49 protein-coding genes are annotated in these 50317 nt (G+C 60.4%); 30 read left to right on the forward strand and 19 right to left on the reverse strand.

Annotated features, from left to right (window positions below):
• Positions 1-45: 45 nt before the first annotated feature.
• Entirely contained in the window at positions 46-879 is an 834-nt protein-coding gene (locus EKA13_RS11170) for an urease accessory protein UreD (RefSeq protein ID WP_065759457.1), read from the reverse strand.
• 257 nt (positions 880-1136) lie between these two features.
• Here EKA13_RS11170 and EKA13_RS11175 point away from each other — a divergent pair, with 257 nt between their 5' ends.
• Complete coding sequence (locus EKA13_RS11175) at positions 1137-1775, forward strand: hypothetical protein (protein ID WP_065759458.1); 639 nt, start codon at positions 1137-1139, stop codon at positions 1773-1775.
• An 88-nt stretch (positions 1776-1863) separates the two neighbouring features.
• The gene (locus EKA13_RS11180; RefSeq protein WP_065759459.1) at positions 1864-2436 is read left to right on the forward strand and encodes a GNAT family N-acetyltransferase; all 573 of its coding nucleotides are present in this window, start codon (positions 1864-1866) and stop codon (positions 2434-2436) included.
• Positions 2437-2486: 50 nt separating this feature from the next.
• Here the strand turns inward: EKA13_RS11180 and EKA13_RS11185 are convergent, their stop codons facing one another.
• Positions 2487-3413, reverse strand: a complete 927-nt coding sequence (locus tag EKA13_RS11185; RefSeq protein WP_065759460.1) for a universal stress protein — start codon at positions 3411-3413, stop codon at positions 2487-2489.
• Between the two features lie 275 nt (positions 3414-3688).
• Here EKA13_RS11185 and EKA13_RS11190 point away from each other — a divergent pair, with 275 nt between their 5' ends.
• The 12 genes from EKA13_RS11190 to EKA13_RS11245 all read left to right on the forward strand — a co-directional run bounded on the left by EKA13_RS11190 (position 3689) and on the right by EKA13_RS11245 (position 13249).
• Entirely contained in the window at positions 3689-4762 is a 1074-nt protein-coding gene (locus EKA13_RS11190) for an NAD(P)-dependent alcohol dehydrogenase (protein WP_065759461.1), read from the forward strand.
• 84 nt (positions 4763-4846) lie between these two features.
• The gene (locus EKA13_RS11195) at positions 4847-5209 is read left to right on the forward strand and encodes an Hsp20/alpha crystallin family protein (RefSeq protein ID WP_065759462.1); all 363 of its coding nucleotides are present in this window, start codon (positions 4847-4849) and stop codon (positions 5207-5209) included.
• 30 nt (positions 5210-5239) lie between these two features.
• Positions 5240-5482, forward strand: coding sequence for a hypothetical protein (locus tag EKA13_RS11200; RefSeq protein ID WP_065759463.1), 243 nt, complete (start codon positions 5240-5242; stop codon positions 5480-5482).
• Positions 5483-5555: 73 nt separating this feature from the next.
• The gene (locus tag EKA13_RS11205; RefSeq protein ID WP_083199787.1) at positions 5556-6341 is read left to right on the forward strand and encodes a helix-turn-helix domain-containing protein; all 786 of its coding nucleotides are present in this window, start codon (positions 5556-5558) and stop codon (positions 6339-6341) included.
• A gap of 115 nt (positions 6342-6456) precedes the next feature.
• A complete protein-coding gene (locus tag EKA13_RS11210) occupies positions 6457-7854 on the forward strand; it encodes an MBL fold metallo-hydrolase RNA specificity domain-containing protein (RefSeq protein ID WP_065759464.1) in 1398 nt (465 codons plus the stop codon).
• Between the two features lie 94 nt (positions 7855-7948).
• Complete coding sequence (locus EKA13_RS11215) at positions 7949-8164, forward strand: TIGR02450 family Trp-rich protein (RefSeq protein ID WP_065759465.1); 216 nt, start codon at positions 7949-7951, stop codon at positions 8162-8164.
• Between the two features lie 109 nt (positions 8165-8273).
• The gene (locus EKA13_RS11220; protein WP_065759466.1) at positions 8274-8696 is read left to right on the forward strand and encodes a nuclear transport factor 2 family protein; all 423 of its coding nucleotides are present in this window, start codon (positions 8274-8276) and stop codon (positions 8694-8696) included.
• Positions 8693-9448, forward strand: coding sequence for an SDR family NAD(P)-dependent oxidoreductase (locus EKA13_RS11225; RefSeq protein ID WP_065759467.1), 756 nt, complete (start codon positions 8693-8695; stop codon positions 9446-9448). The genes EKA13_RS11220 and EKA13_RS11225 overlap by 4 nt, the downstream gene beginning before the upstream one ends.
• 4 nt (positions 9449-9452) lie before the next feature.
• A complete protein-coding gene (locus EKA13_RS11230; protein WP_065759468.1) occupies positions 9453-10700 on the forward strand; it encodes an NAD(P)/FAD-dependent oxidoreductase in 1248 nt (415 codons plus the stop codon).
• On the forward strand, positions 10697-11497 hold the full coding sequence (locus EKA13_RS11235) for a DUF1365 domain-containing protein (protein WP_065759469.1): 801 nt from the start codon (positions 10697-10699) through the stop codon (positions 11495-11497). The genes EKA13_RS11230 and EKA13_RS11235 overlap by 4 nt, the downstream gene beginning before the upstream one ends.
• Positions 11484-12752, forward strand: a complete 1269-nt coding sequence (locus tag EKA13_RS11240; protein WP_065759470.1) for an SAM-dependent methyltransferase — start codon at positions 11484-11486, stop codon at positions 12750-12752. Before EKA13_RS11235 ends, EKA13_RS11240 begins: the two co-directional genes overlap by 14 nt.
• A gap of 2 nt (positions 12753-12754) precedes the next feature.
• Positions 12755-13249, forward strand: coding sequence for a DUF2878 domain-containing protein (locus tag EKA13_RS11245; RefSeq protein ID WP_065759471.1), 495 nt, complete (start codon positions 12755-12757; stop codon positions 13247-13249).
• A 46-nt stretch (positions 13250-13295) separates the two neighbouring features.
• Here EKA13_RS11245 and EKA13_RS11250 read toward each other — a convergent pair whose 3' ends face one another.
• The 4 genes from EKA13_RS11250 to EKA13_RS11265 are packed head-to-tail and all read right to left on the reverse strand — an operon-like array spanning position 13296 to position 15415.
• Positions 13296-13601, reverse strand: a complete 306-nt coding sequence (locus EKA13_RS11250) for a DUF6482 family protein (RefSeq protein ID WP_065759472.1) — start codon at positions 13599-13601, stop codon at positions 13296-13298.
• 49 nt (positions 13602-13650) lie between these two features.
• Positions 13651-14337, reverse strand: coding sequence for an SDR family NAD(P)-dependent oxidoreductase (locus EKA13_RS11255; protein WP_065759473.1), 687 nt, complete (start codon positions 14335-14337; stop codon positions 13651-13653).
• Positions 14334-14867, reverse strand: a complete 534-nt coding sequence (locus tag EKA13_RS11260) for a DUF3833 domain-containing protein (RefSeq protein ID WP_065759502.1) — start codon at positions 14865-14867, stop codon at positions 14334-14336. Before EKA13_RS11260 ends, EKA13_RS11255 begins: the two co-directional genes overlap by 4 nt.
• A gap of 17 nt (positions 14868-14884) precedes the next feature.
• Positions 14885-15415, reverse strand: a complete 531-nt coding sequence (locus EKA13_RS11265; protein WP_065759503.1) for a chalcone isomerase family protein — start codon at positions 15413-15415, stop codon at positions 14885-14887.
• A gap of 346 nt (positions 15416-15761) precedes the next feature.
• Between EKA13_RS11265 and arsA the strand changes: the two genes are divergently transcribed.
• The 4 genes from arsA to EKA13_RS11285 all read left to right on the forward strand — a co-directional run bounded on the left by arsA (position 15762) and on the right by EKA13_RS11285 (position 20959).
• A complete protein-coding gene (gene arsA / locus EKA13_RS11270; protein ID WP_065759474.1) occupies positions 15762-17528 on the forward strand; it encodes an arsenical pump-driving ATPase in 1767 nt (588 codons plus the stop codon).
• Between the two features lie 229 nt (positions 17529-17757).
• Positions 17758-18777, forward strand: a complete 1020-nt coding sequence (locus EKA13_RS11275; RefSeq protein ID WP_065759475.1) for a branched-chain amino acid aminotransferase — start codon at positions 17758-17760, stop codon at positions 18775-18777.
• Between the two features lie 147 nt (positions 18778-18924).
• Positions 18925-19605, forward strand: coding sequence for a response regulator transcription factor (locus EKA13_RS11280; protein WP_065759476.1), 681 nt, complete (start codon positions 18925-18927; stop codon positions 19603-19605).
• The gene (locus EKA13_RS11285) at positions 19583-20959 is read left to right on the forward strand and encodes a sensor histidine kinase (protein WP_065759477.1); all 1377 of its coding nucleotides are present in this window, start codon (positions 19583-19585) and stop codon (positions 20957-20959) included. Before EKA13_RS11280 ends, EKA13_RS11285 begins: the two co-directional genes overlap by 23 nt.
• Before the next feature lie 206 nt (positions 20960-21165).
• On the opposite strand, the gene cysS is transcribed toward EKA13_RS11285, so the two are convergent.
• Together cysS and EKA13_RS11295 are read right to left on the reverse strand one after the other, a co-directional pair.
• Positions 21166-22548, reverse strand: coding sequence for a cysteine--tRNA ligase (cysS, locus tag EKA13_RS11290; RefSeq protein WP_065759478.1), 1383 nt, complete (start codon positions 22546-22548; stop codon positions 21166-21168).
• Between the two features lie 9 nt (positions 22549-22557).
• Entirely contained in the window at positions 22558-24261 is a 1704-nt protein-coding gene (locus tag EKA13_RS11295) for a glutamine--tRNA ligase/YqeY domain fusion protein (protein WP_065759479.1), read from the reverse strand.
• A gap of 235 nt (positions 24262-24496) precedes the next feature.
• On the opposite strand from EKA13_RS11295, the gene EKA13_RS11300 reads away from it, so the two are divergent.
• Both EKA13_RS11300 and EKA13_RS11305 read left to right on the forward strand, forming a co-directional pair.
• A complete protein-coding gene (locus EKA13_RS11300; RefSeq protein WP_065759480.1) occupies positions 24497-25000 on the forward strand; it encodes a peptidylprolyl isomerase in 504 nt (167 codons plus the stop codon).
• Complete coding sequence (locus EKA13_RS11305; RefSeq protein ID WP_065759481.1) at positions 24997-25719, forward strand: UDP-2,3-diacylglucosamine diphosphatase; 723 nt, start codon at positions 24997-24999, stop codon at positions 25717-25719. Before EKA13_RS11300 ends, EKA13_RS11305 begins: the two co-directional genes overlap by 4 nt.
• 164 nt (positions 25720-25883) lie before the next feature.
• Here the strand turns inward: EKA13_RS11305 and EKA13_RS11310 are convergent, their stop codons facing one another.
• Positions 25884-26495, reverse strand: coding sequence for a MiaE family protein (locus tag EKA13_RS11310; RefSeq protein WP_065759504.1), 612 nt, complete (start codon positions 26493-26495; stop codon positions 25884-25886).
• Positions 26496-26648: 153 nt separating this feature from the next.
• Between EKA13_RS11310 and EKA13_RS11315 the strand changes: the two genes are divergently transcribed.
• Entirely contained in the window at positions 26649-27512 is an 864-nt protein-coding gene (locus tag EKA13_RS11315; protein ID WP_065759482.1) for a universal stress protein, read from the forward strand.
• Positions 27513-27552: 40 nt separating this feature from the next.
• Here the strand turns inward: EKA13_RS11315 and EKA13_RS11320 are convergent, their stop codons facing one another.
• Entirely contained in the window at positions 27553-28020 is a 468-nt protein-coding gene (locus EKA13_RS11320) for a DUF1289 domain-containing protein (RefSeq protein WP_065759483.1), read from the reverse strand.
• Positions 28021-28424: 404 nt separating this feature from the next.
• On the opposite strand from EKA13_RS11320, the gene acnB reads away from it, so the two are divergent.
• Together acnB and EKA13_RS11330 are read left to right on the forward strand one after the other, a co-directional pair.
• Positions 28425-31025 (forward strand): bifunctional aconitate hydratase 2/2-methylisocitrate dehydratase, encoded by a 2601-nt coding sequence (gene acnB / locus EKA13_RS11325; RefSeq protein ID WP_065759484.1) that lies wholly within the window; start codon positions 28425-28427, stop codon positions 31023-31025.
• Between the two features lie 291 nt (positions 31026-31316).
• Entirely contained in the window at positions 31317-31826 is a 510-nt protein-coding gene (locus tag EKA13_RS11330; RefSeq protein ID WP_065759485.1) for a hypothetical protein, read from the forward strand.
• Between the two features lie 123 nt (positions 31827-31949).
• On the opposite strand, the gene prpF is transcribed toward EKA13_RS11330, so the two are convergent.
• From prpF to EKA13_RS11355, 5 genes are all read right to left on the reverse strand, one after another.
• Positions 31950-33140 carry a 2-methylaconitate cis-trans isomerase PrpF gene (gene prpF, locus EKA13_RS11335; RefSeq protein ID WP_065759486.1) on the reverse strand — a complete coding sequence of 397 codons (1191 nt, stop codon included), beginning with the start codon at positions 33138-33140 and terminating at the stop codon, positions 31950-31952.
• A gap of 117 nt (positions 33141-33257) precedes the next feature.
• Complete coding sequence (gene acnD / locus EKA13_RS11340; RefSeq protein WP_065759487.1) at positions 33258-35849, reverse strand: Fe/S-dependent 2-methylisocitrate dehydratase AcnD; 2592 nt, start codon at positions 35847-35849, stop codon at positions 33258-33260.
• Positions 35850-35958: 109 nt separating this feature from the next.
• Positions 35959-37086, reverse strand: coding sequence for a bifunctional 2-methylcitrate synthase/citrate synthase (gene prpC / locus EKA13_RS11345; protein WP_065759488.1), 1128 nt, complete (start codon positions 37084-37086; stop codon positions 35959-35961).
• A 64-nt stretch (positions 37087-37150) separates the two neighbouring features.
• Positions 37151-38041: a methylisocitrate lyase gene (gene prpB / locus EKA13_RS11350; protein WP_065759489.1), complete on the reverse strand. Its 891-nt coding sequence runs from the start codon at positions 38039-38041 to the stop codon at positions 37151-37153.
• On the reverse strand, positions 38038-38748 hold the full coding sequence (locus tag EKA13_RS11355) for a GntR family transcriptional regulator (protein WP_065759490.1): 711 nt from the start codon (positions 38746-38748) through the stop codon (positions 38038-38040). Before EKA13_RS11355 ends, prpB begins: the two co-directional genes overlap by 4 nt.
• A gap of 287 nt (positions 38749-39035) precedes the next feature.
• On the opposite strand from EKA13_RS11355, the gene rloA reads away from it, so the two are divergent.
• From rloA to EKA13_RS11380, 5 genes are all read left to right on the forward strand, one after another.
• Complete coding sequence (gene rloA / locus EKA13_RS11360) at positions 39036-39572, forward strand: retropepsin-like aspartic peptidase RloA (protein ID WP_065759491.1); 537 nt, start codon at positions 39036-39038, stop codon at positions 39570-39572.
• A gap of 5 nt (positions 39573-39577) precedes the next feature.
• Positions 39578-41107, forward strand: a complete 1530-nt coding sequence (gene rloB / locus EKA13_RS11365; RefSeq protein WP_065759492.1) for an osmotic stress tolerance membrane protein RloB — start codon at positions 39578-39580, stop codon at positions 41105-41107.
• Complete coding sequence (locus EKA13_RS11370; protein WP_065759493.1) at positions 41107-42087, forward strand: alpha-L-glutamate ligase-like protein; 981 nt, start codon at positions 41107-41109, stop codon at positions 42085-42087. The genes rloB and EKA13_RS11370 overlap by 1 nt, the downstream gene beginning before the upstream one ends.
• 130 nt (positions 42088-42217) lie before the next feature.
• Complete coding sequence (gene pabB, locus EKA13_RS11375; protein ID WP_065759494.1) at positions 42218-43564, forward strand: aminodeoxychorismate synthase component I; 1347 nt, start codon at positions 42218-42220, stop codon at positions 43562-43564.
• Between the two features lie 126 nt (positions 43565-43690).
• On the forward strand, positions 43691-44425 hold the full coding sequence (locus EKA13_RS11380) for a phosphoadenylyl-sulfate reductase (RefSeq protein ID WP_065759495.1): 735 nt from the start codon (positions 43691-43693) through the stop codon (positions 44423-44425).
• A gap of 517 nt (positions 44426-44942) precedes the next feature.
• On the opposite strand, the gene cysB is transcribed toward EKA13_RS11380, so the two are convergent.
• From cysB to EKA13_RS11400, 4 genes are all read right to left on the reverse strand, one after another.
• A complete protein-coding gene (cysB, locus tag EKA13_RS11385; protein WP_065759496.1) occupies positions 44943-45917 on the reverse strand; it encodes an HTH-type transcriptional regulator CysB in 975 nt (324 codons plus the stop codon).
• Between the two features lie 123 nt (positions 45918-46040).
• Positions 46041-46538, reverse strand: a complete 498-nt coding sequence (locus EKA13_RS11390; protein WP_065759497.1) for a universal stress protein — start codon at positions 46536-46538, stop codon at positions 46041-46043.
• A gap of 92 nt (positions 46539-46630) precedes the next feature.
• A complete protein-coding gene (locus EKA13_RS11395) occupies positions 46631-47539 on the reverse strand; it encodes a 5'-nucleotidase (RefSeq protein WP_065759498.1) in 909 nt (302 codons plus the stop codon).
• Between the two features lie 18 nt (positions 47540-47557).
• Complete coding sequence (locus EKA13_RS11400) at positions 47558-48508, reverse strand: putative 2-dehydropantoate 2-reductase (RefSeq protein ID WP_065759505.1); 951 nt, start codon at positions 48506-48508, stop codon at positions 47558-47560.
• Between the two features lie 112 nt (positions 48509-48620).
• Between EKA13_RS11400 and EKA13_RS11405 the strand changes: the two genes are divergently transcribed.
• Both EKA13_RS11405 and EKA13_RS11410 read left to right on the forward strand, forming a co-directional pair.
• Complete coding sequence (locus EKA13_RS11405) at positions 48621-49076, forward strand: PilZ domain-containing protein (protein ID WP_065759499.1); 456 nt, start codon at positions 48621-48623, stop codon at positions 49074-49076.
• A 170-nt stretch (positions 49077-49246) separates the two neighbouring features.
• On the forward strand, positions 49247-50317 hold a 1071-nt coding region (locus EKA13_RS11410), incomplete at its 3' end, for a 3-deoxy-7-phosphoheptulonate synthase (protein ID WP_065759500.1).

The following is a 50317-nucleotide window of genomic DNA, read 5'->3' on the forward strand; positions in this document are numbered from 1 at the left end:
GCAACTTGTCTTTTTCTCTTGGCGTCAGTTCCATGGTGTGTTTTCTCAGGTAGCCCAGATGCGTGGCGGGCACGGCGGCAGGCCGACAACAGCCGGTCGCAAGGCGTGCCACAGCCGTTGCAGGGTGGATTGCAGGCGTTGGTTGTCGTGGTCCAGCAGGCGGACCACCAGCAGTTGCCCCAGCAGGGTTGCCCCGGCGGGAGCGGCAAGGTCGTCGATCAGGGCGCGGACCTGTTCCAACAGCTCCGGGTCAGCCGGAGCGGCGCAGAACGTCGCCAGCAGCGGGTAGCCGCCGAGTTTGCCCAGGCGCCCGCCCTCGAGGCGCAAGCGTTCATGCAGGCCTGGGTCATCAGGCATGTCGATGTGCAAGCAGCTGTCCAGCGCACCATGGCTAAAGATCTCGCCCATCACCGGACGCCCAAGGCACAGGGTTTCCCACGCCAGCAGACGGGCACCGGGGGCCAGGCTAAAGCGGGTCTGCAACGACACACGGGCGCCAGGAAAGCAGATGCTGTCCTGAGGTAGCCACTCCAGGATGCTGTCTTCTGCCAGGTGAAAATGCTGCTTGAGGATCGAAGTCGGGCCGGCACTGCGGTAGAACTTGGTAGCGCCGGGCATGGTCATCAGCGCGTGGCTGCCTGGCTCCAGGTGGATATCCAGCGCCAGGCGGTCTCCCCCCACCACGCCGCCCGGCGGGTGCAGCACATACACGTGACACGGCGCGCCCTCCGGGTAGAACGGACGTTGCACCAAAAGAGGTCCGAAGTGACGCCGCGCACCAATACAGGTCTTCGTGTCACAACGAACAAAACGCAGCGTGAGCTCGGCGCTCCAGCCTGCAGGAATGCAAGCGGCGTCGAGTGGTTCAGCAACAGACATGCATTCCGCCCCGGTGAACACTGGGCACTGCGTGCCCAAAGGGCGAGCAGGCCACAGGTACAGTTAAACAACCCTCACCTCATGCACGACAACAGCGCACAACGTGCTTGACCAATCGATCAGCTATCGATGCAGGGGCCAATGCAGGTTGTGGGCCAATTACCGACGTGCGTGGTTGTGGCGCAGCAGGCCATGCACCAAACACAGGCTGCGCGGCGAACTACCCTTGAGGTGGGTAGGCGCACGAGGGCGATGCCATGAAGGTCGACAAACGACAAGCCCGATTGATCGACGCATTGGCACGGCTCGGCTTTGTCATCGGTGGTCTGGGTTTCGTCAGCGTGCTGGCGATCATCACTGGGTTCGACGTGTTCAACAGGCTGTGGCTGGCGCTGCTGGTAGTGATTTTGATCTTTACCACGGCCTGCTGGCTGGTCGGCCTGGCTTGCGCGCGAGCGTCCAGTACACCAGCCGATACATCACCCAAAGCGCCGGAGAGAGCCGTCCCTGTGCGCCGTCGACGACCTCACGAGCTGATCCTGCTCACGCTTATCATGCTGCTGTTCGTCGGCGGATACACCGCAACGGCCTATCTGGCAGCGCGCGCTGGCGCAGCAATTGTCGCCACCTGCGTTACCCAATTAACCAGCACCTTGGTCGCCAACGAGCAGGAACAGGCACTGGCCTACCTGGTGGGCCCGGTATGCCAGTGCATCTCCCAACGCTTTATGGAGAAAAACGGGGTTGTCCGCCTCGCCCTGCTACACAGCCAGTGGTTCAACATTGCCACCTATTCAGCAGTGACCGACGCTGAGCAAATGGCCTGCATGGAACGATTTCTGAACCGCGCCCCGCCACCCACTCACAGCCTGCAGCCCAACCGCACGAAGGACTGAAGACTTGATGTAAATCAGACGCAACGCGGCTGATCGTCGTACACCTTCCAACAGGCCTCCACCCTCCTTGCCATCTGGGAGCATCACTATGTCGACTGATCCAAGCCAGCACAAAGCCCTGTCCGCGCTATGCCAGGGTGAAACCGAAGAGCATTGGATAGAAGCCTTGAATGACGGCACCCATGTGCTGATTCGTTCGTTACAGGAGCGTGATCGCCTGCGCGAATTCCAGTTTGTCAGGCACTTGTCGGCCGAAGCCCGTCGCGCTCGTTTCATGGGCGGATTCAACCGAGAAGACCTCACCCTGCTCGACCAGTTGATGGACCTGGATGGCCACGACCGTGTCGCCGACGTCGCGCTGGCGCATGTCGACGGCGAGTTGCACGAAGTCGGTGTGAGCCGCTATGCGGCCATACCAGGGGAGAAACACTGCGAATGCGCCGTAGCGGTTGCCGACGACTGGCAACGCCGGGGTTTGGGCACACTATTGATGCAGCACCTGATCGAGGCTGCCCGCCGCAATGGGTTCAAGCAGATGATCTCACTGGATCAGGCCAGTAACTACGGCATGCATCGGCTGGCGAAAAGGCTGGGGTTTACCAGTCGCTATGACAACGGCCAGTTCAGCGAGCTGACCCATGAACTCGACCTGAGCCACTAACCGTCACGCACACGCCCCGGCTCACCGGGGCGCGCCATACCGGGTGGCCCTTAACCGTCGAAGTCCTCAGGGGTGACCACCAGCACGCTGCTGGGCATCCGGTACAAGACATCTTCCACCGTGCTGCCGAATCCTTTGCTCACCCCTCGCCGATGCACACGCCCCATGACAATGACATCGATATCGCGGGTTTCAGAAAAGCTGGACAAGACCTTTGCCGGGTTACCGACAATCATGTGCCGATTTTCAGGGGGGATACCATTGCGTTCGGCCAGCTCATTGAAGCTTTCCCCCTGAATGTCGTAGACCTTCTGCGCCAGGCTTGAAGAAAACAGCATCGAACCGGTGGAAAAACCGTACTCCCCCGTCCCCATCGACGAAAGGTCATGGGCATACACGAGATGCACTTCAGCCTTGCACTGCATCGCCAGTTTCAGCGCCTCATAAATGATCCGGTCATTGAAACCCTTGTACTGGTCGTCTGGGTGGAAGGGATCAACAGCAGCCACAATCCTGCGCGGCAACGCATTGCGGGTTTTGCACACAAAGTGCAATGGCGCCTTGCACTCGCGCAGCAAATGAACATCCAGGGTAGTGAACATCGCGCGCATGAGGCGTGACTCGTGCTCGACCTCCTTGATCACCAAGTCAATCGGCTCCTCACGCAGGTGCGCCAGAATTTCTGGCAACACCTGCTCGGCCCACACCACTTCGGTCGTGACCTCGATACCCAACTTGCGCATTGGCCGGGCCTGGTCCTCAAGCCAGGCATGGTGTCGCTCCACATAACCCTCGCGCATCTGCTGCAGTGCCTCAGCATTGACCAGTCCCGCTGTTGCGAGCCCCTCCACATAGTCGAAGGCGACAATGTGCAGCGGCTCATCCCGTGCCTTTGCCAAGGCAGAGGCTCTGTCAAAGGCCGGGCCGGCTTTCATCAACGGCGAGGACACCAACATAAGATGTTTTTGCATGGTCATGACGCACCTCTCATCAGACGGAAGTTGGCCTGCAGCCCTTCAAGCAGGAAGCGTGCTGCCCAAAGGCAATTCAAGCCCTATCCTGCGGCCACCTGCCCCCTGCTGCTTGATGTGGGTCAGAGTCCGCATTTCTTTTACCGGCAAAACGACACACGGTCGCGGATCCACGATTTCAGGGCCATACTCATTGATCCAGATCAACCTTTCAGCCCCTCACCAGGAGCAGCCTGTTGAGAGTGATCAGAACCGATGCGCTGCGCTTAGGAGACACAGCCATGGCGAAAATGAAAGCGGCAATCTTCGTTGAAAAAGGCCGTATTGTTCTGGATGAAAAGCCAATTCCAGAGATTGGACCGCTGGATGCACTGCTGCGCATTACCACCACCACGATCTGCGGCACCGATGTCCACATCCTGCGCGGTGAATACCCGGTCGCCAAAGGGCTGACCATTGGTCACGAACCCGTCGGGGTCATCGAGAAACTCGGCTCACAAGTCTTGGGGTTCAGCGAAGGACAGCGGGTAATCGCTGGCGCAATCACGCCCAGTGGCCACAGCTACGCCTGCCTGTGCGGCTGCGCATCCCAGGATGGCCCCGGCACACGGCATGGCTTCCGCGCTACGGGAGGCTGGAAGTTCGGCAACATCATCGATGGTTGCCAGGCCGAGTATGTGCGGGTACCGGACGCCATGGTCAACCTCTCCCCGATACCCGACACCCTCACCGATGAGCAGGTGCTGATGTGCCCCGACATCATGTCCACCGGCTTTTCCGGTGCGGAGCGCGGCGGCGTGCAAATCGGTGATAGCGTTGCGGTGTTCGCCCTGGGCCCGATTGGATTATGCGCGGCGGCCGGCGCCCGGCTGATGGGCGCCACCACCGTCATCGGCGTTGACACCGTCGCTGCACGCCTGCAGGTCGCTACACAGCTGGGGGCTACCCACACCGTCGACTTCAAGGCCGGCAATGTAGTCGATCAGATCATGGCGCTCACCGATGGACGCGGTGTCGATGTCGCCATCGAGGCACTGGGTACGCAGGCCACCTTTGAGTCGGCACTGCGGGTTCTGCGCCCCGGTGGCGTACTTTCGAGCCTGGGCGTGTACTCGAGCGACTTGCGCATACCGGTCGATGCATTCGCTGCCGGCCTTGGCGACTACCGTATCGTTACCACCCTGTGCCCTGGCGGCAAGGAACGGATGCGCCGCCTGATGAACGTCGTCGCCAGTGGTCGCGTCGACCTCAAGCCGCTGGTCACCCATCATTTCAAACTTGACGATATCGAAGCCGCTTATGACCTGTTCGCCCACCAACGTGACGGGGTCATGAAAGTCGCCATTACGCCTTGAGCAGTAGCTAAACGCATAGAGCACCAAACCGTATAGTTTCAGGCATGGAGGCTGTTCCCCCTACAGTGACCGGGAGTATGCGAAATGTTTTCAACCCTGATGAGCAAGCCACGATTACCGGACATGGCGGCCTTGCGACGCCGCGAAGTGGAGCTGCCCTGCAACCCGGAATTGGCGGCCGCCAACAGCAGGACGAACTTTACGATTTACGCCCACCTGCAGGGTTTGAATATTGAAGACCTGCACCTGGACCTGAGCCCTAAACACCTGGTGCTCAGTGGCTGGGCCGTTCAACGGCGTGCCGACGCATCACTGTGCGCCGGGCCGTTTCGCTCCTCACACCGCCTTCCTGCCTCGGTATCGCTGAACAACTTCAGCCTCACCTTCAACGAAGGCCTTTTTACACTCAGGCTCTTGAAAAAAGGACATTTGAAACACGCCTTGTAACCGTCGACATCCGTCGACAGGAGAGTCGTCATGCTGATCGAACTCGAAAAGGACACACCAACCAGCCGCTGGCTGGTTCATCTGGACACATGGGTCGTGGCCTTTCGGAGCGAAGCAGAAGCCACCTGTTTCGTGCAGCGTCTGGAAGACCGAATCAAAGCACCACACGTACTGCCACCTTGCGCGCCGCCCACCCGTTGGCACGGCACATCCTCCAGCCCTGCTCCCAGGCAGCGCATCACTCACCCACTGCACGTCGACTTCCAGCGATGACTCCACTGCAAGGTCTTAGTGCCAAGTGGTCTCTCCTTCAGAAGTTCACCGCGTCCCCATGGAGCAAGACGCTATGCAACCTAACAATAACGCAGTCGCTCTAGAACACGCAGAACTGCAAACAACGCCCACCGTTTCACGCACCAGGCTGTTCTCGTTAGGCGCTTCCTGTGCTCAATGCGCAGTACGCGCCTTTTGTTTGCCGGGTGGCTGCTCACATGCCGAGCGCGACACCTTCAATTCATTGATCTCACAGCGCATGCGCATCAAGAAAGGCGCTGCCCTTTACCATTCCAATGATCCGCTAACCTACCTCTACGCCGTACGCATGGGCTGTTTCAAGATTTCCTTGATCGACGCCCACGGCCGCGGCATGGTTGCCGACTTCATGATGGCCGGTGAAGTGATGGGGCTTGATGCCATCAGCACCTCGCGCTATGCCTGCAGCGCATTGGCGCTGGAAGACAGCGAAGTGTGCCCGATCCCCTATCACCAGATCGAGCAACTGGCCCGCAACTGCCCCGCTCTGCAACAAGCCCTGAACCGCCTGATGAGCCGGCAGATCGTCCGGGACAATGAGCGGCTGCTGATGATGTGCAACATGAACGCCGATGAGCGCTTCGCCGCTTTTCTTCTACAGTTATCCCAACGCTATGCCATGCGTGGCTATTCGGCACTGGGTTTTGTTTTGCGTATGACCCGCGAAGACATTGCCTCATACCTGGGTTTGAGGCTCGAAACCATCTGCCGGTGCATGGCACGCCTGCGCGATTTGCAGATCGTTCGCTTTGCGGGGCGCGAGGTGGAAATTCTGGACATGCCCGCACTCATGGCGATGGAGCATCACTGGAGTACGTGACGCGTCGCCCATGCCAAGGCCCGACAACGAACTGCCGGGCGGGCACGCGGGAACAACCAGCCTGGCCACAGCGCGTGGTATCAGCCTGTTGGCAGGGTTGTTGAGGAGACACGCCATGCACGTCACGTTTCTCGGCGCCGCCGGTACGGTTACCGGCAGCAAGTACCTACTGGAACATAACGGTCAGCGCGTACTGGTCGACTGCGGGCTGTTTCAGGGCTACAAACATTTGCGGGTACGCAACTGGGCCCCGTTCCCCATACCACCGCGCAGCCTGGACGCCATCGTCCTGACCCACGCTCACCTGGACCACAGCGGCTACATCCCGGCACTGGTGAGGGACGGTTACCGCGGGCCCATCTACGCCACAGAGGCCACCTGTGAACTGGCCAGGATCCTGTTGCTCGACAGCGGTCGCCTGCAAGAGGAACAGGCCGAATACGCCAATCGACGAGGCTTCTCCAAACACCATCCGGCGCTGCCGCTGTACACCGAGGACGACGCCAAGCGCGCCCTCAAGCACTTTCGCCCCATTGCCCTGCACCATCCACAAGACATTCTCGCCGACGTCCGGATACACCTGAGGTCTGCCGGTCACATCCTTGGGGCGGCAACCGTGGAGATCATCGCCGACGGTTCTACCTGGGTATTTTCCGGTGATCTGGGCCGTTTCAACGACCCGATCATGCTCGCCCCGGAGCTCATCGAAGAGGCCGACTACCTGTTCGTTGAATCCACCTACGGTGATCGCCTGCACCCACCCGAAGACACCGAAAAGCAATTGGCTGACGTCATCACCCGCACAGCCCTGCGCCATGGCATTACTCTGGTTCCGTCCTTTGCCGTGGGCCGTGCCCAACTGCTGATGTATCACCTCTCGCGCCTTAAACAGAGCGGCGCGATTCCTGACCTGCCGATCTATTTGAACAGCCCCATGGCGACAGATGCGACGGTGCTGTATCAGCGATTTTGCAGTGAACACCGGCTGTCCCCACGCGAATGCGAGTCGATGTGTCGCGTCACCCACATCGTGCGCACCGTTGAAGAATCCAAACGCCTGGACCAACAGCGTGGCCCAGCCGTGATTATCGCCGCCAGCGGAATGGCCACTGGTGGACGAGTGCTGTTCCACCTCAAGACCTTGGCGCCCAACCCGCATAACACCCTGTTGTTTTCCGGCTATCAGGCAGGCGGCACCCGGGGTGCACAGATCATCGCCGGTGCGCCCTCCGTTCGACTGCACGGCGAAGATGTTCCGGTGCGAGCCGAAGTGGTGTCCCTGGAGAGCCTGTCGGCACATGCCGACGCCGATGAAATCATGCAATGGCTGCGTGGCTTCAAGCGCCCGCCAAAACACACCTATGTAGTGCATGGTGAACCGGCGGCAGCCGATACCCTGCGCCGCCGCATCAGCCTTGAGCTCGGCTGGTCCGTCTCGGTACCGGAACATCTGGAACAGGCCGAGATAGCGGCTGCAAGCCCCAACACCGCCACAGCACCCAACGCAAAATAGGCTTGTACATGAAAATATATTTGTACAATATAACTCGACAACCATTGCGCCGACGCCCTCCCTGAACACGAACGCGTTACCGGCAGGAGCTCCCATGAACCGCTTCAATCCACGAAAGCTGGCCTTGTCCAAATGGACAGCCTGCACACCACTCAATCGAGAGAAACACTTTCTGGTAACCGATCTGCTGCATGACGAACAAGGCACATTGCTGAAGATCGAGCTCCAAGCCATCTACAGCGGTCGTAGCGAATGGCTGGACTGGCGCGAGCTTCGCGACAGCGAGCGCTGGAGGACAGGCTGGCAATGACTCCAAATTGATACAAAAAATATCTATACAAAAAAATTGACTTGTACAGATATTGCCTTAGCCTTAACTTGTACAAATTCCTACAGATGTACAAGTTAGAGGCCTATGGATGTCGACCTTCCTGCAGCAGTTCGCCGAGCGATTCGCCGCCCTGGATCGCGACCACCTGGAGCACCTTTCAAGCCTCTACAGCACTGACGTGTGCTTTATCGACCCGCTGCATCAGATCAATGGGCTGAACGCCCTGCAGCGTTATTTTTCCGAGCTGTATGCCAATGTCGAGGACTTGAGCTTCCAGTTCCACGGCCATGACACCGTCGCCGAAGGTTCAGGCTACCTGCGCTGGACCATGACCTACCGTCACCCCCGCCTGCGCGGTGGAGCGCCTGTCAGCGTTACCGGGTGCTCCCATGTGCGGTGGGCAGACAAGGTCTACTATCACCGCGACTACTTCGATGCCGGCGCACTGCTCTACGAACACCTGCCGTTGCTGGGTAGCGTGATCCGCGGGCTCAAGCGGAGGCTGGCATGAAGCGGATCTGGCTTACCGGCGCCAGCAGCGGGATTGGCGCAGCCTTGGCCGAAGTGCTGCTTGAGCAAGGCCATCAGCTTGCACTGACCGCACGCAGCACGGCCCCACTGCAACAACTCGCGACACGCTTCCCCGGGCAGGTTCTGCTCGTGCCAGGCGACCTGCTCGACAGCAATCAGGTCAGGCAAATTGGCGAGCGCATCACTCAACACTGGGGCGCGCTGGATCAAGTCATCGCCAATGCCGGTACCTGCGAATATCTGACGCCCGACCACTTCGAGGCCGCGCTGGTGATGCGCGTGGTTCAAGCCAACCTGTTTACCGCCAGCCTGACCATCGAGACCGCACTGCCCCTGCTGCAACGCGGCCATGAGCCGCACCTGGTGGCCATAGGCAGTTCAGTGACCTTTCTGCCCCTCCCGCGAGCAGGTGCCTACGGTGCCTCCAAAGCGGCCCTGCGCTACCTGATCGATTCACTGCGGATCGACCTGGATGCCCAAGGCATCGCGGTCACGCTGGTCAGCCCGGGTTTTGTCGACACGCCCCTGACACGACGCAACGACTTCCCCATGCCGTTGCGCTGGTCGGCGGAAAAAGCCGCTCGCCACATCGCCCGAAAACTGGAGCGCCGTCCTTATGAAGTGGCGTTTCCAGCACTGTTTATCGCCTGCCTGAAGCTGTTCGGCCACCTGCCAAAACACTGGCAACTGGCACTGGGCAAGCGGCTTGCACGGCCTGGCCAGGAGTCCTGACCCCATGCGTATTGCAATCGTCGGCAGCGGAATTGCCGGCCTGACGGCAGCCTACCTGCTGCAGCGTAACCACGACATCACCGTATTCGAGGCCGAAGGGCGAGTAGGCGGCCATACCCATACCGTAAACGTTCAATTGAACGAGCAGAACTATGCGGTCGACACCGGCTTCATCGTCTTCAACAACTGGACCTACCCGAATTTCATCGCCCTGATGGACCATCTGGGCGTGACCTCACGCCCCACCGAGATGAGCTTTTCGGTACATGAGCCAAAGACCGGCCTGGAGTACAACGGCAATAACCTCAACAGCCTCTTCGCTCAACGCAGCAACCTGATTTCACCGGCGTTCTGGGGAATGCTGCGGGACATTCTGCGCTTCAACCGCGAAGCACCACTGGACCTCGACCGCCAGCACATCGACGCCAGCACGACCCTCGGCAGCTACCTGCAACAGCGTGGCTACGGCAATCGCTTCATCGAACACTACATCGTGCCGATGGGGGCGGCGATCTGGTCGATGTCGCTGGCCGATATGCTCGGCTTTCCCTTGGCGTTCTTCGTACGGTTTTTTCGCAACCATGGCCTGCTCTCCGTCACCAACCGCCCGCAATGGCGAGTTATCCAGGGCGGCTCCAGTGCCTACATCAAGCCGCTGACAGCCAGCTTCGCCAAGCACATCCGCCTGAACTGCCCGGTGCAACGCGTACGCCGTGACACCGAGGGCGTCAGCATCACAAGCGCTGTCGGCACCGAGCGCTTCGACAAGGTGGTATTTGCCTGTCACAGCGACCAGGCACTGGCGTTGCTGGAAACGCCTACTGAACAGGAACAACAGATACTCGGCGCCATCCGTTATGCGCAAAACGATGTCGTGCTGCATACCGACACGCGCCTGCTCCCCGACCGTCGCCTGGCCTGGGCGAGCTGGAACTACCGCCTGGGTGGCCCCGAGCACAGCCCAGCGGCCGTGACCTACAACATGAACATCCTGCAAGGCCTGGACGCACCACGCACCCTCTGCGTAAGCCTCAACCAGAGTGACGCCATTGACCCGGCACAGGTGCTCGGTCGCTATCGCTACGCGCACCCCCAGTACAGCCTCGAAGCCCTTGCGGCCCAGGCTCGTCACGCTGAACTGATGGGCCCGCAGCACAGCTATTACTGCGGCGCCTACTGGGCCAACGGCTTCCATGAGGATGGCGTGGTCAGTGCACTGAAGGTGGCTCAGCACTTCGGTGAACGATTATGAACAGCGCCTTGTATGAAGGCTGGGTCAGCCACCGGCGACTGTCTCCGCGCGCGCATGCCTTTCGCTACCGCATGAGCATGTTGTACCTGGACCTGGCCGAGCAGGATGCATTGTTTGCATTAAGCCCGTTTGCCGGGCGCGAGCGGTTTTCGGCGTTCAGCTTCCGCGAACAGGATTACTTGCCACGCTACACACGCAACGGCATGGCGCTTGCCGATGCGGTCAATCTGCTGCTCATGGAGGCCCTGGGTTACGCCCCGGGTGGCGCCATACGCCTGTTGACCCAGGCGCGGAACTGGGGATTGGCCTTCAACCCGGTGAGTTTCTTCTTCTGTTTCGACGAGCATGACACGCTCGCGGCGATTCTGTGCGAAGTCACCAATACGCCCTGGCGCGAGCGCTTCCACTATGTGCTGCCGTGCAATGAACACGGCGTGCAGCAGTTCAGCGTCGCCAAAGCCTTTCACGTCTCGCCATTTTTGCCACCCGACCTGGAGTACCGCATGCGCTTCACCGCGCCCGGGCAACACCTGAACATCACCATGCAGGACTGGCATGGGCCACAGAAGGTGTTTGAAGCCGGTCTTGGTCTGAACCGCATAGCACTGACCCGCAGCACCCTGCACCGCCAAATGCTCACCTTCCCCTGGATGTCGGCGAAAACCGTTACTGCCATCTATTGGCAAGCCCTGCGCCTGCTGCTCAAGCGCACGCCGATCTTTTCCCATTACAACACCCAGCGACATTTACGTGTCGCCCGTAACCGTAGCGAGGACGTTGACCATGAAGAGCCCTAACCTGGCCGTTGCCAAAAGCGGAGCCCTCGCCGCCGTTAGCACAGGCTTGCTCAAGCGCCTGGTGCTGCGCCAACTGGCGCAACTGCGCAAAGGCCAACTGACCGTCGTGGTAGACGGCCAGCGCCTGATGTTCGGCGAACCCCATGCCAGCCTGATGGCCGAGCTTCAGGTGCTGGATGATGCACTGTGGGGGCTGATCGCCACCAACGGTTCGATCGGCGCCGGGGAAGCTTACGTACATGGTCATTGGACCAGCCCTGACCTGACCGCAGTGGTTCGCCTGTTCGTCGCCAACCTTGACGTACTCGACGCCATGGAAGGCGGCCTGGCGCGCCTTGGTCGCCCCTTGGTTCAAGGCCTGCATTGGCTGAACCGAAATACCCGAAGGGGCTCAAAGCGCAACATTGCCGCACACTACGACCTGGGCAATGAACTGTTCGAGCACCTGCTGGACCCGACCATGATGTACTCGGCGGCAATGTTCCGCAGCTCAGAAGACAGCCTCGAACAGGCACAGTTGAACAAACTGGAGCGCATCTGTCGCAAGCTTGACCTGCAAGCCAGCGATCATTTGCTGGAAATCGGCACCGGCTGGGGCAGCATGGCGCTCTACGCCGCCATTCATTACGGCTGCCGTGTGACCACCACGACATTGTCCGAAGAGCAGTACGCCTACACCTGCAAGCGTGTTGCCGAGCAAGGCCTGCAAGCGCGCATTACCGTGCTGCGCAAGGACTACCGTGACCTTGAGGGGCGCTACGACAAGCTGGTTTCGATCGAAATGATCGAAGCGGTGGGCCACCGTTTCCTGCCCAACTACTTCCAACAGTGCGCACGCCTGCTCAAGGACGATGGTCTGATGCTGTTGCAAGCCATTACCATCCGTGACCAACGCTATGAACAGGCCAGACGCTCGGTGGACTTCATCCAGCGCTACATTTTCCCCGGTGGTGCCCTACCCTCGCTGAGCCGCATGCTGGAGGTTGCCAGCCGTAACACTGACCTGAACGTCCATCACCTGGAAGACTTCGGCCTGCATTACGCGCGGACCCTGCGCCACTGGCACGAAAACCTCTGCCGTGGGCGCCATGCATTGCAGCTGTTGGGCTACGACGAAACCTTTCAACGTATGTGGGAGTTCTACTTCTGCTACTGCGAGGGTGGCTTCCTGGAACGCGGTATCGGCGTGGCCCAATTGGTCCTGGCCAAACCTGATGCCCGTCCCGCGCCGCTGCTGGAGGCACTGGAAGCCTGAGGATGAACCGACGCCTGATTGGCAATGCCGTGCTGTTCCAGATCGGCTGGGCAGCCTGTATCTTTGGCGCACGGCACCCGGCCTGGCTATTGCTGGCACTGGGATGCCTGGCCTTGCACGTGGCGTGGGCTCCGGTACGGATACGCGAATGTCGCCAACTGCTGAAAATCGCTGCCTGTGGCTGGACGCTGGATAGCCTGTTACTGAACCTGGGCGTGTTCGATTTCGGTGAGCCGCGCTGGGTACTGCCGGGATGGCTGGCGATGCTCTGGCTGCTGTTCGCCAGCACCTTGCGCCAGAGCCTGGCCTGGACGGCATCCCGCCTCTGGCTGGCGGCACTTGTCGGCGCCTTGGGCGGGCCGTTGTCTTACTATGCCGGTGCACGCCTGGCAGACGTCGGCCTACCCTATGGGCTTTGGCCATCCTTGACCCTGCTGGCGCTACTCTGGGCGCTGTTGTTGCCCGCCTTGCACCGCGTGGCTAGAAGCACGACATAAGCGGTGCCAAGGGCACCGCTTCGGGCCACGCGCCGCTTCCTTGCGACTACCAGGTAGAGCGTATGGAGAACGGCAGTTTCAGCGGCGCATCAGCACTGTTACCCAGCCCGCACATTTCGTCATGCACCACCTTCTGCACCAGCAGGCAGGGGATTTCAGGTAAATGCTGCAACACCTCTCGAGCGTGAGTCGTCGAGCGCAGGCAGAGGTTGTGTCCCTGCTCGTCAAGCAACGGGTGCAGCTTTCCCTCCATCAGTGCCTGCAAGACATAGATACCGCCTTCAAGAGAAACCAGATTGAGCTCGTCAATGCGCCCGGCATCGGCAAAGCCTGACAGTTGCTGAAGGTTCATACTTGACGCTCCCAGGGGCATAGCCCCATCTAGAGGTGCCACAGTGGAACTACCAGGGCAAACGTTCGCCCTGGTAGCTGAAAAAACTGCCGCTGTCGGCGGCGGTGACTCCGTCAAGCACGGCCAGCATGTCCGCCACGGCGTCACGCGGAGCCCGCGCTTCCGGACGAAAAGGTCGCGACAAGGCTGAAGCAACAGTGCCAGGATGCAGCGCAACCAGGCGCTTGCCGGGCCAACGCCGCGCAGCTTCGATCGCTGCCGTTTTAAGGAGCATGTTCAACGCCGCCTTCGAGGCCCGGTAGCTGTACCAGCCACCCAGGTGATTGTCCGCGATGCTACCGACCTTGGCCGACAGTACCGCCAGCAGACCGTTGCTCCCGAGCAGGGGCAAAAAGTGCCGCAACACCAGTGCAGGGCCAATGGCATTGATCTGAAACGTTGCCAACAGTTGCGCCTGGTTCAGTGACTCCAGCGCCTTCTCCGGCATGAAGCCCTCACCGTACAGAACACCGGCAGCCAAGACGATCAGATCAAACGGTGGCTGGCCTTCATAAAACTGTGCGGCCATGGCGATGCTCTGAGGGTCGGTCAAATCCAGTACCGGGTGTGTGCCACGCCCCAGGCCATGCACGGCGGCACACCGGGGATCCTCACGCAGCGTATCAACGAAAGCACCACCGATCGCCCCACTCGCACCGATCACCAATGCCCGATAGCCCTCCGGCAGGCTGTTCATGGTTCCCCCCCGCCGCGCCGGAAGAACAGGGTCACCTGCCCCAACTCCAGGCCAAACTTAGACATGAACGAGCGATTGATCAGTGTGTTGTCATCCATCAGGTACATCCAGTCATCGAACTGCACCGGATAAAACGCGCCGTCCACCTCCAGGTTGAGGGTGTAACGCCAACGCAGTGCATTACCGGCCACCTGACCTTCAGCTTCGCCGATCACGTCGCCCGCCGTACCGCTCCAGCGCCCCGGCCCCTTCGGCGTCAGGCGCCAAACGCGTTGCTGACGGGTGCCATCGCTGTAAACGAAGCGCTCATCGAGGATCAGCACGCGCCCTTCCATCCGCCCTTCAATGGTCACGTGGAAACGCTTGACCACCTCGCCCGAACGCTTCTGGAACATGCCCCAGGCCTGGACCGGCACCGAAAAGAACCGTGGCAAGTCCAAAGCGGGCGACTCGTTGCGGTAATGATCGACTTCGACGTTGCCGCAACTGCTCAACAGCAAGCAGCACGCCAGCAGACAGGACTTCCACATCATGCTTACCCTCATCGTCATTGCCCGCCCAGCAAGCGCTGGCGTAACTCAGGGTTACGTGTACGCGGGTCAAACCAGATATCAAAGAACGCCCGCGAAAACGCAGGGTCTGCGACCTCGTAATGCAAACGATCATCCACGTAGAACCGCGCACCGGCACCGGGCAAGAACACCCCGATGATCCGCTGCCCCGGTTCGACATCGACAAAGGCCCGCGCCATCTGTGCCTGCCACAGCTTGAGTTGCGCTTCATCGACCGACCCGCCCCGTAGTCGACGTATTTCATCAACGCTGACGTCTACCAGTTGGGCACGGGTAATCGACCGGTGATAGGTCAGCTCAAGCGCAAAGGGTTGCTGATAGTCCACCTGGGCCGAAGCGCCCCACAGGCTCGCGTTGTACACACGAAAACCATAGAGCCGAAACTCGGCGCTACCGATCAAACGACCACCGGGCAGCAGCGCCTGCCAACTGGCGAAAGCACCGGGGCTGCACAACAACAGGGCGCTGAACAACAAGCCCAAGGTCCTGCGGTCGACCACGCGCATCAGACACTGACGCAGCAGGGGAAATAGCGATCTGTCCATGGCATGGCTCTACCTTTTCTGACAACGCCGAAATGTTGGTTTCTCTGGCATTCGGTACTGCATGCACAGCGGCACTTCAAAATAGTTGTACATAAATTTGGCTTTGTACAGCTTAATGCGACGCTTCGCCGTTTTTTGTACAACTTATTGTCAAGAGGTCATGCCGATTCAAGCCCGGAGCAGGTTCCGCAGCAAGAAACCTGGGCACCCTGTGATTGCCTTGCCCTGACAGGCACTAGACTGATGCGCACGTTTATTTCCAAACACAGGTTTTGGCGATTGCCGAACCGTCGACAGGGAACACCTCATGCAGTTTCTTGAAAATGCTCCGCGCTTTCTGTTTTTCACTGGCAAAGGCGGTGTGGGTAAAACCTCGATTGCCTGCGCCACGGCATTGCAGCTCACCGCACAAGGTCGACGCGTACTGCTGGTGAGTACCGACCCGGCGTCTAACGTTGGACAAGTGTTTGGCATCAGCATTGGCAACCACATCACCCCGGTGCCCTCGGTGGCCAATTTGTCAGCGCTCGAAATTGACCCACAGGCTGCAGCGCAGGCCTATCGAGACCGCATTGTCGGCCCTGCCCGAGGCGTGCTTGAGGCCAGTGTCGTGAAGAACATGGAAGAGCAATTGTCTGGCGCCTGCACCACAGAAATTGCGGCCTTCGACGAGTTCACTGCACTACTGGTTGGCTCCCGACAAACCGACACCTATGAACACATCATCTTTGACACCGCCCCCACCGGGCATACCATTCGCCTGCTGCAGCTCCCTGGTGCCTGGAGTGGCTTTCTTGATGCTGGCAAGGGCGACGCCTCCTGCCTTGGACCGCTGGCGGGCCTCGACAAACAGCATGACCAGTACCGCAAGGCCGTTGAGGCGCTCTGCGACCGGGCACGCACGCGGCTGGTACTGGTCGCTCGGGCACAAAATGCCGCGCTACGCGAGGCGGCCCACACCCATGAAGAACTCGCCGCCCTCGGCCTTCGCGAGCAGTACCTGGTGGTCAACGGCGTGCTGCCCGGCAGCGAAGCCGAAAAAGACCCACTGGCTGCAGCGGTGTATGCGCGGGAGCAGTTGGCGCTTGCCCAAATGCCTGACGTACTCAAGCCACTTCCGCTGGATCAACTGCCGCTGAAAGCCTTCGACCTGGTCGGCATTGAAGCCCTGAAACAGTTGTTGCGTGATAAGGGTGACGCTGAAGGCCTTCAGCCCCCCGCCGTTCGCATTGATGCGCCAAGCCTGAGCGACCTCGTCGATGACATCGCCGCGGATGGCCACGGGCTGGTCATGATCATGGGCAAAGGTGGCGTAGGTAAAACCACCCTGGCGGCGGCGGTGGCCGTGGAACTGGCCCACCGGGGCTTGCCGGTTCACCTCACCACCTCGGACCCGGCAGCGCATCTGGCCGACACTCTGAGCGGTTCAATGAGCAACCTGACCCTCAGCCGCATTGATCCCAAGGTTGAAACCCAACGATATCGCGATCACGTGATGGCCACCAAAGGCGCGGCCCTGGATGAACAGGGAAAAGCCCTTTTGGCCGAAGACCTGCGCTCGCCCTGCACTGAAGAGATCGCCGTCTTCCAGGCGTTTTCCAGAGTCATTCGGGAAGCCGGCAGGCGGTTTGTGGTCATGGACACAGCCCCCACCGGGCACACCCTGTTGTTGCTGGATGCCACGGGCGCCTACCACCGCGATATCGCCCGACAAATGGAAGGCAGCAACATGCACTTCAGTACCCCGATGATGCAGTTGCAAGACCCGAAGAAAACCAAGGTATTGCTGGTAACACTGGCCGAAACGACACCGGTACTTGAAGCGGCCAACCTGCAGGCCGACCTGCGGCGTGCTGGCATTGAGCCTTGGGCATGGGTGATCAACAACAGCATCGCGGCCACCACAACCCAATCGCCCCTGCTTCGTAGACGGGCAAAGAATGAGCTCAGGGAAATCGAGCACGTGGCCAGTGAGCACGCCAGACGCTATGCCGTGATCCCCCTGATGGCCGAGGAGCCCATCGGGGTAGAACGCCTGCTCAAACTGAGCAAGAAACAACCCCGAGACTGGTAAGGGCAATTGGTGCATGGCTGATGAGCCTGGGACATGATCGGCGCATCAGCCCCACGACCTTAGTCGAACACCGGGCGCGGATTGCCGAGACCGTGCAGCAAGAGGCACCTATGCACGTCCAATATGCACGTCTAGGCGTTTCCGATCTGCACGGGATGTATTATCGTGGCTGCCTGCGCAAGATGCGTCGCCTGACCAACCAGGCATTTGCCAACCGATCGAGGGTGCCATGAGTAACGAAAGCATTAACTGGGACAAGCTGGGCTTCGACTACATCAAGACCGACAAGCGCTACCTGTCGCACTGGCGCAACGGTGAGTGGGACCAGGGCACCCTGACCGAAGACAACACCCTGCACATCAGCGAAGGCTCCACCGCGCTGCATTACGGCCAGCAGTGTTTCGAAGGCCTGAAGGCCTACCGCTGCAAGGACGGCTCGATCAACCTGTTCCGCCCTGACCAGAACGCCCAGCGCATGCAGCGCAGCTGCGCGCGCCTGCTGATGCCGCAGGTACCGACCGAAGCCTTCATCGAAGCCTGCAAGCAAGTGGTCAAGGCCAACGAGCGCTTCATTCCGCCCTACGGCAAGGGTGCGCTGTACCTGCGCCCGTTCGTCATTGGTGTAGGCGACAACATTGGCGTGCGTACCGCGCCCGAGTTCATCTTCTCGATCTTCGCGATCCCGGTTGGCTCGTACTTCAAGGGCGGCATGAAGCCGCACAACTTCCTGATCTCCAGCTATGACCGCGCCGCGCCACAGGGCACCGGTGCCGCCAAGGTCGGTGGTAACTACGCCGCCAGCCTGATGCCAGGTGCCGAGGCCAAGAAAGCCCACTTCGCCGACTGCATCTACCTTGACCCACTGACCCACAAGAAGATCGAGGAAGTCGGCTCGGCCAACTTCTTTGGCATTACCAAGAACAACGAATTCGTCACGCCGAAGTCCGCCTCGGTGCTGCCTGGCATCACCCGCCTGTCGCTGATCGAACTGGCGAAATCGCGCCTGGGCCTGAACGTGATCGAAGGCGACGTACTGATCGACGAGCTCGACCGCTTTACCGAAGCAGGCGCCTGCGGCACCGCTGCGGTGATCACCCCGATTGGTGGCATCGAGTACAACGGCAAGCTGCACGTGTTCTACAGCGAGACCGATGTCGGCCCGGTAACCCAGAAGCTCTACAACGAGCTGACCGGCATCCAGAGTGGCGATGTCGAAGCGCCGGAAGGCTGGATCGTCAAGGTCGCCTGATTCCGAACCCCGCCTCCCGGCGGGGTTTCTTTTTCTGGCCTGAAGCGCTCGGCCGTACCGGCGATCGGCTAGATGAATTTTTCTTTAACCCGAGCACCGCCTATTCTTTGGCACAATCGAGCTTCCACTCGCCGCCCAGGTAAAAGCATGCCTCGCGTACTGACTATCGAAGACGACGCTGTCACCGCCCAGGAGATCGTCGCCGAACTTTCCAGCCATGGCCTGGAGGTTGACTGGGCCAACAACGGCCGTGAAGGCCTGGCCAAGGCCATCGCCGGCAGCTATGACCTCATCACGCTGGACCGCATGCTGCCTGAGCTCGACGGCCTGACGATCGTCACCACGTTGCGCAACCTGAAGATCACCACGCCGATCCTGATGATCAGCGCCCTCTCCGATGTCGATGAGCGGGTACGTGGCCTGCGCGCCGGCGGCGACGACTACCTGACCAAACCATTTGCGTCCGATGAGATGGCCGCCAGGGTCGAAGTGCTGCTGCGCCGAAACAACACCGGTATCACACAGACTCGCCTGCAAGTCGCCGACCTGGAACTGGACCTGATCAGCCACGAAGCCCGACGCGGCGAACTGGCACTCAACCTGTTACCGACCGAGTACAAGTTGCTGGAGTTCCTCATGCGCCATGCCGGCCAGGTCATCACCCGCATGATGATTTTCGAGGAGGTCTGGGGCTACCACTTTGATCCCGGCACCAACCTGATCGACGTGCATATCGGTCGCCTGCGCAAGAAAATCGACGCCCCGGGCCAAGTGCCGCTGATTCGCACTGTGCGGGGCTCCGGCTATGCCATTGCCGAACCCGTCTAAGGGCTGGAGCTCATCCACAAGTCGCCTGCTGGCGCTGTACAGCTTCCTTTTCGTGGCCTGGAGCAGCATCCTCATGGGGGTGTTGTACTTTGAGGTGTCCGGCTACCTGAACAAACTCACCCGGCACTCGCTGCAACAACGCCAGCACCTGTTTGCACACATGAGCGGCAAACAACTGGATGATGCGCTGATTGCCAGCCAGGCCTTCGAGGAGCGCAGCTTCGATGCCTACGGCCTGTTCGATGCAGCCTTCAACCCACTCAGTGGCGAGATTCGCAAGATTCCCCCGGAGCTGGGCCTGGATGGCAGAATCCATGAGCTTGGCCGCTGCCTGGATGAAGATGCACCCCACTTGCCCAAGGACAGTTGCGATGCAGTAGCCTTGAAGGTCCCTGACGGCCGCTGGCTGGTTCTGGTACGTGACAATGGCTCGCTGTTCGTGGTTACCCGGATCATCCTGCATGCCCTGCTCTGGGGGCTTTCACTGACGATCATTCCAGGCATCGCCGGCTGGTACCTGCTGCGCCGTCGCCCGCTCAAACGCATCCGGGCGATCCAGGCCAGCGCCGAACAGATCGTCGCCGGCGACCTGACACACCGCCTGCCACTGTCCCCGCGGCGTGACGAGCTGGACATGCTGGCGGCCATCGTCAACGCCATGCTCGACCGTATCGAACGGCTGATGCACGAGGTCAAGGGTGTCTGCGACAACATTGCCCACGACCTGCGTACCCCCCTCACCCGCCTGCGCGCCCAGCTGTACCGCATTCGCCAACAAGCGGGCGACGACTCCGCACAAACCCAGCAACTGGACCACGCCATCGCGGAAACCGACACGTTGATGGCGCGCTTTCGCGGCCTGCTGCGCATCAGCGAACTGGAAGACCGTCAACGCCGTGCCGGGTTCGTCGAACTGGACCCGCATGCACTGCTGCTGGAGCTGCACGACTTCTACCTTCCATTGGCTGAAGACGGCGACATCAACCTGAGCCTGCAGCTACCCAACCAACTGCCCAGCCTGCACGGCGACCGCGAATTGCTGTTCGAGGCACTGGCCAACCTGCTGAGCAATGCGATCAAGTTCACCCCGGCCCACGGCCAGGTCGCACTGAGCGCCCACAGCGATGCACAGGGCGTGCATATCGAGGTCCAGGACAGCGGCCCCGGCATTCCGGAAGACGAGCGCCAGGCGGTGTTAAAACGGTTTTATCGCAGCGAGGAAGGTCATCGGCACCCAGGGTTTGGCCTGGGCCTGTCGATCGTTGCAGCGATCGTCGACCTGCATGGGTTCGATCTGGAGATAGGAGAAAGCGCGCTGGGTGGCGCCAAGCTCGTGCTGCATTGTCGCCGGTAGCACTGGCGAGGGCATCGGTGGGGTGCCCATGAGTTTGCGGCGCCTGCATCGCGGGCAAGACCCGCTCCTACAGCTAGCGCGGGCTCTGTTGGAGCTGGCTTGCCTGCGATGGCGTCGGAGCGATGTCCATGAGTGCGCGGCGTTTGCATCGCGGGCAAGACCCGCTCCCACAGTGGGAGCAGGCTTGCCTGCGAGGGCGCAGCCGGTCAGTCAGCCAGGCGCCAGGTAGTGCCGCCCTTGCTGTCTTCAAGCACCACGCCCATGGCGGTCAGCTGATCACGGATACGGTCGGACTCAGCCCAATCCTTGTTGGTCCGCGCCTGCAGACGCGCCTGGATCAGAGCTTCAACCTCGGCGGCATCGACACGACCCTCGGCGCCCGCACGCAGGAAGTCATCGGCATCCAGCTGCAGCACACCCAGCAGCCCCGCCAGCTCGCGCAGGCGAGCAGCAAGACCGGCAGCGATCTGCGGCTCAGCTTCACGCACACGGTTGATCTCGCGTACCAGGTCGAACAGCACCGCACAGGCTTCAGGCGTGCCAAAGTCGTCGTTCATCGCGACCTTGAAGCGCTCGACATACTCTTCGCCACCCTGCGCCGGAACCAGCGGCAGGCCACGCAGTGCATGATAGAAGCGCTCCAGCGCACCCTTGGACTCACGCAGGCTGTCTTCGGAATAGTTGATCGAGCTGCGGTAGTGGCTCGATACCAACAGGTAACGGACCACTTCCGGGTGATACTTCTCGAGCACATCGCGAATGGTGAAGAAGTTGTTCAAGGACTTGGACATCTTCTCGCCATTGATGCGAATCATCCCGCAGTGCATCCAGGCCTTGGCATATGGCTTGCCGGTTGCGGCTTCGCTCTGGGCGATTTCGTTCTCGTGGTGCGGGAACTCCAGGTCGTTGCCGCCACCATGAATGTCGAAGCTCTCGCCCAGGCAGCAGGTGGACATCACCGAGCACTCGATGTGCCAGCCTGGACGCCCTGGGCCCCATGGCGACGGCCAGCTCGGCTCACCCGGCTTGACGCCTTTCCAGAGGACGAAGTCCAGCGGGTCCTGCTTGGCTTCGTCAACCTCGATTCGTGCGCCGATACGCAGATCTTCGATCTTCTTGCGCGACAGCTTGCCGTAGCCGACAAACTTGCCGACCCGGTAGTACACGTCACCATTACCCGGCGCGTAGGCATAGCCCTTGTCGATCAGGGTCTGGATCATCGCGTGCATGCCGGCGATATGATCGGTGGCACGCGGCTCCTGGTCTGGAGGCAGGATGTTCAGCCGGCGCTCGTCTTCATGCATCGCGTCGATCATGCGTGCGGTCAAGGCGTCGAACGACTCGCCGTTCTCGTTGGCACGGTTGATGATCTTGTCGTCGATGTCGGTGATGTTGCGCACGTAGGTCAGGTCGTAGCCGCTATAACGCAGCCAGCGGGTGACCAGATCGAACGCGACCATGCTGCGACCATGGCCCAGGTGGCAGAAGTCGTACACGGTCATGCCGCAGACGTACATCCGTACCTTGTTGCCTTCCAGCGGGGTGAAGACTTCCTTGCTCTTGGTCAGGGTGTTGTAGATGGTAAGCACGAGGATTCCTTAGCTGCCCCACGAATCGCGCAGGGTCACGGTGCGGTTGAACACCGGGCGGCCCGGTTGGGAGTCTTTCATGTCGACGCAGAAGTAACCTTCGCGCTCGAACTGGAAGCGGTCTTCAGCCTGGGCCTTGCCCAGAGAAGGTTCCGCCCGACAACCACTCAGCACCTGCAGCGAATCGGGATTGATGTTGTCCAGGAAGCTGCCGCCCTCCTCGGTTTTCTCCGGGTTGGCGGAGCGGAACAGACGATCGTAAAGGCGTACTTCACACTCGACGCTCTCAGCCGCCGGCACCCAGTGGATGACGCCTTTGACCTTGCGGCCTTCCGGGTTCTTGCCGAGGGTGTCCGGGTCGTACGAGCAACGCAGCTCGACGATGTTGCCGTCGGCGTCCTTGATGGCCTCGTCGGCACGAATCACGTAGCTGCCACGCAGGCGCACTTCACCGGCAGGCTCCAGGCGCTTGTAACCTTTTGGCGGCTCTTCCATGAAATCGTCGCGGTCGATGTAGAGCTCGCGAGCGAACGGCAGGACACGAACGCCCATGTCTTCCTTCGGATGGCATGGCAGTTCGAGCTGCTCGACCTGGCCTTCCGGGTAGTTGGTAATGACCACTTTCAACGGGCGCAGCACGCACATCGCACGTGGCGCGGTACGGTCGAGGTCATCACGGATGCTGAATTCGAGCATGGCCATGTCGACGACACCGTCGGAACGGTTGGTACCGATCATGTCGCAGAAGTTGCGGATCGAAGCCGGGGTGTAGCCACGACGACGGAAACCGGACAGCGTCGACATGCGCGGGTCATCCCAGCCGTTGACGTGCTGCTCGTCGACCAACTGCTTGAGCTTGCGCTTGCTGGTAATGGTGTAGTTCAGGTTCAGGCGGCTGAACTCGTACTGGCGCGGCTTGGCCGGCACCGGCAGGTTGTCCAGGAACCACTCGTACAACGGGCGGTGGCCTTCGAATTCGAGGGTGCAGATCGAATGGGTAATGCCTTCGATGGCGTCGGACTGGCCATGAGTGAAGTCATAGTTCGGGTAGATGCACCACGTGTCACCTGTCTGGTGGTGATGGGCGTGTCGAATACGATAGAGGATCGGGTCGCGCATGTTCATGTTCGGCGAAGCCATGTCGATCTTGGCCCGCAGTACACGCTCACCGTCCTTGAACTCGCCAGCCTTCATGCGGGCGAACAGGTCCAGGTTTTCCTCGACCGAACGCTCACGGAACGGGCTGTTCTTGCCTGGCTCGGTCAGGTTGCCACGGTACTCGCGGGCCTGCTCCGGGGTCAGGTCGCAGACATAGGCCTTGCCGGCCTTGATCAGCTCGACGGCCCACGCATGGAGTTGGCCGAAGTAGTCGGAGGCATAACGCACCGGACCGGTCCACTGAAAGCCCAGCCACTTGACGTCGCTCTGGATCGCATCGATGTACTCCTGGTCCTCTTTGGCCGGGTTGGTGTCATCGAAACGCAGGTGACAGGCACCACCGAACTCCTCGGCCAGGCCAAAGTTCACACAGATCGACTTGGCGTGGCCGATGTGCAGGTAACCATTGGGCTCTGGCGGGAAACGGGTGACGATGCTGCTGTGCTTGCCCGAGTCCAGGTCAGCCTGCACGATCGGTCGCAAGAAGTTCGCAGGGACAGCGGGAGCGCCTTTGGCAGCGGCGTTGGGAGCGGTGTCAGCAGTGGGCTTGCTCATAGGATCCTTGAATACGGGTACACGGCCAGGGTAGGCCGACTAAATCAAAGCGCTTATCATAGCCGAAGCAGTCAAGCTGCCGACAGGTCAGCACCGACAAACAGGCGCGAATATTGACCGCCATTGCAAAAAAACAGCCGCGAACCGCGTATCGCCGCCTGTAGACTGAGCGTCAGGGTTATTACGCGATCCTGCGCAACCTATTTCAATTGCCTTGAAAAGAGCGAATCTCAGCATGTCCAAAGTCAAACTGAGCACCAACCACGGCGACATCGTCCTGCAACTGAACGCCGAAAAGGCCCCGATCACCGTGGCCAACTTCATCGAGTACGTCAACGCCGGCCACTACTCGAACACCATTTTCCACCGCGTCATCGGCAACTTCATGATCCAGGGCGGCGGTTTCGAGCCTGGCATGAAAGAAAAGAAAGACAAGCGTCCAAGCATCCAGAACGAAGCGGACAACGGCCTGAGCAACGCCAAGTACACCATCGCCATGGCCCGTACCATGGAGCCGCATTCGGCCTCGGCGCAGTTCTTCATCAACGTTGCCAACAACGATTTCCTCAACCACAGCGGCAAGAACGTGCAAGGCTGGGGCTACGCCGTGTTCGGTGAAGTGATCGAAGGCCAGGACGTCGTCGACAAGATCAAGGCCGTCCCTACCGGCTCCAAGGCTGGCCATCAGGACGTACCGAAAGACGACGTGATCATCGAGAAAGCCGAGATCATTGAGTGATACTGCTGATCTCCGATCTGCACCTGCAAGAAGAACGCCCGGACATTACCCGGGCGTTTCTTGATCTGCTTGAGGGCCGCGCCCGACAGGCCCAGGCGCTGTACATTCTTGGCGATTTCTTCGAAGCCTGGATCGGCGACGACGCCATGACGCCTTACCAGGCATCCATCTGTCAGGCCCTGCGCGCCTTGAGCGACAGTGGCACGCAGATTTTCCTGATGCATGGTAACCGTGATTTCCTGATCGGCCAGGCATTCTGCAAGGCGGCGGGCTGCACCTTGCTGAACGATCCCTGCGTGGTCGAAATGGGTGGCGAGCCGGTGTTACTGATGCACGGCGACAGCCTGTGTACCCGTGACCTGGCCTACATGAAGCTGCGCCGCTACCTGCGCAACCCGCTCAGCCTGTGGATCCTGCGGCATTTGCCGCTGAGTACACGCCAGAAACTGGCGCGCAAGCTGCGCAGCGAAAGCCGTACGCAAACCCGCATGAAGGCCAACGACATTGTCGATGTGACGCCCGAGGAAGTGCCACGGGTCATGCAGCAGCATGGCGTGCGCACCCTGGTGCACGGGCACACCCATCGCCCGGCGATTCACAAACTGGCGCTGGGCAATACGCCAGCACGGCGTATCGTACTGGGGGACTGGGACCGTCAGGGCTGGGCCTTGCAGGTGGATGAGCAAGGCTTTCAACTGGCACCGTTCGCTTTCCACTGAACACCTGTCGTCGGCACGCCCTGCTCGGGCAGAGGCATGCCGGTGACACCATCACCAACAAGGCCGGGGCCATACCCCTTTTTCGCGGGCGGGCAAAGCGCAATCAGCAGGGTCTGGACGTGGGGTACAGCGGCCTCCGCAGGCACCGCATGGCGTGCGGGCCGTTACTGCCAGCTGGGAACGCCGCTATGGAAGCGGAACTCGTTGTCCGGCGCGGTGATCAGCTCCGCTTCGGCCGCCCGGACCTTCTCAACCGCCCGGTCTACATCAGCTTCTTCACCGTACTGATAGGCCAGTTTCAGGTAGCCCTGGAAATGCCGAGCCTCACTCTTGAGCAAGCCGTGATAAAACTTGCCCAGTTCCTCGTCCAGGTGCGGCACTACGGCAGCGAAACGCTCACAACTGCGCGCCTCGATAAAGGCACCGACCACCAGGGTGTCGACCAGCTTTACTGGTTCATGGTTACGCACCACCGCCCGCAAGCCCGACGCATAGCGACCTGCCGAGACCGGCCGCAAGGCGATTTTGCGCCGCTTCATCAGGCGTAACACCTGCTCATGGTGGACCAATTCTTCGCGGGCCAGGCGCGACATCATGTTGATCAGGTCAATGTGCGTATTGTATTTGGCCATCAGGCTCATGGCGGTACTGGCAGCCTTGAACTCACAATTCTTGTGGTCGATCAGCATCGTCTCCTGATCGGCCAACGCAGCCTCCACCCAGGCATCAGGGGTACGGCAGGCCAGGAACGCATCGATTTCGGGAATAAGGTGCATGGTGCTCACGGACAGGACGACGACAAAGCCGGCAATTATACGCACGCAGGCGACGATCACCACCGGCTATGCTTGATGTGTATCAACACCCGATCCATCGAGCGCCGACTATAGTCAGTCATTGGTCGCTATTGAAGAAGGGAGTTCATGCTCATGCAAGCCGTCCGCAGCATCCTGGTGGTACTTGACCCGACGCACGCCCACAGCCGGGCTCTGACCCGGGCAAAACTCATCGCCGGCGCTACAGGTGCCCGCTTGCACCTGTTGATGTGCGACAAGAAACAAGACCACAGCGCCCTGCTCAGCCTGCTGTGCAGCCAGCTTCACGACGATGGCTACAACAACGTCACCTACGAGCAGACCTGGCACGACACCCTGCACGAGTCGATCATCGACGTGCAGCAGGCCGAGGGCTGCGAACTGGTGATCAAGGAGCATCGCCCGGACAACCCGCTGAAAAAAGCCCTGCTCACGCCATCGGACTGGAAGCTTTTGCGTCTATGCCCGTGCGCCGTCCTGATGGTCAAGCACGAAAGGCCCTGGACCAACGGCGTCATTCTGGCGGCTGTGGATGTGGGCAACCATGATGAACACCATCGCCGCCTGCACAAACGCATCGTCGACCACAGCTATGAAATCGCCACCCTGGCCAAAGGCCAACTGCATGTCGTCAGCGCCCACCCCTCGCCCATGCTCTCGGCAGCCGACCCGATCTATCAGCTCAAGGAAACCATCGAGGCCCGCTACCGCGAAGAGTGCAAGGCGTTCCAGGCGGAGTTTGATATCAGCGACGAACGCCTGCATGTCGCTGAAGGCCCGGCCGACGTACTGATTCCTCACTACGTGAAAGAACTGGACGCCGTGCTCACCGTAATCGGCACGGTGGCCCGCACAGGCATCACCGGCGCCCTGATCGGCAATACCGCCGAGGTGGTACTCGACGCACTGGAAAGCGATGTACTGGTGCTCAAAAGCGAAGAAGCTGCCGATCACCTGGCAGAACTGGCCAAAGGCTAGCCACCGTCGGAGCCGGCATCGCCGGCTCCGACCCGCTGTATCAGCCCAGCCCGTTCTTTAAAAAGCCCGGCGCGATATAGCGCTGGTAGTGGGCCTCGGACAGCAGGAAGAATTCGCGATCAATCGCATCGCGCAACTGCGGCAACTCCCACTCGCGAAACTCCGGCAGCAGAACCATGCCGTAGGCTTCCACATCGCGGATCACCCGCGCCCCTCGGGCAATCAGTTGATACGCCCAGCAATACTCCGACTGCTGCGGCACGAAGCGAATCTGTCGCTGCTCCAGTTGCTGGCGCAGGCGCGCACTATCGAAGACTTCCAGCTTGGCCGTCATCACCTGGACCAACAGTTGCTCCAGGCGCATCCAGACCGCGCGTTTTTCCTCTTCGCTGTAACCGTTCCACTGGATCACTTCATGATGAAAGCGCTTGCAGCCGCGGCACACCAGGTCGCCGTAGACAGTGGAGCAAAGGCCGACGCAAGGCGTCTTGATGGAATGATTGGGCATGGGGGATCAACAGCGAGGCGACAGGACAGGCCGCAATGTTAGCCCTTTGTCTAACGGTGGTCACCCCGCAAAGTCATTGCACTCGCCTTACCTTTGTCGACTTTTTACCGTAGAATCATCCGGCCTTTTAAAGGCGCCAATGTCCGTTAGAAGCTGTTTTCAAAGCGTCACGAGCACAGTTCATCCGGTAGAACGGCGTTGGTGCGGGAGATTCGACAGTCGAATGCCCGCGCCAGCCCTCATCAGCCTCCGTTCTACAGGCGTAAAACTTTGAAAGCAGCTTCTGTAAGGATTTCCTGTAACCCTGGCTACGCGGCCCAAAAAGCCGTATTGCGCATGGGTACCGGAATTTCTGGATGAGCGTCCCGGACACCCATTTGGGACCACTGATGAGGGTAATAACTGTGCTTGAAGCCTACCGCAAACACATCGAAGAGCGTGCCGCCCAGGGTATCGTGCCCCAGCCGCTTAACGCCGAACAAACCGCAGGCCTGGTCGAGCTGCTGAAGAATCCCCCTGCTGGCGAAGAAGCCGTCCTCGTCGACTTGATCACCAACCGCGTTCCACCAGGAGTGGATGAAGCCGCCTACGTCAAGGCCGGCTTCCTGTCTGCCGTCGCCAAGGGCGAAGCCAAGTCCCCACTGATCGACAAGAAACGCGCCGTCGAACTGCTGGGCACCATGCAAGGTGGCTACAACATCGCCACTCTGGTTGAACTGCTGGACAACGCCGAACTGGCGGCTGTTGCTGCCGAACAGCTCAAGCACACCCTGCTGATGTTCGATGCCTTCCACGACGTGGCTGAAAAAGCCAAGGCCGGCAATGTTCACGCCAAGGCCGTTCTGGAATCCTGGGCCGCCGGTGAGTGGTTCACCAGCAAGCCTGCCATCGCCGAGAAGTACAGCCTGACTGTCTTCAAGGTACCTGGCGAAACCAACACCGACGACCTGTCCCCTGCCCCGGACGCCTGGTCGCGCCCTGACATCCCGCTGCACGCCCTGGCCATGCTGAAAATGGCGCGTGACGGCATCGTGCCTGAGCAACAAGGCGCAATCGGCCCGCTCAAGCAAATCGAAGAAGTCAAAGCCAAGGGCTTCCCGGTTGCCTACGTCGGCGACGTGGTTGGCACCGGCTCGTCCCGTAAGTCCGCAACCAACTCGGTTCTGTGGTTCTTCGGCGACGACATTCCGTACGTTCCGAACAAGCGTGCTGGCGGTTTCTGCTTCGGCTCGAAAATCGCTCCGATCTTCTACAACACCATGGAAGATGCTGGCGCACTGCCAATCGAGTTCGACGTATCGAACCTGAACATGGGCGACGTGATCGACGTGTACCCACACGCCGGTAAAGTCTGCAAGCACGGCACCGACGAAGTCATCACCACCTTCGAACTGAAGACCCCGGTGCTGCTCGACGAAGTCCGCGCTGGCGGCCGTATCCCTCTGATCGTAGGCCGTGGCCTGACTGACAAGGCTCGTACCGAGCTGGGTCTGCCAGTTTCCGACCTGTTCCAGAAACCAGAGCAGCCTGTCGACACCGGCAAAGGCTACACCCTGGCACAGAAAATGGTCGGCAAGGCCTGCGGCGTGACTGGCGTTCGTCCAGGCACCTACTGCGAGCCCAAGATGACCACCGTGGGCTCCCAGGACACCACTGGCCCAATGACCCGCGACGAGCTGAAAGACCTGGCGTGCCTGGGCTTCTCCGCTGACCTGGTCATGCAGTCGTTCTGCCACACCGCGGCCTATCCGAAGCCAATCGACGTCACCACCCACCACACCCTGCCGGATTTCATCCGCACCCGTGGCGGCGTGTCCCTGCGTCCAGGCGACGGCATCATCCACAGCTGGCTGAACCGCATGCTGCTGCCTGACACCGTCGGCACCGGCGGCGACTCGCACACCCGCTTCCCGATCGGCATCTCCTTCCCGGCCGGTTCCGGCCTGGTCGCCTTCGCTGCTGCCACCGGCGTCATGCCGCTGGACATGCCAGAGTCGATCCTGGTGCGCTTCAAGGGCAAACTGCAACCTGGCATCACCCTGCGTGACCTGGTTCATGCCATCCCTTACTACGCCATCCAGAAAGGCCTGCTGACCGTCGAGAAGAAAGGCAAGATCAACGCCTTCTCCGGCCGCATCCTGGAAATCGAAGGCCTGGACGAACTGACTGTCGAGCAAGCGTTCGAACTGTCTGACGCCTCGGCTGAACGTTCCGCTGCAGGTTGCACCATCAAGCTGCCAGAAAAAGCGATCGCCGAGTACCTGAAGTCGAACATCACCCTGCTGCGCTGGATGATCAGCGAAGGCTACGGCGATGCACGCACCATGGAACGTCGCGCCCAAGCGATGGAAGCCTGGCTGGCCAACCCAGTTCTGCTGGAAGCCGACAAGGACGCCGAATACGCCGAGATCATCGAAATCGATCTGGCCGACGTCAAAGAGCCTGTGCTCTGCGCCCCGAACGACCCGGACGACGCCCGTCTGCTCTCGACCGTACAGGGCGAGAAAATCGACGAAGTGTTCATCGGTTCGTGCATGACCAACATCGGTCACTTCCGCGCTGCCGGCAAGCTGCTGGAGAAGGTCAAAGGCTCGATCCCAACTCGCCTGTGGCTGTCGCCGCCAACCAAGATGGACGCTCACCAGCTGACCGAAGAAGGCTACTACGGTATCTACGGCAAGGCTGGCGCGCGCATGGAAATGCCGGGCTGCTCGCTGTGCATGGGTAACCAGGCTCGCGTTGCTGCGAACTCGACCGTTGTGTCGACTTCGACCCGTAACTTCCCGAACCGTCTGGGTGATGGTGCCAACGTATACCTGGCCTCCGCCGAACTGGCTGCAGTCGCGTCCATCCTGGGCAAACTGCCGACCGTCGAGGAGTACATGGCGTACGCGAAGAACATCGACAGCATGGCTGCCGACGTTTACCGCTACCTGAGCTTCGACCAGATCGCTGAGTTCCGTGAAGCCGCTGCGAACGCCAACATCCCGGTCGTTCAAGCCTAAGCTGACTTAGCCATTGCAGGCTGCGTGAAAACGCAGCTTGCAGCAGCTACAAAACAAATGCCCCGACCTGTCGGGGCATTTGTTTTTCTGAGCCCCACAGGGCTGGCAGACCTGCCACACAATCCTGTAGGAGCCGGGCTTGCCCGCGATGCAAGCGCCGCGCACTCACTGACACCCCGCGCATAAAAGCGCTCAGGGTGTGTTTCCGACTGAATACAGCTCTCCCACCGGCTTATGTTGGTTCAGCGCCAAGGACGCGCTTAACACCATAACCAGCACAGGAAGCCTGACATGGCCGACATCAGCGGAAAATCATTTATTGCCACACTGTTGAGCACAACAGGAGAGTACCTCTACCCGGTTGGGTATTTGAAAGATAACTCTGTTGCGGGAGATGGCTGGCTTATACAGAGCGAGCAGGACGAACCCAATGTGGCCTTTCGTTTCGATTTCATCGAACACATTGAAGATCGTATCCATTACAACATCAGCGCAGCACCCGACGGCGCCTACAGTGGCGCAAAGGTCGGCGTGAGCCGCAATGGCTACCTAGGGTTCTACCAAGTGGCCGAGGTTTCCGACTTCTGGAAAGTCGAGCTTGAGGGCGACAACGACAACCCCGCAACGTTCGAGTTCGTGCTGCGCGACCAGCACGGCCATCGTGTCTCAGCAGTGAGTGAGCCAAGAGGTGGCTTCTGGAGCTCGTTTACCCCGGCAGCCCGATCTGCACAAACGCTCTTCTTGAACACGGAAACAGGGGACACTGTTCATTTTCAAGGGCGCATTCTTAAATACCTGTAACCCCACTTGAGGTTATGCCGGACGCCCGCAGTTACGCCCCCACTGAAAACAGCATCGCCGACAAGCCTTGCTCCTGCTGGGAAGCACGCCTTGTCGGCGACAGTAAAAGCACACTAGACGCTTTTAGAAGGCGTCGCCGGGCACACGCACCCAACCTTCCATCAATACACGCGCACTGCGACTCATGATGGCCTTGGTCACTGTCCACTCGCCGTTTTCCTGAACGGCTTCAGCACCCACCCGCAAGGTACCCGAAGGGTGACCGAAACGCACAGCGCTGCGCGCACCACCACCGGCCGCCAGGTTCACCAAGGTACCCGGAATGGCTGCAGCGGTACCGATGGCAACCGCCGCAGTGCCCATCATGGCATGGTGCAGCTTACCCATGGACAGCGCACGAACCAGCAGGTCAACGTCTTTCGCCGCAACCGGTTTGCCACTGGAAGCGATGTAGTCTGCAGGCGCCGCGACAAACGCGACCTTCGGCGTGTGCTGACGCTTGGCCGCTTCGTCCAGGTGCTTGATGAGCCCCATACGCAGCGCACCGTAAGCACGAATGGTCTCGAACTTGGCCAATGCTTCTGGGTCGCCGTTGATTGCATCCTGAAGCTCGGTGCCCGTGCAGCCTACGGCTTCGGCCTGAACGAAAATGGTCGGGATACCGGCGTTGATCAGGGTCGCCTTGAGCACGCCGACACCCGGCACCTCGAGGTCGTCGACCAGATTGCCAGTTGGGAACATCGAACCACCCGCGCCCTCTTCCTCGGCAGCCGGGTCGAGGAACTCAAGCTGCACTTCGGCAGCCGGGAAGGTCACACCGTCGAGTTCAAAGTCACCGGTCTCCTGCACCTCACCCTCGGTGATCGGTACATGGGCGATGATGGTCTTGCCGATATTGACCTGCCAGATGCGCACGGTCGCGATGCCGTTCTGCGGCACGCGGCTGGCATCGACCAGGCCACTGCTGATGGCAAACGAGCCGACCGCTGCCGACAGGTTGCCACAGTTGCCGCTCCAGTCGACAAATGGCTTGTCGATGGAGACCTGACCGAACAGGTAATCGACATCGTGGTCCGGCTTGATACTGCGCGAGAGGATGACCGTCTTGCTGGTGCTGGAAGTTGCTCCGCCCATGCCATCGATCTGCTTGCCATACGGGTCCGGGCTGCCAATCACGCGAAGCAACAGCGCGTCACGCTCTGCGCCCGGGATCTGGGCGCTCTCGGGTAAATCCTGAAGGCGGAAGAACACGCCTTTGCTGGTGCCGCCACGAATGTAGGTAGCGGGAATCTTGATCTGCGGTACGTGAGCCATGGGAATCTTGTCCTGTTGGATACTGCTCGCCCGTCGCAGGGGACGGCATCGCCGCCCCCCACAGAATCAGCGGTGTACCTGCAGGGGCAAACACTGCCGCCCCTGCAGGCGCCTACATCACTTGGCGCCAGCCGACTCGAGGAAGTCCTGAGCAAAGCGCTGCAATACACCGCCCGCTTCGTAGATCGACACTTCTTCACCGGTATCGAGACGGCAAGTGACCGGCACTTCGACCCGCTCGCCGTTCTTGCGGTTGATCACCAGCGTCAGCGTGGCACGCGGGGTGCGCGAACCCACCACATCAAAGGTCTCAGTGCCGTCGATGCCCAGGGTCTTGCGGTTGACGCCCGGCTTGAACTCCAGCGGCAAGACACCCATGCCCACCAGGTTGGTACGGTGAATACGCTCGAAACCTTCGGCAACGATGGCTTCGACACCGGCCAGGCGTACGCCCTTGGCCGCCCAGTCACGGGACGAACCCTGACCGTAGTCGGCACCGGCGACGATGATCAGCGGCTGCTTGCGCTCCATGTAGGTCTCGATGGCTTCCCACATGCGAGTGACCTTGCCTTCCGGCTCGATCCGCGCCAACGAACCTTGCTTGACCTTGCCGTTTTCCTGAACCATTTCGTTGAACAGTTTCGGGTTGGCGAAGGTCGCACGCTGGGCGGTCAGGTGGTCGCCACGGTGGGTCGCATAAGAGTTGAAGTCCTCTTCAGGCAAGCCCATCTTGGCCAGGTATTCGCCCGCAGCGCTGTCCAGCATGATGGCGTTGGACGGCGACAGGTGATCCGTGGTGATGTTGTCCGGCAGCACCGCCAGCGGGCGCATGCCCTTGAGGGTGCGCTCGCCCGCCAACGCGCCTTCCCAGTATGGCGGACGACGAATGTAGGTGCTCATTGGGCGCCAGTCATACAGTGGCTCGACTTTCGGGCCAGTGTCTTCGTGGATGGCGAACATCGGAATGTAGACCTTGCGGAACTGTTCTGGCTTCACCGATGCCTTGACCACGGCATCGATTTCTTCGTCAGTCGGCCAGATGTCTTTCAGGCGGATTTCCTTGCCATCGACCACGCCCAGCACATCTTTCTCGATATCGAAACGGATGGTACCGGCAATGGCGTACGCAACCACCAGCGGCGGCGATGCCAGGAAGGCCTGCTTGGCATACGGGTGAATACGACCATCAAAGTTGCGGTTGCCCGAAAGCACTGCCGTGGCGTACAGGTCGCGGTCAATGATTTCCTGCTGGATTTTAGGGTCCAGTGCACCGGACATGCCGTTACAGGTGGTGCAGGCGAACGCCACGATGCCGAAGCCCATCTGTTCCAGCTCGGACGTCAGGCCGGCTTCATCCAGGTACAGGGCTACAGCTTTGGAACCTGGCGCCAGCGAGGACTTCACCCACGGCTTACGGGTCAGGCCCAGCTTGTTCGCATTACGTGCCAGCAGGCCGGCAGCAATAACGTTGCGCGGGTTGCTGGTATTGGTGCAGCTGGTGATGGCGGCGATAATCACAGCGCCATCGGGCATCTGGCCAGGGACTTCTTCCCACTGACCGGCAATGCCTTTGGCGGCCAGGTCGCTGGTTGCCACACGAGCATGCGGGTTGGACGGGCCGGCCATGTTGCGCACGACACTGGACAGGTCAAAGCGCAGCACACGCTCGTACTCGGCATGCGCCAGGCTGTCGGACCACAAGCCCGCGACCTTCGCATAGGTCTCGACCAGCTTCACTTGTTCGTCTTCACGACCGGTGAGTTTCAGGTAGTCGATGGTTTGCTGGTCAATGGAGAACATCGCCGCCGTGGCGCCATACTCCGGGGCCATGTTGGAGATGGTTGCACGGTCACCCAGGGTCAGTGCACGCGCGCCCTCGCCATAGAACTCAAGGTAGGCACCCACGACCTTTTCCTTACGCAGGAATTCGGTCAGCGCCAGCACCACGTCGGTGGCGGTAATACCTGGCTGAGGCTTGCCCGACAGCTCGACGCCGATGATATCCGGCAGGCGCATCCAGGACGCACGACCGAGCATCACGTTCTCGGCCTCAAGGCCGCCAACACCAATGGCGATTACGCCCAGTGCGTCGACATGCGGGGTGTGGCTGTCAGTACCGACCAGCGTATCCGGGAAGGCCACACCGTCTGTGCTGTGGATCACCGGCGACATCCGCTCCAGGTTGATCTGGTGCATGATGCCATTGCCTGGCGGGATCACATCGACGTTCTTGAACGCCTGCTTGGTCCAGTTGATGAAGTGAAATCGGTCTTCGTTACGACGGTCTTCGATGGCGCGGTTCTTGGCAAAGGCGTCCGGATCGAAACCACCACACTCCACAGCCAACGAGTGGTCGACGATCAGTTGTACCGGTACTACCGGGTTGACCTTGGCCGGGTCACCGCCCATATCGGCGATGGCGTCACGCAGACCCGCCAGGTCGACCAGTGCGGTCTGGCCGAGAATGTCATGGCACACCACCCGCGCCGGGAACCAGGGGAAATCGAGGTCGCGCTTGCGCTCGATCAACTGGCTCAACGAAGCGTTCAGGGTGGCCGGGTCGCAACGGCGAACCAGGTTTTCTGCCAGCACGCGGGAGGTGTAGGGCAGCTTGTCGTAGGCGCCGGGCTGAATCGCATCGACAGCCGCGCGGGCGTCAAAGTAATCCAGGCGGGTGCCGGGCAGGTTCTTGCGAAATGCTGTGTTCATGGCGCGGGACTCAATCACGGAAAGGTCAGCGGTAGGTAACGCTGAACAGCGCCTGCAGGAGCCGGCCTTGCCGGGGCCTGCAAGCACATCCTGTTCAGCTTCACCCTTCTCAGCGTTGCTCGATTGGCACGAACTTACGCTGTTCAACGCCGGTGTACTCGGCGCTTGGACGAATGATGCGGTTGTTGCCGCGCTGCTCGAAGACGTGAGCAGCCCAGCCGGTCAGGCGCGAACACACGAAGATCGGCGTGAACAGCTTGGTCGGAATACCCATGAAGTGGTAAGCCGAGGCATGGTAGAAGTCGGCGTTCGGGAACAGGCGCTTCTGCTCCCACATGGTCTTGTCGATGGCTTCGGATACCGGGTACAGCACGGTATCGCCCATTTCATCGGCCAACTGCTTTGCCCAACCCTTGATCACTTCGTTACGCGGATCGGACTCTTTGTAGATCGCATGACCGAAGCCCATGATCTTGTCTTTGCGTTCCAGCATGGCCAAGGTGCCGCTGATGGCGTCCTCAGGCGTAGAGAAGCGCTCGATCATTTCCATGGCTGCTTCGTTGGCACCGCCATGCAGCGGGCCACGCAGCGAACCAATGGCTGCAGTGATGCAGGAATACAGGTCCGAAAGCGTCGAGGCACAGACACGGGCGGTGAACGTCGAGGCGTTGAACTCGTGCTCTGCATAAAGAATCAGCGAAACGTTCATCACCTTGACGTGCAGGTCGCTCGGCTTCTTGTCATGCAGCAGGTGCAGGAAGTGACCACCCAGAGTCTCTTCGTCACTGACGCAATTGATGCGTACGCCGTCGTGAGTGAAGCGGTACCAGTAGCACATGATGGCCGGGAACACCGCCAGCAGGCGATCGGTCTTTTCACGTTGCTGCTCGAACGTCAGCTCAGGCTCCAGGGTGCCCAGTACCGAGCAGCCGGTACGCATGACATCCATAGGGTGGGCGGCGGCAGGAATGCGCTCCAGCACTTCCTTCAACGCCTGCGGCAGGTCACGCAGGGTCTTAAGCTTGCTCTGATAGGCAGCCAGTTGCGCCTTGGTCGGCAGCTCTCCGTAGAGCAGCAGGTAGGCAACTTCTTCGAACAAAGCGTGCTCGGCAAGCTCGCGCACATCATAGCCGCGGTAGGTCAGGCCGGCACCGGCCTGGCCTACGGTAGACAGTGCGGTTTGCCCGGCAACTTGACCGCGCAGGCCGGCACCGCTGAGTACTTTTGCTTCGGCCATTGCTTTTCTCCAATCTTGAATTTGTTATGGGAAACGTAAGCTGATTACAGGTTCAAGCCTTCATTCAGCTCTTTTTCTGAGCGAACAGGGCATCGAGCTTCTGCTCGAACACGTGGTAATCAATGGCGTCGTACAGCTCCATGCGGGTTTGCATGGTGTCGACAACATTCTTCTGGGTGCCGTCGCGACGCAGTGCGTTGTAGACGTTTTCAGCGGCCTTGTTCATGGCACGGAACGCCGACAGCGGGTACAGCGCCAGCGAAACATCGGCAGAGGCCAACTCTTCGGTGGTGTACAGCGGGGTCGCGCCGAACTCGGTGATGTTGGCCAGAATCGGCGCTTTCACCCGGGCAGCGAAGGTACGGTACATCTCAAGCTCAGTGATCGCCTCTGGGAAGATCATGTCAGCACCCGCTTCGATGCAGGCCGCTGCGCGGTCCAGGGCAGACTCCAGGCCTTCTACGGCCAGCGCGTCGGTACGCGCCATGATCACGAAGCTGTCATCGGTACGTGCGTCAACAGCGGCCTTGATGCGGTCAACCATCTCCTGCTGAGAGACGATCTCCTTGTTAGGGCGGTGACCACAGCGCTTGGCACCCACCTGATCCTCGATGTGAATCGCGGCCGCGCCGAACTTGATCATCGACTTGACGGTACGCGCCACGTTGAACGCCGAAGAGCCAAAACCGGTGTCGACATCCACCAACAGCGGCAGGTCGCACACATCGGTAATACGGCGTACGTCGGTCAGCACGTCGTCCAGGCCGGTAATACCCAGGTCAGGCAGGCCGAGGGAGCCGGCCGCAACACCGCCACCGGACAGGTAGATCGCCTTGAAACCGGCACGCTTGGCCAAGAGAGCATGGTTGGCGTTGATCGCCCCTACCACTTGCAGAGGATGCTCGGTAGCGACCGCGTCGCGAAAGCGCTGGCCGGGACTGCTTTTCTGACTCATGACTCACCTCGTGGGCTGTTGGCGTCCAGGTAATGACGCTCGATATTGCGTTTGGAGGCGCCGATATGGCGGCGCATCAGGAGCTCGGCCAGTTCACCGTCACGGTCGGCGATGGCATCGAGAATACGGTGGTGCTCGGCGAACGCCTGGCGTGGCCGATTGGGCGTAGCGGAGAACTGGATGCGGTACATGCGCACCAGTTGATACAGCTCGCCACAGAGCATCTGCACCAGGGTGCGGTTGCCACTGCCCTGGATGATTCGGTAATGGAAGTCGAAATCGCCTTCTTGCTGGTAGTAACCCAGCCCGGCCTGGAAGGTAGCGTCGCGCTCGTGGGTATCAAGCACCCGGCGCAGTTCGTCGATATCGGCTACGCTCATTCGCTCGGCAGCCAGGCGACAGGCCATGCCTTCAAGGGATTCGCGAATTTCGTAAAGCTCGATCAACTCGGCATGACTGAGCGAAACCACCCGTGCGCCGACATGAGGTACCCGCACCAGCAGGCGCTGACCCTCCAGGCGGTGAATCGCCTCACGCAATGGCCCACGGCTAATACCGTAGGTGCGCGCCAGCTCAGGCTCGGAAATCTTGCTGCCCGGGGCGATCTCGCCCTTGACGATGGCCGCCTGAATGCGCCGGAAAACGTTTTCGGAAAGGGTTTCCGAGTCATCCTGCGTAACGCCGGGTGCTTGGCTTGCGTCCAGCATATTGTCGACACCTTAAAAATCAATAGGGCCAAAACTAGCCAAATAACGCTCGCCAGTCAAAGACAAAATAAACATTGTCGACAATCGTCTAATAACGAACATGGAGGTCTTCCATATTGTCTTATGCCCGCCGCTGGCACATGCACACCAGCGTGATAGAATGCCGCCGCCTCCTTTGGGGCATGGATAGTGTGTCTGTCATCTTTTTATGGCAGATGAACGAGGAAGGTTGCGCAGTACTGCCAGTCGCCTTGACCCGAACATCGCACAGCACCGCGCCAGGATTTATGAGACTCACGCCCCTTCTACTGTTGCTCAGCCTTTCTTTATTGCCGGCGCTGAGCCAAGCCAATGACAAGACGGTCTACGGCCTTAACGAATACGCCCGCCTTGCCGACATCGACCTTGAGGTTGCAGCCAAGCTCGACACCGGCGCCAAGACCGCCTCGCTCAGCGCTCGCGACATCAAGCGCTTCAAGCGCAATGGCGAATCCTGGGTGCGCTTCTACCTGGCCATCGATGCGGCGCATTCGCATCCGATAGAACGCCCACTGGCCCGCGTCAGCAAAATCAAGCGACGGGCTGGTGACTACAACCCGGATGAAGGCAAGGCGTACACCGCTCGCCCTGTCATTGCCCTGAATATCTGCATGGGGAACGCCTTGCGCACCATTGAAGTGAACCTCACTGACCGCAGCGCGTTCCAATACCCGCTGCTGATCGGTTCCGAAGCCCTGAAAGACTTCGATGCCCTGGTCGACCCAAGCCTTAAATACGCTGCCGGCAAACCCGCCTGCGCCACCGCCGCTCACACCGCAGAGTAAAACCGATGCGCTCTCTTACCCTCCACCTCAAAGTCCTGATCACCGTTCTGGTGTTGCTGGGCGTATTGGTCACGGCCTACCAGATCTTCTTCCTCGGCATCCCGGTCACCGAAGACGAGACGGACGACCTGTGGAACATCGACGCCAAGGTCGAGTTCGTCGCCAGCGCCAAAGACCCGGTCAAGGTCCAGATGTTCGTGCCACCGCTGAGCAGTGACTACGTCAGCCTCAACGAGAGCTTCATCTCCAACAACTACGGTGTCAGCGTCAACCGCGTCGATGGCAACCGCAAGGTGACCTGGTCGGCACGCCGCGCCAGCGGCAACCAGACCCTCTACTACCGCCTGGTACTGACAAAGCGCTACAGCGCCGAAAAACCCAAGGCCAAAGGTCCCACCTTCCGTGACAGCCTGCCCGTCGAAGGCCCGGAGAAGGTCGCCGCCGAAGCGCTGATGGCGCCTATCCGCCAGCACTCGGCGGACGTCGAGACCTTTGTCAGCGAGACCATCAAGCGCGTCAACAACGTCAACGATGACAACGTCAAGCTGCTGCTGGCAGGCGACACCTCAAGCCTGCGCAAGGCCAAGATCATCGACCTGCTGCTGTCGATCGCCCACGTACCGATTGAAAAAGTCCATACCATCCGCCTGCTGGCCGACCAGCCACAAACCCCTGAACTGTGGCTGCGCAGCTTCAACGGCACCGACTGGCTGTACTTCAACCCGGACACCGGCGAACAGGGCCTGCCGAGTGATCGCCTGCTGTGGTGGACGGGCGATGACAACCTGATCACCGTCGATGGCGGCAAGAAAGCCAACGTCAGCTTCAGCCTGAACAACAGCGAGATGAACGCCATCCGCCTGGCCAAGCTGACCGACGAAAACACCGACGCCGACTTCCTGGAATACTCACTGTACGGCCTGCCCCTGCAGACCCAACAAACGTTCATGATCATGGTCATGATCCCGATTGGTGTACTGGTGATCCTGGTCCTGCGCAACCTGATCGGCCTGCAGACCCTCGGCACCTTTACCCCGGTACTGATCGCCCTGGCCTTCCGCGAAACCCAACTGGGCTTCGGCATCGTCCTGTTTACCATCATTACCGCGTTGGGCCTGTCACTACGCTCCTACCTTGAGCACCTGAAGTTGCAGATGCTGCCGCGCCTGTCGGTGGTGCTGACCTTCGTCGTGGTACTGATTGCCGCCATCAGCCTGTTCAGCCACAAGCTCGGCCTGGAACGCGGCCTGTCGGTTGCACTGTTCCCGATGGTGATCCTGACCATGACCATCGAGCGCCTGTCGATCACCTGGGAAGAGCGTGGCGGTGGCCATGCGATGAAAGTGGCCGTCGGCACCCTGTTCGCGGCCTCGCTAGCGCACCTGCTGATGAGCGTGCCGGAACTGGTGTACTTCGTCTTCACCTTCCCGGCGGTACTGCTGATTCTGGTGGGCTTCATGCTGGCAATGGGCCGTTATCGCGGCTACCGCCTGACGGAGCTGGTCCGTTTCAAAGCCTTTGTGAAGGACGCCTGATGTTCGGTCTCTGGAAAACCTGGAAAGCCCTGGAGGCCCGGGGCATCATGGGTATCAACCGGCGCAATGCGGACTATGTCCTCAAGTACAACAAGCGCCACCTGTACCCGATCGTCGATGACAAGATCATCACCAAGGAGCGCGCGATCAAGGCCGGCATTCATGTGCCGGAAATGTACGGGATCATCTCCACCGAGAAAGAGATCGAAAAGCTCGACGAGATCATCGGCGGGCGCAGTGATTTCGTGATCAAGCCGGCCCAAGGCGCTGGTGGCGACGGCATTCTGGTCATCGCCGACCGTTTCGAGAACCGCTACCGGACCGTCTCGGGCAAGATCATCAGCCACGAGGAAATCGAGCACCAGATCTCCAGCATCCTGACCGGCCTCTACTCCCTGGGCGGGCACCGCGACCGGGCACTGATCGAGTACCGGGTCACCCCTGACCAGATCTTCAAGAGCATCAGCTACGAAGGCGTGCCGGACATCCGCATCATCGTGCTGATGGGCTACCCGGTCATGGCCATGCTGCGCTTGCCGACGCGCCAGTCTGGCGGTAAGGCCAACCTGCACCAGGGCGCCATTGGGGTCGGGGTCGACCTCGCCACCGGGCTCACCCTGCGCGGCACCTGGCTGAACAACATCATCAGCAAGCACCCGGACACCACCAACGCGGTAGACGGCGTACAACTGCCAAACTGGGACGGCTTCATGAAGCTGGCCGCCGGTTGTTATGAGCTGTGCGGCCTGGGTTACATCGGTGTCGACATGGTGCTGGACCAGGACAAGGGCCCGCTGATCCTTGAGCTCAACGCCCGCCCCGGCCTGAACATCCAGATCGCCAACGATTGCGGCCTGACGCAGCGCACCCACGCCATCGAGGCCCACCTGGAAGCCCTGGCGAAGAACGGCGTGAAGGAAACCGTGGAAGAGCGGGTTCGCTTCACCCAGGAGCTGTTTGGCCACGTGCCGAACAACTGATGCAACGCCCTGAGGGGATACAAACCTACCCTCAGGGCGACATCGGGTGCCTCAATTGCGCGCACACCTCTAGGAGCGACGCCTGCGGAGGACTACAATCCGTTCCCCGCCCTGACAGCTCTTGATGCGAATGCCCACCTGCACCGTTCATCCCCTGCCCTACCAGGCCGACCCTGCCGATTACTTTGCCCGCGTCCGCCAGGCACCTGGCGCCATCCTGCTCGACAGCGCCCGCCCGAACGCCAGCCGAGGGCGTTATGACCTGCTAAGCGCCTGGCCAGTAGAGCAGTTGTCACCCCATGATGGCGAAACCGGCATTGACTATCTCCAGCGCCTGCGCGACAGCCTGAAGCGCCTTGGTACTGCAAACCTGCCCGATGATCTGCAACTGCCCTTCGCCGGGGGCCTTATAGGCTACCTCAGCTATGACTTCGGGCGACGCCTTGAAACACTGCCAGCGCTGGCAGTGGATGACCTGGGCCTGCCGGATGCCGGCCTGGGGCTGTATGCCTGGGCACTGATCAGCGACCATCAGCGCGGCACCACCCAGTTGGTGTTTCACCCAAGCCTGGCACCTGACGAAGCACAGCGCCTGCTGCGCCTGTTCCTTGCACCAGCCGTCACCGACGACAAGGCCGATTTCACGCTGAAGGCGCCAATGCGCGGCGATCTTTCCCCCGAGCAGTACCGCCAGGCGTTCGAGCGCGTGCAGCACTACATCCATGCGGGCGACTGCTACCAGATCAACCTCACCCAACGCTTCCGAGCACCGTGCCAGGGCGATCCCTGGCACGCCTATCGCGCCCTGCGCAGCGCCTGCCCTACGCCGTTCTCCGGGTTCCAGGTACTGGCAGACGGCAGCGCCCTGCTGAGTTTCTCGCCCGAGCGGTTCATCCAGGTACACGCCGGCCAGGTAGAAACACGCCCGATCAAGGGCACCCGACCGCGCAGCCAGGACACTGTCGAAGACGCCGAGAATGCCGCCCAATTGCTGGCCAGCAGCAAAGACCGTGCAGAAAACCTGATGATCGTCGACCTGCTGCGCAACGACCTGGGCCGCAGCTGTGAAATCGGTACGGTTAAAGTCCCGGAACTGTTCAGCCTGGAAAGCTATCCCAACGTCCACCACATGGTCAGCGTCGTCACCGGGCAACTCGCAGCCGACAAGGACGCGCTGGACCTGATCGCCGGTAGCTTCCCCGGCGGCTCGATCACCGGCGCGCCGAAAATCCGCGCCATGCAGATCATCGACGAACTGGAACCCAGCCGACGAGCACTGTACTGCGGCTCATTGATTTACATCGACGTGCGCGGCGAAATGGACAGTTCCATTGCGATCCGCAGCCTGCTGATCAAGGACGGCCAGGCCTGCTGCTGGGGCGGCGGCGCAGTGGTCGCCGATTCGGATTGGCAAGCCGAGTACCAAGAGTCGATCACCAAGGTAAAGGTACTGCTCGATACCTTGGGGCAACTCTGAAGCACATCTGCCTTCTTCTGACGACAGCCCGGCCAGTCATTCAATGCAAACCGTCTAGCCAGACATTTTTTGTTAAGATCAGCCTAAACGAGCGCAAAGCGCCATTCACAGACCGGAAGCCGCCTGATGAGCCAACCCTTCGACGTCGCCGCCCTGGCCGCGACCTACGCCAGCAAGTCCCCGCAAGACATCCTCAAACTTGCCTTCGAGCACTTCGGTGACGACCTGTGGATCTCCTTCAGCGGCGCCGAAGACGTGGTGCTGGTGGACATGGCCTGGAAACTGAACAAGCAGGTCAAGGTATTCAGCCTCGACACCGGTCGCCTGCACCCGGAAACCTACCGTTTCATTGATCAGGTGCGCGAGCACTACTCGCTGCCGATCGAAATCCTCTCGCCCGACCACAGTAAGCTCGAGCCCTTCGTCAAGGAAAAGGGCCTGTTCAGCTTCTACAAAGACGGTCACGGCGAATGCTGCGGTATCCGCAAGATCGAACCACTGCGCCGCAAACTGGCCACGGTAAGCGCCTGGGCCACCGGCCAGCGTCGCGATCAAAGCCCGGGCACCCGCAGCCAGGTAGCCGCGCTGGAAATCGACGGTGCCTTCTCCACAGCAGCGCACACGCTGTACAAGTTCAACCCACTGGCACAGATGACCAGCGAAGAAGTCTGGGGCTATATCCGCATGCTGGAGCTGCCCTACAACAGCCTGCATGAACGCGGCTTTATCAGCATCGGCTGCGAACCCTGCACCCGCCCGGTGCTGCCGAACCAGCATGAGCGCGAAGGCCGCTGGTGGTGGGAAGAGTCAACCCAGAAAGAATGCGGCCTGCATGCAGGCAACCTGATCAGCAAGGGCTGATCTGAAGGGTACCCCTTGTGGGCTTGCCTGCGATGCAAACGCCATCGCAGGCAAGCCAGCTCCAACAGAGCCCGCGCAAGCTGTAGGCGCCAGGCTTGCCCGCGATACAAACGCCGCGCACTCACGGATACCCCACCGACGCCATCGCAGGCAAGCCAGCTCCAACAGAGCCCGCGCCAACTGTAGGAGCCGGGCTTGCCCGCGACGCAGACGCCGCGCACTCACGGATACCCCACCGAGGCCATCGCAGGCAAGCCAGCTCCAACAGAGCCCGCGCCAGCTGTAGGAGCCGGGCTTGCCCGCGATGCAGACGCCGCGAACTCACGGACACAGCACCGACGCCATCGCAGGCAAGCCAGCTCCAACAGAGCCCGCGCCAACTGTAGGAGCCGGGCTTGCCCGCGATGCAGGCGCCGCGCGCTTACTGACACCCCGCCGATACCACCGCAGGCGAGCCTGACACAAAAATCACATGCTCTGCGCGGCTAGCTTTCTCAGCACTAAAACCGGCGTGTGGTCAGTGGACCGGCAGCTCAACACCTTCAAAGAGCTCTTCCAGTTCCTGCTTGTTGTGGCACTGAATGGCCTTGGCCATTACTTCACGCGTCAGGTGCGGGGCAAACTTCTCGATGAAGTCGCACATGAACCCACGCAGGAACGTGCCGCGGCGGAAACCGATCTTGGTCACACTGGACTCGAACAACTCGCTGGCATCGAGCACCACCAGGTCGCTGTCGAGCTTGGGATCAACAGCCATCTTGGCGACAATACCAACACCCAGACCAAGGCGAACATAGGTCTTGATCACGTCAGCATCGGCGGCGGTAAAGACCACTTTCGGGGTCAGGCCACGGTGACTGAACGCTTCGTCGAGCTTTGAGCGGCCGGTAAAACCAAAGACGTAGGTCACGATCGGGTATTCCGCCAGCACTTCCAGCGTCAGCTTGGGCAGCTTGGTCAGCGGATGCCCCTGCGGCACGACCACACAACGGTTCCAGCGATAGCACGGCATCATCACCAGGTCGCCGAACAGCTCCAGGGCCTCGGTGGCAATGGCGAAATCGACGGTGCCATCAGCCGCCATCTCGGCAATCTGCATCGGCGAACCCTGGTGCATGTGCAGCGCTACTTCCGGGTATTGCTTGATGAAGTTACTGATCACCGGCGGCAACGCGTAACGCGCCTGGGTGTGCGTCGTTGCGATCGAAAGGGTGCCCTTTTTCTCATTGGAGAATTCCTGGGCGATTTGCTTGATGCTCTCGACCTTGCGCAGAATTTCCCCAGCCGTGGTGATAATCCGCTCACCCGCCGGCGTGACGCGCGTCAAGTGCTTGCCGCTACGAGCGAAAACCTCAACACCCAGCTCATCTTCCAACAGACGGATCTGCTTGCTGATCCCAGGTTGGGAGGTATACAGGCTCTGTGCTGTCGCGGAGACGTTGAGGTCGTGGTGCGCCACTTCCCAGATGTAGCGCAATTGTTGAAGCTTCATAGGTATCCCTCAAATCAGCTGGGCGCCACCGACAGCAGCGACGGGTTATAACTATATTAGTGGTTTGAAGAATAAATCTAGAACTATTTCACCGGTTTTCCTACAGCCTCGCTCACGTACCGCTCACCCCTTGCGCCGGCCCAGATGCTGGGCCAAGGGGACCATGTACACCGGCACTGGCGAAAGCTGCAACACACGCGCCGCAGTCCGGCCCAGCGGAATCGACACCCCAGCGCCACGAGAGTGACTGCCAACAATCAGTAAATCGACACTCAGTCGCTGAGCCTGCTCCAGAATGACCTGAGCAGGATCCCCCTGACGCACCCGCACGGCACGGATCAGGGCCAGGTCCTCATGCCCACCCAATTCATCACGAAACGTATCCAGCACCCGCTGTTCGATATTGGCCATCACCGTGTTCACACCCTGGCTATGCAGTTCGTCCAGGGTCTGTTCGTCCAGGTAGCTCTGCAGCAGTGATTCAGCGAACTGCCCCATCGGCTCAACCGCATGAATCACATACAATTCCGCGTTGAAGGTTCGCGCCAACGCCAGCGCATGTTGCAAGACATAAGGCGCGTACACACCGAGGTCTGTGGCATACAGCATCGAATGGATCATTTGCCCTCCTCGACTGCCGAATCGGCAGCGCACGCTTCAGCTTAGCAGCGTCAAGGTGATGCGCAGCCCCCGTCCGGCGAGCGCCGCCGGGCTCAACCGGGCGCGTGCTCGTTGCTGACACCATGAGGCACATGCCCCGTCGCGACCACACCTCGGGCGCGCTCGCAATGCCCAGCCTGATCATCGAAGAACACGTCGGCGGCGAACGCTTCAAGAAAAGCCGACTTGTCCAGGCCGCCGAGAAACAGCGACTCGTCCAGACGGATGTCCCAATCACGCAAGGTACGGATCACCCGCTCATGGGCGGGTGCAGAACGCGCGGTAACCAGTGCCGTACGAATCGGGCAGGCGCCTTGCGGAAACTCTTTCTGCAGCACATGCAACGCGGCCAGGAACGGCTTGAACGGGCCGCCACCCAACGGCTGGCGAGCCGCCTGGCGTTCGTTGGCCTGGAAGGCTTCTAGCCCTCCTTGCTGGTAGACGCGCTCCGACTCATCGGAAAACAACACCGCGTCGCCATCAAACGCGATACGCAGTTCATCGCTGGCCGCTCGCCGGGCACCGCCAGACAGAATGGTCGCGGCGGCAAAACCGGCCTCCAGCGCCCGGCGCACGTCCTCGGCATCAGTCGACAGGAACAGGTGGCAACCAAATGCCGCCAGATACGGATAAGGGCTGCGGCCGCCGACAAAGGCGGCGCGTGAAATGCCCAGGCCGTGATGTTCGATGGCACTGAACACACGCAAACCGGTGTCGGCACTGTTACGCGACACCAGCACCACCTCGACCCGCTGCTGGCCGAGACTGTCATTCAAACCCAGCAGTTTCTGCACAAGAGGGAACGCATCGCCCGGCTCCAGCAGCTCATCCTCATGGTCGATCTGGTACTGCCGGTAGGCTTCCACACCCTGCGCCAGAAACACCTGATGGCTTTCACTCAGATCGAACAACGCCCGCGAGGAAATGGCCACCACCAGCTTGTCGACCAGACCTTTACTCATGCTGCACTCCTGGGGGTATCAATGGTTATGCCGATCAATAAATGCCAGCGCCTGATGCAGCGCTTCGATTCGCGGCAGCTGGCAACCGGCCTGACGCGCCTGCGCCAGCGGTTCAGCATAGATGGCATCCAACTCCAGCGGCCGCTGCTGAGCGTAGTCGTGGTACATGCTCGGCCAGTAATCCGGCATGTTCTCAGTGATGGCAAACAGATCCTCAGCGTACCCCTCTGGCAGGACATGGCCACAGGCACGTGCCCCATCCACCACTTCGCACATCAACGCCTGAATCAGTGCTCGGCTGGACGCATCCGCCATCAGTACACTGGTGCTGGCCTTGAGCAACACCGAAAGGCCGTTGTAGGGCACGTTCCACACCAACTTCTGCCAACGCGCCTGAGCCAGGTTGAGCATGCCCCGGGACTCGATACCCGCCGCATGAAACAGCGCCACAGCTGACTCCACTCGTGCCTGACGTGCCAATACATCCTGCGCCGGGCCACTGTGATAGCCAAGGTTCACTGCACCCAACGCCTGATGCCGAACTATCCCCGGCGCCGTGCGATTGAGGCAGACAAAACACAAGCCTCCGAGCAGGTGCAGGTTGCTGGGCAACAGAGGCCGCAACGCCTCTTCGACACCCAACCCGTTCTGCAACAGCACGACGCTGCCACCCGCTTTGCACGCCCGAGTGATCAAGGGTGCCAGGGCCGGGTTGCTGGTGGTCTTGGCACCGACCAGCAGCCAGTCGCAGGGTGGCATTTCAGCAGCATCGCTATAGGCCTGCACCGACGGGAGGCGTAACACCCCGTGAACATCACTGTCGATTTGCAGCCCCTGTTCACTGACCGCCGCAAACTCACTGCGCAACAGAAAATGCACGTCGAACCCGGCACGAGCCAGCATCACACCATAAAAACCACCGATGGCGCCGGTACCAATAATACCGATGCGTTGTTGCGCCCTTTCCATCACCACCCCTGGACTGATTGTTTTTTGATCAGCTTTCATACGTAAATCAACTGCTTCACTTTCCTTCACTATACTCAGCCAAACAAGGTCAAATAATCGACACGGAGTCGATATGCGTGGATTCCTGACTCACCCCGATGACGTTCCGGTCGAATTGACCTTGCGCTCGTCCCCCAGCCTGTTCCGCCAGCGACTCCACACTATCAGCCTGGGCGGCGTAGCCTGCAACCATCCACGGGCCTACCGCCGCGGCATGGCCGTTGAAATGATCATCCCTTCCCTCGGCGAAGACGCCCGCTACCCGGGTTACGTCGCCTGGTGCCAGAAGCAGGCACAAGGCTACCGGGTCGGCATCGCCTTTGTTGATGAGCAAGCGCTGTTCGGTGCACGAATGAGCGAACAGGTCTGCCAGATCCAGCACTATTGCCAACAACACGCCGGCGATGAAGCTCAAGACATCGACCTGCAAGTCCTGGCTCAGGAGTGGATCGCCCGGCACGCCACCGAGTTCTCGGAAGCCAGCCTGGAGGCGAACCGGGTGCTGCAACCACGCCCGCTGCCACTTTAGTCGCACTCGACCGGCCTTTATCCGCGTTCCCACACAGGAAAGCGGGCCTTGCCCATTGTCGAGCTACGGTGTAACGCGCTAAGGTTCGGCTCCCCCGCTGCGTTAAATCATGCTGCTCCGCCGCACGGGGATCGCTGGCGGCCGGCATCCGTGACCTGACGAGTAACACGATGGCTGATTTACCGATCGATGACCTTAACGTTGCCTCCAACGAGACCTTGATCACCCCCGATCAGCTCAAGAAGGAAATACCTCTCAGTGCCACCGCGCTGAAAACCGTGACTGCGGGCCGCGAAGTGGTGCGCAATATCCTCGACGGCAAGGACCACCGCCTGTTCGTGGTCGTCGGCCCTTGCTCGATTCACGACATCAAGGCCGCCCACGAGTACGCCGAACGCTTGAAAGTACTGGCCGCAGAGGTGTCCGACACCCTGTACCTGGTCATGCGCGTGTATTTTGAAAAGCCGCGTACCACCGTTGGCTGGAAAGGTCTGATCAACGACCCGTACCTGGATGACTCCTTCAAAATCCAGGACGGCCTGCACATCGGCCGCCAACTGCTGCTGGACCTGGCGGAAATGGGCCTGCCAACCGCAACTGAAGCGCTCGACCCGATTTCGCCACAATACCTGCAGGACCTGATCAGCTGGTCGGCCATTGGTGCGCGCACCACTGAATCGCAAACCCACCGTGAAATGGCTTCGGGCCTGTCCTCGGCCGTCGGCTTCAAGAACGGTACCGACGGTGGCCTGACCGTAGCGATCAACGCCCTGCAATCGGTCTCCAGCCCTCACCGCTTCCTGGGTATCAACCAGGAAGGTGGCGTCTCCATCGTCACCACCAAAGGCAACGCCTACGGCCACGTGGTACTGCGCGGCGGTAACGGCAAGCCAAACTACGATTCAGTCAGCGTGGCACTCTGCGAACAGGCACTGACCAAGGCCAAGATCAAGCCGAACATCATGGTCGACTGCAGCCATGCCAACTCCAACAAGGACCCGGCACTGCAGCCACTGGTCATGGAGAACGTGGCCAACCAGATCCTCGAAGGCAATCAGTCGATCATTGGCTTGATGGTCGAGAGCCACCTGAACTGGGGTTGCCAGGCTATTCCGAAAAACCTTTCCGAACTGCAGTACGGCGTCTCGATCACCGATGCCTGCATCGACTGGGACACCACGGCGAACACGCTGCGCAGCATGCACGCCAAGCTCAAGGATGTACTGCCAAAGCGTCAACGG

Origin of the sequence: Pseudomonas defluvii (assembly GCF_001695625.1) — a bacterium.
Lineage (GTDB): Bacteria > Pseudomonadota > Gammaproteobacteria > Pseudomonadales > Pseudomonadaceae > Aquipseudomonas > Aquipseudomonas defluvii.

Coding starts and splice junctions, on each gene's coding strand:
- EKA13_RS11170 (WP_065759457.1), bottom strand. CDS start 879: ATGTCTGTTGCTGAACCACTCGACGCCGCTTGCATTCCTGCAGGCTGG.
- EKA13_RS11175 (WP_065759458.1), top strand. CDS start 1,137: ATGAAGGTCGACAAACGACAAGCCCGATTGATCGACGCATTGGCACGG.
- EKA13_RS11180 (WP_065759459.1), top strand. CDS start 1,864: ATGTCGACTGATCCAAGCCAGCACAAAGCCCTGTCCGCGCTATGCCAG.
- EKA13_RS11185 (WP_065759460.1), bottom strand. CDS start 3,413: ATGACCATGCAAAAACATCTTATGTTGGTGTCCTCGCCGTTGATGAAA.
- EKA13_RS11190 (WP_065759461.1), top strand. CDS start 3,689: ATGGCGAAAATGAAAGCGGCAATCTTCGTTGAAAAAGGCCGTATTGTT.
- EKA13_RS11195 (WP_065759462.1), top strand. CDS start 4,847: ATGTTTTCAACCCTGATGAGCAAGCCACGATTACCGGACATGGCGGCC.
- EKA13_RS11200 (WP_065759463.1), top strand. CDS start 5,240: ATGCTGATCGAACTCGAAAAGGACACACCAACCAGCCGCTGGCTGGTT.
- EKA13_RS11205 (WP_083199787.1), top strand. CDS start 5,556: ATGCAACCTAACAATAACGCAGTCGCTCTAGAACACGCAGAACTGCAA.
- EKA13_RS11210 (WP_065759464.1), top strand. CDS start 6,457: ATGCACGTCACGTTTCTCGGCGCCGCCGGTACGGTTACCGGCAGCAAG.
- EKA13_RS11215 (WP_065759465.1), top strand. CDS start 7,949: ATGAACCGCTTCAATCCACGAAAGCTGGCCTTGTCCAAATGGACAGCC.
- EKA13_RS11220 (WP_065759466.1), top strand. CDS start 8,274: ATGTCGACCTTCCTGCAGCAGTTCGCCGAGCGATTCGCCGCCCTGGAT.
- EKA13_RS11225 (WP_065759467.1), top strand. CDS start 8,693: ATGAAGCGGATCTGGCTTACCGGCGCCAGCAGCGGGATTGGCGCAGCC.
- EKA13_RS11230 (WP_065759468.1), top strand. CDS start 9,453: ATGCGTATTGCAATCGTCGGCAGCGGAATTGCCGGCCTGACGGCAGCC.
- EKA13_RS11235 (WP_065759469.1), top strand. CDS start 10,697: ATGAACAGCGCCTTGTATGAAGGCTGGGTCAGCCACCGGCGACTGTCT.
- EKA13_RS11240 (WP_065759470.1), top strand. CDS start 11,484: ATGAAGAGCCCTAACCTGGCCGTTGCCAAAAGCGGAGCCCTCGCCGCC.
- EKA13_RS11245 (WP_065759471.1), top strand. CDS start 12,755: ATGAACCGACGCCTGATTGGCAATGCCGTGCTGTTCCAGATCGGCTGG.
- EKA13_RS11250 (WP_065759472.1), bottom strand. CDS start 13,601: ATGAACCTTCAGCAACTGTCAGGCTTTGCCGATGCCGGGCGCATTGAC.
- EKA13_RS11255 (WP_065759473.1), bottom strand. CDS start 14,337: ATGAACAGCCTGCCGGAGGGCTATCGGGCATTGGTGATCGGTGCGAGT.
- EKA13_RS11260 (WP_065759502.1), bottom strand. CDS start 14,867: ATGTGGAAGTCCTGTCTGCTGGCGTGCTGCTTGCTGTTGAGCAGTTGC.
- EKA13_RS11265 (WP_065759503.1), bottom strand. CDS start 15,415: ATGCGCGTGGTCGACCGCAGGACCTTGGGCTTGTTGTTCAGCGCCCTG.
- arsA (WP_065759474.1), top strand. CDS start 15,762: ATGCAGTTTCTTGAAAATGCTCCGCGCTTTCTGTTTTTCACTGGCAAA.
- EKA13_RS11275 (WP_065759475.1), top strand. CDS start 17,758: ATGAGTAACGAAAGCATTAACTGGGACAAGCTGGGCTTCGACTACATC.
- EKA13_RS11280 (WP_065759476.1), top strand. CDS start 18,925: ATGCCTCGCGTACTGACTATCGAAGACGACGCTGTCACCGCCCAGGAG.
- EKA13_RS11285 (WP_065759477.1), top strand. CDS start 19,583: ATGCCATTGCCGAACCCGTCTAAGGGCTGGAGCTCATCCACAAGTCGC.
- EKA13_RS11295 (WP_065759479.1), bottom strand. CDS start 24,261: ATGAGCAAGCCCACTGCTGACACCGCTCCCAACGCCGCTGCCAAAGGC.
- EKA13_RS11300 (WP_065759480.1), top strand. CDS start 24,497: ATGTCCAAAGTCAAACTGAGCACCAACCACGGCGACATCGTCCTGCAA.
- EKA13_RS11310 (WP_065759504.1), bottom strand. CDS start 26,495: ATGCACCTTATTCCCGAAATCGATGCGTTCCTGGCCTGCCGTACCCCT.
- EKA13_RS11315 (WP_065759482.1), top strand. CDS start 26,649: ATGCAAGCCGTCCGCAGCATCCTGGTGGTACTTGACCCGACGCACGCC.
- EKA13_RS11320 (WP_065759483.1), bottom strand. CDS start 28,020: ATGCCCAATCATTCCATCAAGACGCCTTGCGTCGGCCTTTGCTCCACT.
- EKA13_RS11330 (WP_065759485.1), top strand. CDS start 31,317: ATGGCCGACATCAGCGGAAAATCATTTATTGCCACACTGTTGAGCACA.
- prpF (WP_065759486.1), bottom strand. CDS start 33,140: ATGGCTCACGTACCGCAGATCAAGATTCCCGCTACCTACATTCGTGGC.
- acnD (WP_065759487.1), bottom strand. CDS start 35,849: ATGAACACAGCATTTCGCAAGAACCTGCCCGGCACCCGCCTGGATTAC.
- prpC (WP_065759488.1), bottom strand. CDS start 37,086: ATGGCCGAAGCAAAAGTACTCAGCGGTGCCGGCCTGCGCGGTCAAGTT.
- prpB (WP_065759489.1), bottom strand. CDS start 38,041: ATGAGTCAGAAAAGCAGTCCCGGCCAGCGCTTTCGCGACGCGGTCGCT.
- EKA13_RS11355 (WP_065759490.1), bottom strand. CDS start 38,748: ATGCTGGACGCAAGCCAAGCACCCGGCGTTACGCAGGATGACTCGGAA.
- rloA (WP_065759491.1), top strand. CDS start 39,036: ATGAGACTCACGCCCCTTCTACTGTTGCTCAGCCTTTCTTTATTGCCG.
- rloB (WP_065759492.1), top strand. CDS start 39,578: ATGCGCTCTCTTACCCTCCACCTCAAAGTCCTGATCACCGTTCTGGTG.
- EKA13_RS11370 (WP_065759493.1), top strand. CDS start 41,107: ATGTTCGGTCTCTGGAAAACCTGGAAAGCCCTGGAGGCCCGGGGCATC.
- pabB (WP_065759494.1), top strand. CDS start 42,218: ATGCCCACCTGCACCGTTCATCCCCTGCCCTACCAGGCCGACCCTGCC.
- EKA13_RS11380 (WP_065759495.1), top strand. CDS start 43,691: ATGAGCCAACCCTTCGACGTCGCCGCCCTGGCCGCGACCTACGCCAGC.
- cysB (WP_065759496.1), bottom strand. CDS start 45,917: ATGAAGCTTCAACAATTGCGCTACATCTGGGAAGTGGCGCACCACGAC.
- EKA13_RS11390 (WP_065759497.1), bottom strand. CDS start 46,538: ATGATCCATTCGATGCTGTATGCCACAGACCTCGGTGTGTACGCGCCT.
- EKA13_RS11395 (WP_065759498.1), bottom strand. CDS start 47,539: ATGAGTAAAGGTCTGGTCGACAAGCTGGTGGTGGCCATTTCCTCGCGG.
- EKA13_RS11400 (WP_065759505.1), bottom strand. CDS start 48,508: ATGGAAAGGGCGCAACAACGCATCGGTATTATTGGTACCGGCGCCATC.
- EKA13_RS11405 (WP_065759499.1), top strand. CDS start 48,621: ATGCGTGGATTCCTGACTCACCCCGATGACGTTCCGGTCGAATTGACC.